The sequence below is a fragment of the Flavobacterium sp. DSR2-3-3 genome (genome assembly GCF_049896585.1).
In the GTDB taxonomy this organism is placed as follows: domain Bacteria; phylum Bacteroidota; class Bacteroidia; order Flavobacteriales; family Flavobacteriaceae; genus Flavobacterium.
In genome coordinates, this window is record NZ_JAFCUP010000002.1 from 288,358 (window position 1) to 346,028 (window position 57,671).

General features: G+C 32.7%; 50 protein-coding genes and 1 pseudogene (2 of these 51 only partly in view). 6 read left to right on the forward strand and 45 right to left on the reverse strand.

The genetic code is table 11. The features are described from left to right. From ACP7AQ_RS04000 to uvrA, 35 genes are all read right to left on the reverse strand, one after another. Positions 1-259 carry the 5' portion of a porin family protein gene (locus tag ACP7AQ_RS04000; RefSeq protein ID WP_426092309.1) on the reverse strand. 371 nt of this gene lie to the left of the window's left edge, so the window shows 259 of its 630 coding nt (coding positions 1-259); the start codon lies at positions 257-259; the stop codon falls past the left edge of the window. Positions 260-445: 186 nt separating this feature from the next. Continuing rightward, entirely contained in the window at positions 446-907 is a 462-nt protein-coding gene (locus tag ACP7AQ_RS04005; RefSeq protein WP_426094494.1) for a hypothetical protein, read from the reverse strand. A 150-nt stretch (positions 908-1,057) separates the two neighbouring features. Then, positions 1,058-1,243, reverse strand: a complete 186-nt coding sequence (locus tag ACP7AQ_RS04010) for a CsbD family protein (protein WP_426063111.1) — start codon at positions 1,241-1,243, stop codon at positions 1,058-1,060. A 210-nt stretch (positions 1,244-1,453) separates the two neighbouring features. Next, positions 1,454-1,660: a hypothetical protein gene (locus ACP7AQ_RS04015; protein ID WP_426092311.1), complete on the reverse strand. Its 207-nt coding sequence runs from the start codon at positions 1,658-1,660 to the stop codon at positions 1,454-1,456. A gap of 112 nt (positions 1,661-1,772) precedes the next feature. Beyond that, on the reverse strand, positions 1,773-2,657 hold the full coding sequence (locus ACP7AQ_RS04020) for an MlaD family protein (protein WP_426063109.1): 885 nt from the start codon (positions 2,655-2,657) through the stop codon (positions 1,773-1,775). Positions 2,658-2,675: 18 nt separating this feature from the next. Continuing rightward, positions 2,676-3,452, reverse strand: coding sequence for an ABC transporter ATP-binding protein (locus tag ACP7AQ_RS04025; protein ID WP_426063108.1), 777 nt, complete (start codon positions 3,450-3,452; stop codon positions 2,676-2,678). A 1-nt stretch (position 3,453) separates the two neighbouring features. After that, positions 3,454-4,164 (reverse strand): MlaE family ABC transporter permease, encoded by a 711-nt coding sequence (locus ACP7AQ_RS04030; protein WP_426063355.1) that lies wholly within the window; start codon positions 4,162-4,164, stop codon positions 3,454-3,456. Between the two features lie 460 nt (positions 4,165-4,624). Further along, positions 4,625-5,080: a PA2169 family four-helix-bundle protein gene (locus tag ACP7AQ_RS04035; protein ID WP_426063107.1), complete on the reverse strand. Its 456-nt coding sequence runs from the start codon at positions 5,078-5,080 to the stop codon at positions 4,625-4,627. A gap of 233 nt (positions 5,081-5,313) precedes the next feature. Then, positions 5,314-5,754, reverse strand: a complete 441-nt coding sequence (locus ACP7AQ_RS04040; protein WP_426094495.1) for a hypothetical protein — start codon at positions 5,752-5,754, stop codon at positions 5,314-5,316. Positions 5,755-5,873: 119 nt separating this feature from the next. Continuing rightward, entirely contained in the window at positions 5,874-6,095 is a 222-nt protein-coding gene (locus tag ACP7AQ_RS04045; RefSeq protein WP_426063105.1) for a hypothetical protein, read from the reverse strand. 630 nt (positions 6,096-6,725) lie between these two features. Next, the gene (locus tag ACP7AQ_RS04050; protein ID WP_426094496.1) at positions 6,726-9,074 is read right to left on the reverse strand and encodes a glycosyltransferase; all 2,349 of its coding nucleotides are present in this window, start codon (positions 9,072-9,074) and stop codon (positions 6,726-6,728) included. Between the two features lie 934 nt (positions 9,075-10,008). Next, positions 10,009-10,263 (reverse strand): hypothetical protein, encoded by a 255-nt coding sequence (locus ACP7AQ_RS04055; RefSeq protein ID WP_426094497.1) that lies wholly within the window; start codon positions 10,261-10,263, stop codon positions 10,009-10,011. A gap of 652 nt (positions 10,264-10,915) precedes the next feature. After that, positions 10,916-12,298, reverse strand: coding sequence for an OmpA family protein (locus ACP7AQ_RS04060; RefSeq protein ID WP_426094498.1), 1,383 nt, complete (start codon positions 12,296-12,298; stop codon positions 10,916-10,918). Positions 12,299-12,761: 463 nt separating this feature from the next. Next, positions 12,762-13,235 (reverse strand): Dps family protein, encoded by a 474-nt coding sequence (locus ACP7AQ_RS04065; RefSeq protein WP_426063101.1) that lies wholly within the window; start codon positions 13,233-13,235, stop codon positions 12,762-12,764. A gap of 340 nt (positions 13,236-13,575) precedes the next feature. Further along, a complete protein-coding gene (locus tag ACP7AQ_RS04070; RefSeq protein WP_426094499.1) occupies positions 13,576-14,637 on the reverse strand; it encodes a class I fructose-bisphosphate aldolase in 1,062 nt (353 codons plus the stop codon). Positions 14,638-14,697: 60 nt separating this feature from the next. Beyond that, positions 14,698-15,786, reverse strand: coding sequence for an alkene reductase (locus ACP7AQ_RS04075; protein ID WP_426094500.1), 1,089 nt, complete (start codon positions 15,784-15,786; stop codon positions 14,698-14,700). 660 nt (positions 15,787-16,446) lie between these two features. Then, entirely contained in the window at positions 16,447-16,836 is a 390-nt protein-coding gene (locus ACP7AQ_RS04080) for an aldehyde dehydrogenase family protein (protein ID WP_426094501.1), read from the reverse strand. Positions 16,837-16,878: 42 nt separating this feature from the next. After that, on the reverse strand, positions 16,879-17,208 hold the full coding sequence (locus ACP7AQ_RS04085) for a DUF892 family protein (protein ID WP_426092320.1): 330 nt from the start codon (positions 17,206-17,208) through the stop codon (positions 16,879-16,881). A gap of 131 nt (positions 17,209-17,339) precedes the next feature. After that, positions 17,340-18,332 carry a 2-hydroxyacid dehydrogenase gene (locus ACP7AQ_RS04090; protein ID WP_426094502.1) on the reverse strand — a complete coding sequence of 331 codons (993 nt, stop codon included), beginning with the start codon at positions 18,330-18,332 and terminating at the stop codon, positions 17,340-17,342. A gap of 458 nt (positions 18,333-18,790) precedes the next feature. Next, positions 18,791-18,985, reverse strand: coding sequence for a hypothetical protein (locus tag ACP7AQ_RS04095; protein WP_426063093.1), 195 nt, complete (start codon positions 18,983-18,985; stop codon positions 18,791-18,793). Positions 18,986-19,316: 331 nt separating this feature from the next. Beyond that, a complete protein-coding gene (locus tag ACP7AQ_RS04100) occupies positions 19,317-21,773 on the reverse strand; it encodes a response regulator (protein ID WP_426094503.1) in 2,457 nt (818 codons plus the stop codon). 115 nt (positions 21,774-21,888) lie between these two features. Next, on the reverse strand, positions 21,889-25,407 hold the full coding sequence (locus ACP7AQ_RS04105; protein WP_426094504.1) for a response regulator: 3,519 nt from the start codon (positions 25,405-25,407) through the stop codon (positions 21,889-21,891). A 32-nt stretch (positions 25,408-25,439) separates the two neighbouring features. After that, positions 25,440-26,012 carry a chemotaxis protein CheB gene (locus ACP7AQ_RS04110; RefSeq protein WP_426063090.1) on the reverse strand — a complete coding sequence of 191 codons (573 nt, stop codon included), beginning with the start codon at positions 26,010-26,012 and terminating at the stop codon, positions 25,440-25,442. 2 nt (positions 26,013-26,014) lie between these two features. After that, entirely contained in the window at positions 26,015-26,839 is an 825-nt protein-coding gene (locus ACP7AQ_RS04115) for a CheR family methyltransferase (RefSeq protein WP_426092325.1), read from the reverse strand. A 94-nt stretch (positions 26,840-26,933) separates the two neighbouring features. Next, on the reverse strand, positions 26,934-27,371 hold the full coding sequence (locus ACP7AQ_RS04120) for a response regulator (protein ID WP_426092326.1): 438 nt from the start codon (positions 27,369-27,371) through the stop codon (positions 26,934-26,936). After that, entirely contained in the window at positions 27,371-29,971 is a 2,601-nt protein-coding gene (locus ACP7AQ_RS04125; protein ID WP_426094625.1) for a PAS domain S-box protein, read from the reverse strand. The genes ACP7AQ_RS04120 and ACP7AQ_RS04125 overlap by 1 nt, the downstream gene beginning before the upstream one ends. 40 nt (positions 29,972-30,011) lie before the next feature. After that, positions 30,012-30,560 (reverse strand): helix-turn-helix domain-containing protein, encoded by a 549-nt coding sequence (locus tag ACP7AQ_RS04130; protein WP_426063353.1) that lies wholly within the window; start codon positions 30,558-30,560, stop codon positions 30,012-30,014. Between the two features lie 401 nt (positions 30,561-30,961). Beyond that, a complete protein-coding gene (locus ACP7AQ_RS04135) occupies positions 30,962-31,441 on the reverse strand; it encodes a hypothetical protein (RefSeq protein WP_426092327.1) in 480 nt (159 codons plus the stop codon). 3 nt (positions 31,442-31,444) lie between these two features. Further along, complete coding sequence (locus ACP7AQ_RS04140; RefSeq protein ID WP_426063086.1) at positions 31,445-32,122, reverse strand: peptidoglycan DD-metalloendopeptidase family protein; 678 nt, start codon at positions 32,120-32,122, stop codon at positions 31,445-31,447. A 166-nt stretch (positions 32,123-32,288) separates the two neighbouring features. Continuing rightward, positions 32,289-32,582 (reverse strand): putative quinol monooxygenase, encoded by a 294-nt coding sequence (locus ACP7AQ_RS04145; RefSeq protein ID WP_426063085.1) that lies wholly within the window; start codon positions 32,580-32,582, stop codon positions 32,289-32,291. 173 nt (positions 32,583-32,755) lie between these two features. Further along, the gene (locus tag ACP7AQ_RS04150) at positions 32,756-35,164 is read right to left on the reverse strand and encodes an alpha-ketoacid dehydrogenase subunit alpha/beta (protein ID WP_426094505.1); all 2,409 of its coding nucleotides are present in this window, start codon (positions 35,162-35,164) and stop codon (positions 32,756-32,758) included. Between the two features lie 186 nt (positions 35,165-35,350). Beyond that, positions 35,351-38,098 carry an aminopeptidase gene (locus ACP7AQ_RS04155; RefSeq protein WP_426094626.1) on the reverse strand — a complete coding sequence of 916 codons (2,748 nt, stop codon included), beginning with the start codon at positions 38,096-38,098 and terminating at the stop codon, positions 35,351-35,353. 194 nt (positions 38,099-38,292) lie between these two features. Next, a complete protein-coding gene (locus ACP7AQ_RS04160; protein ID WP_426063083.1) occupies positions 38,293-39,021 on the reverse strand; it encodes a TIGR00730 family Rossman fold protein in 729 nt (242 codons plus the stop codon). A gap of 120 nt (positions 39,022-39,141) precedes the next feature. After that, positions 39,142-39,501 (reverse strand): cupin domain-containing protein, encoded by a 360-nt coding sequence (locus tag ACP7AQ_RS04165; protein WP_426063082.1) that lies wholly within the window; start codon positions 39,499-39,501, stop codon positions 39,142-39,144. 36 nt (positions 39,502-39,537) lie between these two features. Then, positions 39,538-42,369: an excinuclease ABC subunit UvrA gene (gene uvrA, locus ACP7AQ_RS04170; RefSeq protein ID WP_426063081.1), complete on the reverse strand. Its 2,832-nt coding sequence runs from the start codon at positions 42,367-42,369 to the stop codon at positions 39,538-39,540. A 146-nt stretch (positions 42,370-42,515) separates the two neighbouring features. Between uvrA and ACP7AQ_RS04175 the strand changes: the two genes are divergently transcribed. Next, the gene (locus tag ACP7AQ_RS04175) at positions 42,516-43,433 is read left to right on the forward strand and encodes a ketopantoate reductase family protein (RefSeq protein WP_426094506.1); all 918 of its coding nucleotides are present in this window, start codon (positions 42,516-42,518) and stop codon (positions 43,431-43,433) included. 14 nt (positions 43,434-43,447) lie between these two features. Here the strand turns inward: ACP7AQ_RS04175 and ACP7AQ_RS04180 are convergent, their stop codons facing one another. Both ACP7AQ_RS04180 and ACP7AQ_RS04185 read right to left on the reverse strand, forming a co-directional pair. After that, positions 43,448-44,044: an RsmD family RNA methyltransferase gene (locus tag ACP7AQ_RS04180; protein ID WP_426063079.1), complete on the reverse strand. Its 597-nt coding sequence runs from the start codon at positions 44,042-44,044 to the stop codon at positions 43,448-43,450. After that, positions 44,041-44,847: a DUF3822 family protein gene (locus ACP7AQ_RS04185; RefSeq protein ID WP_426094507.1), complete on the reverse strand. Its 807-nt coding sequence runs from the start codon at positions 44,845-44,847 to the stop codon at positions 44,041-44,043. The genes ACP7AQ_RS04180 and ACP7AQ_RS04185 overlap by 4 nt, the downstream gene beginning before the upstream one ends. A gap of 234 nt (positions 44,848-45,081) precedes the next feature. On the opposite strand from ACP7AQ_RS04185, the gene ACP7AQ_RS04190 reads away from it, so the two are divergent. Together ACP7AQ_RS04190 and ACP7AQ_RS04195 are read left to right on the forward strand one after the other, a co-directional pair. Further along, entirely contained in the window at positions 45,082-46,503 is a 1,422-nt protein-coding gene (locus ACP7AQ_RS04190; protein ID WP_426094508.1) for an ATP-dependent DNA helicase, read from the forward strand. Positions 46,504-46,671: 168 nt separating this feature from the next. After that, positions 46,672-46,872, forward strand: a complete 201-nt coding sequence (locus ACP7AQ_RS04195; RefSeq protein WP_426094509.1) for a hypothetical protein — start codon at positions 46,672-46,674, stop codon at positions 46,870-46,872. Between the two features lie 121 nt (positions 46,873-46,993). Here the strand turns inward: ACP7AQ_RS04195 and pgl are convergent, their stop codons facing one another. From pgl to ACP7AQ_RS04225, 6 genes are all read right to left on the reverse strand, one after another. Further along, a complete protein-coding gene (pgl, locus tag ACP7AQ_RS04200; protein WP_426094510.1) occupies positions 46,994-47,707 on the reverse strand; it encodes a 6-phosphogluconolactonase in 714 nt (237 codons plus the stop codon). After that, entirely contained in the window at positions 47,691-49,235 is a 1,545-nt protein-coding gene (gene zwf / locus ACP7AQ_RS04205; protein ID WP_426094511.1) for a glucose-6-phosphate dehydrogenase, read from the reverse strand. The genes pgl and zwf overlap by 17 nt, the downstream gene beginning before the upstream one ends. 17 nt (positions 49,236-49,252) lie before the next feature. Then, complete coding sequence (gene gndA / locus ACP7AQ_RS04210) at positions 49,253-50,659, reverse strand: NADP-dependent phosphogluconate dehydrogenase (RefSeq protein ID WP_426094512.1); 1,407 nt, start codon at positions 50,657-50,659, stop codon at positions 49,253-49,255. 72 nt (positions 50,660-50,731) lie between these two features. Beyond that, a complete protein-coding gene (gene hxlA / locus ACP7AQ_RS04215) occupies positions 50,732-51,373 on the reverse strand; it encodes a 3-hexulose-6-phosphate synthase (protein ID WP_426063073.1) in 642 nt (213 codons plus the stop codon). Between the two features lie 45 nt (positions 51,374-51,418). Further along, entirely contained in the window at positions 51,419-51,985 is a 567-nt protein-coding gene (hxlB, locus tag ACP7AQ_RS04220; protein ID WP_426063072.1) for a 6-phospho-3-hexuloisomerase, read from the reverse strand. A gap of 272 nt (positions 51,986-52,257) precedes the next feature. Further along, a complete protein-coding gene (locus ACP7AQ_RS04225) occupies positions 52,258-53,145 on the reverse strand; it encodes an AraC family transcriptional regulator (RefSeq protein WP_426092336.1) in 888 nt (295 codons plus the stop codon). Between the two features lie 873 nt (positions 53,146-54,018). Here ACP7AQ_RS04225 and tnpA point away from each other — a divergent pair. Together tnpA and kdsB are read left to right on the forward strand one after the other, a co-directional pair. Then, positions 54,019-54,454: pseudogene (tnpA, locus tag ACP7AQ_RS04230) on the forward strand (IS200/IS605 family transposase). Between the two features lie 500 nt (positions 54,455-54,954). Continuing rightward, positions 54,955-55,680, forward strand: a complete 726-nt coding sequence (kdsB, locus tag ACP7AQ_RS04235; protein ID WP_426094513.1) for a 3-deoxy-manno-octulosonate cytidylyltransferase — start codon at positions 54,955-54,957, stop codon at positions 55,678-55,680. Here the strand turns inward: kdsB and ACP7AQ_RS04240 are convergent, their stop codons facing one another. After that, complete coding sequence (locus tag ACP7AQ_RS04240; protein ID WP_426063069.1) at positions 55,681-56,391, reverse strand: potassium channel family protein; 711 nt, start codon at positions 56,389-56,391, stop codon at positions 55,681-55,683. A 105-nt stretch (positions 56,392-56,496) separates the two neighbouring features. Continuing rightward, a complete protein-coding gene (locus ACP7AQ_RS04245; protein WP_426094514.1) occupies positions 56,497-57,162 on the reverse strand; it encodes a spermidine synthase in 666 nt (221 codons plus the stop codon). 61 nt (positions 57,163-57,223) lie between these two features. Here ACP7AQ_RS04245 and ACP7AQ_RS04250 point away from each other — a divergent pair, with 61 nt between their 5' ends. After that, a protein-coding gene (locus tag ACP7AQ_RS04250; protein WP_426092339.1) for a 1-acyl-sn-glycerol-3-phosphate acyltransferase crosses the window boundary here: on the forward strand, positions 57,224-57,671 show its 5' portion. Its footprint extends 107 nt past the window's final position; only the first 448 of its 555 coding nucleotides appear in the window; its start codon is at positions 57,224-57,226; its stop codon lies beyond the right edge, outside the window.

A 57,671-nucleotide genomic window follows, 5' to 3' on the forward strand; every position in this document is an offset into this window, starting at 1 on the left:
AAACTAATTCAGAACCTTTTCCAGTATAAGAAATCTCTGGTTGTAAAAAGATATTGTCTGCAATAGGTAATTTAGCAAAGAAGCCAAAATTAAATCCTGTTAACACATTATTGTCATCAACATCATCGATATAAAAATTAGAGAAATTTACGCCCCCTTTTACACCAAATTTAGTTTCATTTTCTTGAGCCTGAACACTTGTGAAAGTCATTAAACTTAATACTAATGAAGCAAAAATTAGTTTTTTTGAATTTTTCATTTTTTTTGTTTTTTATCGAATAATTACATAACAAATATCTGCAGATTGTACTAGTAAGTTGTTACAATACTTTAATTTAAAGTTATATTATTCACACTTTGGCGCTATAAAATCAGTATTTGTATTGTTATAACAGTATTAATTATACAAAAAAAGGCGAGTTAAAAAACTCGCCTTTTTAATTTACTATTTATTGTCTACTGTCATATTTTTCATAGCAGCTCCTAATTCATCCATGTCTCGATTGTATTCTTCTTTAAAAGATTCCCAGTCACTATTAGTGTCGTTTTTGTATTCTTGCACTTTAAGTTTAATGTTCTTGTTCTTTTGCTCTAATTCTTCAATTTGTTTTGCATATATTTCATCAATTGATTTACCGGTTCTTTTCATTTTGGTTTTCATTTCCGCAATGCGAATTTCGTTTTGCTTAATAGTAGAATTAGTGCTGTCTTTAAAATCATTCCATTCTTTCTCTGTAGCTGCGGCTCTTACATCTGACAATTCCTCTTTGGCATCATCAAGATTATCTCTTGCTTCTTCTACATTATCTTTAGCAGCTTCTTCTTTTTTTGAGGTATTTTGACATCCTACTAAAACAGTTCCGGCCATGAGTGTAGTTATGGCGAGTGTAAAAAGTATTTTTTTCATTTTGGGTTATTTTTATTGTTTGTTTGGGAATTATATTTAAATGTAATTTGTTTATTTTGAGTATGTTAAAGGTAATAAAATTATTTTTGTCAAGCAAAATTTTTAATTTTAAATCCTTTAATTTGCTAGTACGTTATAGAATAAGACTACTTAAAGGCCTTGGAATATTTTAAATAATTCTTCTCTGGTTATCCCCAGTTTAGCTTGGTACTTTTTAAACATTTCTTCTTTTTTCTCTTCTGAAAAAAGTGCCTTATTATTCGTCAAAGCAGCAAACTTTTCTTTTAACTCTTTTTTTTGTTCTTCCCAGTTTCCCTCGCGCTCTATCGGATCCATTTATTTATTGTGTATTGAATGCGAAATAGTTTTCACTTTACAAATTTGGGACTTTTACAAGTTCAAGCAGTTATATAACTATAAAGATTAGTTTCATTATTCACTGATTCAGTAGATTATAACACAGATTAACAAAAAAAAATAATGAAATAGAACGGTATTCTTTAAATATTAAGAATATAAATGAGAATAAAGTTGTGTGGTATTGTATTATTTATGGCTCTGACTATATTTTTTTAATAAATTTTCGAGAGATTCATAATAATCGCTCAGTACTTTAATAGTTACTTCTGGCTGATCAACATCGGGAATAGTTACTGGCATCTCTGATAAATACTTAATTAATTCAGGATATTCATTGCGTATTTTCATAGTAATTTCGAGTATTGCCTGATTGATTTCTTTTTCTGTTTTCATGATAAATTATTTAAATATATTTCTTGATAATTGTTGGAAATAACTAATTTAAACGTCATAATATTTTAAAGTATAATCTTGTTTTAAATTGGTTACCATTTGTGTAAATTAATTATTTTAAAGAATCATTTTCATCACCAATTTTTAATTCTTTTTTCATTTCCTCTTCTTCTAAATCAACTGCGTCCTCCAATTTTTTTGCTTCTGCTTTTTTCTTTTTATTAAAGTATCCTTTCAATAAGAAATTATTTTTAGCAGCTTCAATAACTTCATTCAGTCCTTTTGTCGCAGATTTAACATTCGTTAAAGATGAGTCTATAACTTTTCCCATTCTTTCATCGCTAACCAGTTTAGACAAAGCTCCTTTTCCGTTATTCATATTTACAGTAAATTTTTTGAATTCGGTTGAGCTATTTTCAAGATTAGTAACCATGATTTTTATGCTATTTCCAAATTCCTCATCAGAAACTAACCTGGATAATGCACCGTTACCATTGTTCATGCTGTAACTGAATTGAGCAAGCTGCGCTGTAATAATCCCGGCGTTATCGACACTTTTTTTGACACTTACCATTAAATCATCCATTTCTATTGATTGTTTGGAAGCTATGTAATTGCTATTTTCCACTATGACCGTAGAGTTTTTACCTGAGGAAATGGTAAGTACTTTATCGCCCATCAAACCATCTGAGTTAATACTGGCGATAGCATCTTTTTTAATGTATTTACGAACTTCGTCTTTGATGACTAATTTTATTACTACAGAAGTGTCCGTCAAAAATTCAATTTCATCAACAGTACCGATATTAATACCTGATAAGCGAACATTATTTCCTACTTCAAGCCCATTAACCGAATTAAATTTTGAATATAATTCAAAAGTAGATCCAAATAAATTTTTCTGTTTTCCAACAAAATAAATGGTTCCTACAAAAAGTATTAATCCTATTATTACAAACATTCCCAATTTCCATTGGTATCCAGATTCCTTGTTCATTTTTTATTTTTTTATTGGTTATATGAAAAAAGAGCGCACCCATTCATCGTCGCTTTTTTCTAATTCTTCGTATGTTCCTTCTGCGTGTATTATGCCTTCTTTTAAAATAATGATACGGTCACCAGTATGTTTGGCACAAGGCATATCATGCGTAATTATTATAGAAGATGTTTTGTTTTTCTTTTGGATTTCTAATATAAGTTCACTTATTTCTCTGGAAGTTATAGTGTCTAATCCTGTAGTGGGTTCATCGTATAAAATGATTTCAGGTTTTAATATAAGTGTTCTTGCAAGTCCAATTCTTTTGCGCATACCGCCGGATAATTCCGAAGGCATCTTGTCAATAGCTTCGCTCAAACCTACACTTTCTAAAACATTTTTTATTTGATTTTCCACTTCCTCAGCAGATAAATCCTTAGCATGTCTTTTTAAAGTAAAGCCTAGGTTTTCTCGAACACTCATCGAATCATATAAAGCGGCATTTTGAAATAAAAATCCAATGCGAACCCTAATTTCGTTAAGTTCATTATTGTCTAATTTGGTAATATCAGTTCCAAAAACATTTATTTCGCCTTTGTCAACTTCGACCAAACCAACTAAGCATTTTATAGCAATTGATTTCCCTGAACCGGATTTACCTAATACAACTAAGTTTTCTCCCTTATTGACAGAAAAAGTAACGCCTTTCAAAACCTCGTTTTTACCAAAGGATTTATATATATCTTTAATTTCTATCACTGGCGCATTGGTATCAACCCTTGAAGTACCATTTATCGATGTCTTTTCTTGTGTCATTTTAAAAGAATAAATCAGTTATTTGTACCGCTAACATGTCAATTATAAATATAGTCAGCGATGCGGTGACAACTGCAGAGTTAGCGGCTTTACCAACACTTTCCGTTCCATTAGCCGCATTAAATCCTTTGTAACAGCCAATCATTCCGATAAAAAAGCCAAAGAAAAAAGTTTTTATGGTTGCTGGGAAAATGTCTAAAAAAGCTATCGATTCTAAAACCTGGGCCAGATATCGATATAAATTCACTTCACTGTGGATATTGATTCCAACATATCCACCTAAAACTCCAACACCGTCAGCATAAATTACTAATAACGGAATCATAAGCGTTGTTGCTAAAATTCGGGTAACTACTAAATATTTGAAAGGGTTTATGGCTGAAACTTCCATGGCATCAATTTGTTCTGTTACTTTCATGGAACCTAATTCGGCACCAATACCGGAGGAAACTTTACCTGCACAAATTAAAGCTGTTATTACAGGAGCTATTTCTCTGATAAGGGATAACGCAACCATGCTTGGTAACCAGGATTCTGCACCAAACTTAGCTAAAGTAGGTCTCGATTGCAATGTAAGAACTAGTCCCATTATGAAACCCGTAATAGTCACTAATGGTAATGATTTGTAGCCAATAACGTAACATTGCTTAATGAACTCCTTCATTTCATACGGAGGCTTAACTACTTCCTTAAAGAAGCGTGCGGAGAACATCGTAACTTTGCCTACATCATTAAAAGTTTCTTTTAAATAGATCGTTATACTCTCTTTTTTTGTGGTTACTATGTTATTCATTTATCATTAATATTATTTTTTGATTTTTTGAAGGCAAATAATTTCATCTGGTCGCGGAGAAAGGATATCGTCAAGGAAATTTAGGTTGGTTAATCTAGTGACTTATCATAATCGTCTTTGTGTAGCATAATCCGTGAAATACTTTACTATTATTTGAAATATTCAAAATAAAAAGAATTTTGTGATTTTTTTTTAACTTATGAAAAGTATGAATTTGGATTTTACAAAATTAATTAACAGAATTACTACCTAATATTTTTAAAAGATTTGTACTTAAATTTGAAATACCTATCTGATTGTACTAATAATTAAATTCTAAATGTTTGAAAATTTTAAGTAATCGAATGAAAAATTGAGTAAAATTCGCAGCATATTTTACTTACGATAACATCAAATCACCTAATTTTTTAACTTTATCATGATGTGCTGTTAACAAAATTTGTTGTGATTTAAGCATAATATGAAGTTCAGCGGTAAGATGGTCCAAGTTGTCAGACAAGGTATCCTTATAACTTTTTATAGCCACAAATTCATTGTATTCAAGAGTGTTTAAAATGTCTTCTCTTTCTTGCCCCATGAGTTTTGATTTAAAAATAATCCAAACCCTTACCAATAAACTTTTATTTCTGGCCACCTTAACAGGAACTCCTCCCATTTTCTGCACCTCTTCAACAAGTTCTGATTTGAAAATTGCGCTTGTTTTCTGGAATTCGGAAAACAAATCTTTTAAATCGTTCTCTTCAGTTACTTTTTTAGCTGTTTTATAAATCTCAATTCTTTCATTGTTGATTTCAATAAGATTATTTAACACTACAATTGATTTTTCTTTATTCATCATCTTAATTATTAGATATTAAACGAACTGAAAGGATGGTTTTCGGGAGAGAATTGTTGATTAATAAAAGAAATGAAACCTATTTTTTTAATCAATTTATTCCAACTGCTAGGAAAGTCATTTCTCAGTTTTAAAATAGAGACAGTATTATCAGGTTCTTTTCAATTTATTACGAGTACTCAAGAATCAAGTCAACAACAATAGTAGTTTCTACAAATTAATTTTATATGAAATTAAAATTTATTTGTTGTGAGAACAAGTTGCATTCCAGGGTACTGAACATCTGCGTTGTCCTCAGCTGTAATGAATATTTTTACTGGTGCAAATGATGTAACGGTTTCAAAATTCGCTTTAAGTTTTGATGACATAAAACCAGTGTCGCTTTTTATTTGTCCAATATTTTTCACAACAGAATCTTCCGTTTCCATCCAAACAACGTATACATTTTTAGAAGGTTGTAATCTGGTTACTTCTGCTAAATTTGTAATTTCTATTTTGATTGCATTGTTCTTATTACTGTCTTTTTTAACACTCACTTTTCCTTGCGCAGCCGGAACTATTGCAGAGTTTTGAAAAGCAATATTTTTGCTGCAAGAGGCAAACGATAAAAACACGATTAAAGCTAAAGCGCTAATGAATATTTTTTTAATATCTAAATTTAGTTGAATTGTCATTGTATGTTTTTTTTTGATTATAATACAATACAAATTTCACAATCAAAGCAATAAATATGTTATATAAATATTGTAAAAAGTTATATTATTCACACGTAAATAAAAATGATTTCCTTAATTTAATAATTTTTCTTAGTACCAAACACTAGCAAAACAACACCACCTACAGCAAGTACAATACCTATTATGGGCGACCAGGCAATTGGATGATTTACTTCTTTATTTATTTCAATAGGGCCTATGTCAACCACTTTTTCTGTAGTTGTAAAATTAAAGCTATTGTAAAGCAACATTAATATTCCTAAAACAATCAGTATAATTCCTATGGTTTTGCTTTTCATTTATATTTATTTAAAAGTTAATTATTTAAAAGTTATTTTTTAGTAATAAGATTATGCTTTAAAAAAATATTTTTAGGCAAAATTATGTCGCGGATTTAATTTTAGCTTATCAATGTTTTTGATTTTGAATTCAATTTTAAGAAAATGTTTATTACCACTAACTAGATCCAACAAAGCTACTTTTGCATCCGTAAGACCAAAAAGAATTACGCGTTTTTAGTTTTTAATTGTTTCGCCAATTTTTTGTAATAGTTGTACAATTGTTTTGGATCTTTTGAAAGCATGAAATTTTCGTTTTTTGCTAAATATTTATTTTTTCCTTGTTTAGAAACTTTGATTCATAAGTTTCAATTTCGAAATAATTTAATGTTAGTTCCATTAGGTCCGCTAGTACTGATCCATCTAAATTCCTAATTATTTCAATGCTGTCATGATGATTTATTTTTGGATTTATTCATGTAACATGCTTTAATATCGGCAACTATAATTGTAAAAGTCTAAAGTTCAGGTGGTTGTTTTTTTTAATAATTGTATAAATTTACATAAATTTATTTAATTACATTTTTGTAAATCATATTAATAAGTCACATTGATTTTGAATGAAGGAAATTTTGTGAAATTATTTGTATTTCAAATTTTTATAGGAATATTTTTTATTTCTCTTTTCAAAGATTTTTCTACAGTTAATCTTGCCATCAAATAGCTCACAGTTGACTCCGCACCTTGATTTAGATTTACATAATTATCTTCTAATCCGTCATAACATCCGCCAGTGCAAGGATTGTAAATAATTTGGTATAAATGATTGTTTCCCAAAAACCAATTAAAAGCGGTTTCCATTTTTTGAAGGTATTGCTCATTTTCAAAAACAACAGCAAATTTCCCTAAAGCAAGAATAGTATACGCCACATCAATAGGTTGTTCGCCTCCTATAGGACTCGGAGCCAATTTATTTTCTTTATTAAGCCATCCTTTATTAGAAATTACTCGAATCCTGTTTTCTACAAAAATTTCAGAAAGAAGAAAGTCAAAAGATGTTTTTGCAATTTCCTTATAAATTAGTTTCCCTGTAACTAACCAAGCACAAAGCATAGCTTCAGGCAAAATACTGTTACCATAAGTAAGATAACTTTCAAACCACGTCCATTCCTTTTCTGTTTCGTGTGTGTACATTTGTACTAACCTATTGGTTAGCTCCTTAACTGTAGAAATGTTTTGCTCTGATACTTTTTTTATATTGTAATAATAAATCCCTTTAATTATAAAAGCCATAGCTCGAGTGGAATGAATTTCAAGCACTTTTAGTAAGGCTCGTTGCATTGTAACGTCAGCATCTTTTGCTAACTCTTCGGGAAGAATAGCACCAATTGAATTTAAATAGCCCAAAGCCCATATCGCTCTTCCATTCGAATCTTCCAAGTTTGTAGTATAATTTTGCGCTGTAAAAAGGTATTCTTCATCTACATAATTTAGAAAATATCCGTCAGGCTGTAAACAATACTTTATAAAGTCAAAATAGATCTGAATGTATTTTAAATTCTCTTCATCCTTTGTTAATTCATACTGTTGACACATAGCTACCATTGCTCTGGCATTGTCATCTAAAGTGTATCCCGAATCAATATCAGGCTGATTAATTTTTGAAAACTGAATCATTCCAAAAGGTTTCGTTAGCTTTTTTATATGATCCAGATTGACTTTTGGAATTTTATAACGCAAGTGGAAGTTTTCTTCTCCAATTTTCTCAAATAACATAGCATGAGCAATTGCTGCATTTTCCCAAGCGGTAGGAGCTATTTTATGCAAACCGTTTGATCCCATATCCTTTCTCAACTGCTCGTCTAGCAATAGAATATTTGTTTTTTTAGCCAATTGTTTAGGATTGTTGAAATCAATGATAATTCCAACATTATTTTTTAATACTTCACACACATGGGGGATAGGGGTTGAAATAATTGGGCAGCCACAACTAATAGCGTACGAAAAGGTTCCACTTACCGCTTGATTTGGATCTTTGGAAGTAAATAAATAAATATCAGTAAGTTGTAAGTATTCTAAAAGATTTGGTAACGGCAGAAAATGATTTATAAATTGAACATGTTCCTGAAGTTGTAAGTCTTCAATCTTAGCTTGAAGCATCAAACGGTATTTTTCGCCTTCTTCTTTTATAACAGATGGATGGGTTTTTCCAATAATTAAGAATATTACGTCTTTATTCTTTTTTATAATTTGTGGTAACGCATCTAAAGTGGTTTCAATGCTTTTTCCAGAGCTTAAAAATCCAAAAGTAGAAAGTATTTTTTTTCCACTTAATTTATATTTTATTTTTAATTCCTCTTTGTCAGAATGAGGAACTAAATGAGTCCCGTGTTGAATTATTGTGATTTTATCTGCAGCAACATCATAGTCTTTTACTAATAGATCAGCAGCCGAATTAGTCATTACAATAATGGAATGCGCTTCTTGTACTATTTCTTGAACATTTGCTTGCAAGCATGGATTTGGCCTGGGTAATATTGTATGGAATACAATGATAACAGGTTTTTGAACTATTTTCAGAAACTGTTTTAAATCGGCTTCATTATTTTTAAATAACCCGAACTCATGCTGAATTAATACCATCTGAAGATTGACATTAGTATTAATTTTATTCGCCAAATTACTAAAACCATTCGGATGATCGGTATTTAGTATATATTTTATGGAATCAGTATAAACATGTTGCTCATTGTTAGATTCTAAAGGACAAATTGTTATTTTAAAACAATCCTTGAATTTATTATTCAACGCTTTGATCAAATCTTGGGAATAGGTAGCTATCCCGCATTCTCGAGCAGGATATGTTGTAATAAATAAGATTTCGGGCAACTCTTTTTTTGTACCTACTAGCAGTAAATTGTTTGACTCATTCACATAAGCTTTTGATAGGATGCTTTTAAATTGGATATTTTGACGTTTAACCTTGATTTTATTGATCATTATCTATAATTTAGGATTAATTCTTTAAGTAATTCTAATTAAGCGCGAAACAAATTGCCTATTTATGGACTGTATCATAATTTTTAGAAAGATTATCTCTAAATAAAGCAATATCTAAAGGGAAATATATATTATCTACTTATCCTTTTAATCTTCAACTCAATTTGGGTTTAAAGAAAGGATACGGTAATAGTTCTATTTAATTGTGGCCTCATGTAAATCAAACAATTCTTTACAAACTGAATAAATAAATCCTTTTATAGTATCCTTAATATCAATAGATTATATACAGTCAATTTTTTTTTCAATTGAAGGACATGCTTAATAATGAAATGGTAAGTTGTTTATTACATGTACTGTAACATTACAATAATTACCATTGCTTATCATTCAGTAAAGAAATGGTTGTTATTTCCTTCGTTTATTTATACAGGATTTGGGGCTCCTCCATTTTTAAAATCGAACAACATTTTCTGAATTTTAATACCTTCTTTTTTTAAAGCTACCATGTGAGTTATATAAATATATCATTGATAAAATTTTAAAAAAAAACATCATATGGATTAAGTTCCGGAGAAATCTGAATTATAAAGATCAGTTTCTTATTTATTAAAAGTGTTATATAAATTTTAAAATTAGTTACATTATTTACAGTTTATTTGCTGCAATTATTTTACTTTGAAAACTAACTAATAGCTAAAATTTAATATTGTACTTTAAATCAATGTTATCCAATATACTAGATAATCTATTCTTGAAATTTTGAAAAGTGGAATAGACATTAAAATTCAATTGTTAATACTTTATTGTTCGCCACAATATTTCTGTAAGGTTCAATTCTTGAGGATATGGTTGTAAAGAGTAAATCGAAATTTCTTTTTCATTTCATTCTTTAATTGTATCCATAATTTTTTTTGAATTTTGTATTGGTGAGTTAACAAAAATCACAATCTTTTTTTTTGACGGTTTGGTTAGCAAAACTATTCCTGAAACTAATCATTTTATCAGAATTAAAAGTTGTTTCATGGGCTGCAAAGTAAAAATTATTTTTACGAGTCATAAATCCAATCACATTTAGATATTTTCCTTCAACAAACAGTAATAATATCGGATTTTTTTCTGCTTGCCAAGTATTAGGAACATTAGGAGTAAGTCCAAAATGACTTTCGTCTTCAAAACACACGTTCATATATTCGTGTGTTCCAATTTTGTCAGGTTTTTTATTAGATTTTGTTTTAATTCAAATTGATTCTTGTTTGGTTTTCCTTTAAAAAAACGTCGAGCTCTTATCCATCCTTAGCCCACTATCTTTAAAAAAATTCTGAAAAGTCTTTTTACAAATTATAGTATTGTTTTGCTCTTCAAAATAAATCAATTCATTTATTATGTTCCTTTTGTAAAGTTCTGATTGCTGCGAAACCTCTTTGGAATAATATTTTAAACGGTTTGTAGGAACTCTTCCTTAAGTTGAAGCACGGGATCAGATCCCGATTTCGCTCCGACTATAACAGCAACGTTTAATAGTTTTGCACTGACTTCAAATATAGATGTCATTTACCTAATCTTATGTTTAGATCCGGCAAAACAACTCAACGCCAATATTTTCTTGTAGTGTTATTAGTATCTTTTCAATGAAGTTATTCTTATACCTCAATCTCTTTACTTTTAAATTTTACATATCTCTTAAAGAGAAAAATATTTGAAATTTATGAACTGTAAACAACAAAATAGGATATTATTTTATTCTAATTTCTTTAAACTTTAATCATAGAGCACAAAAGAAGGGCTGTTGTTTCCAACAGCCCTTCAACTAACCAAACCAAAAACCCAACCTAATCTTACTATTTTTCGTAGGTCATTTTCAACTCTACTCTTCTATTTTTAGCACGCCCAATAGCCGTTGCATTTGTAGCGATCGGTTTACTTTCACCATAACCAACTGCTGTAACTCTTGATCCAGAAATACCTTTCTCCATTAAATAATTTTTAACAGATTCAGTACGTTTTTGAGATAACTCTAAATTCAAGGCATCGCTACCATTGCTATCAGCATGTCCTTCGATAACTAGGTTAGAAGCATCATATTTATTGATGATGTTAACCAACTCATCTAATTGAACTAATGAACCAACTTTTAATTTGGCACTATTGTTTTCAAAGAAAATTTTACTTCCTAAATAGGTTATTCTTTCAACATCTTGTTTTGTAATTTCAGGACATCCTTTGTTTTCCATAGTTCCTTTTACAGTAGGACAACGGTCATCCATATCAGCTACACCATCTCCGTCAGAATCCGGACAACCATTTAAACTCATTGGACCAGCAACATCTGGACAACGGTCTAGATCATTAGTAATTCCATCTTTGTCATTATCCATAATACAACCAGTTGCATCTACTTTAGTTCCCGGTTTAGTATCTGGGCATTTATCATTTACATCAGCAACACCATCATTATCTGAATCTGGACAACCGTTTAATAATTCAGATCCTGCAACATCTGGACAAGTATCTAAATAATCGGCAACACCGTCTTTGTCTCTGTCTAATGGACAACCATTATTGTCAACAATTACACCAGCCGGAGTTCCAGGACATGTATCATTACGATCTGAAACACCATCATTGTCAGCATCTTTTTTCTCTCCTAAATTGAAAGTCAAACCAGCCATGTGAGATAAATAAGCATCTTTTTTACCATTTATAACACCGTCTCTTCTGTCTTTATTAGAAAAACTAAATGTTTCTTGTAAATTCAATGTAATCACATCACTTAATCTGAAATTTAAACCACCACCCGCTGTAGGTAATGCGTAATCAATTCTGTCTTGATCAAAGTTTAAATCTTTGTCAAATAATATTGCTCCGACACCCGCAAATGCGTACGGCCTTACAAAAGATTCAGGACCTGTCATGTTAAATCTTAAATTTAACGCAACCGAATTAAAATCGCTTTTAAAACTTCCTGAAGGACCATTATTGTAACCAATTGTTCCTTTTGATGCTAAAAAGTTTAAATCGAAATAACGACCTAAATATCTAGAAACAGAAACACCACCAAAACCGTAAAATGCTTTATCAGTTTTGTAAAAATTATTTCCTAAATCACCTTGGTATTGTGTTACACCGCCATGAAGACCAACGTTCCATTTCTTGTCTTCCGTTTGTGCTTTCGATATTAAAGTAAATGCTAAGCACGTACTTAATAAAAGGATTTTTTTCATTTTCATTTTTGTTACATTGTTTATACAAAGGTCATTAACACCGCAGCATTATTTGTTACAGAACTATGGCAATAAGTTGTATCATTCACACATTTTGATAGCTTTAGCTTTATAAATTTGAGCGAAAACGTCAGTTAAAGCACAACACATAAAGCAAAAAAACCACCTAAAAAATTCTTTCTATTAACAGCTCAAGGAGACAGTTTTGAAATTGTTTTTTAAATGGTTCTAAGTTGTTTGAAAAAGAGTAAAGCACTTTAATTCATATAGTACAGTCATAAAAGGAAAATGACTCATCATTTTCTTCTGTCGTTCTAATTACTTTTGACAGTCGGTTTCTTGTATCAGTTGATTTTCTTCAACATGTTTTTTCGCAGTTATTTTTCCAACTCTGCAATTACTTCTAGAAATTATATAAACTTCTGATTCTAAATTTTCCATTTATAATATTGTATTTTTTTAGTTATTCTAAATATCTTCTCAATGTCCAAGCCATCGTTTCATGCGCTAACATCAAACTTGTTAAGAAATCAGCAGTTCCCGCATCCTTATTTTCATCAGCGCTTGCATCAACATCTTTTCTTAGCTGAATGATTAACGTTTCATGATCTTCTAATAGCTCTTTTAGCATTTCTTTTTGACCTGGATATTGATTTGGAGATTCCATGATAATCGTTAGCTCTGAAAACTCTTTCATTGTACCAATCGTCTTTCCACCCAATTTGCTAATTCGTTCTGCAGTTTCATCAACAGAAACTTCCAGCTGAGTATATTGTCCTTCAAACAATTTGTGAAGTTCCATAAAACTTTGACCGGATACATTCCAATGAAATTTTCTTACTTTGATATATAAAGTCATTTCATTTGCCAAAATTGAAGACAAGATCGAAATGCTGTTTTTTAAATGTGCTTCTGTAATCCCTATTTGAAGTTTCATATTTTCTTAATTTTATTTGAATAATATTATCGTATCAAAAAATATAGTTTTTATTCTACCGTTAAGACATTTGAAGTTTAAATCATGCTTATCGAGAAAATTTTATATTACAAAGATCATTGCATTCCTCTGAAAGAGTATTATAAAATTAGAAGAATAAGTTACATCTTTCACACCTTTTTTTGTTGTAAAATAATGGTAATCAATATTTTTAAATATTTTATTTCTTTTTTGTTCATACTGTGATAATTTAAAAAAATAGCTTTTCAAATTACATCATCTTGTATTTTACAAATGTAATTTCTATTAACTAATTTGGAATAAAAACTCCATCTGAGGGTTAGGCTATCGAAACTTCTTTGGCTAAATAAATTTCTTGTACTGCCTGAATGAGTTGTACGCCTTCGCTAAAAGGTCTTTGAAAAGCTTTTCTACCCATAATTATTCCCGCTCCACCAGCTCTTTTATTTATTACAGCTGTTTTTAAGGCTTCTGCCAAATCAGTTTCGCCTTTTGATTCTCCGCCGGAATTAATCATACTGATACGTCCTGAATAACAATTCATTACTTGATATCTACATAAATCTATGGGATTTGAGCTGGATAATTTTGTATACATTTCCAGATTTGTTTTGGCAAATTGTATTGAACTAAAACCTCCATTATTGGTTGGGAGTTTTTGCTTAATGATATCTGCTTGTATAGAAACTCCTAAATAATTAGCTTGACCGGTAATGTCCGCCGCGGTATTATAATCTATGTTGTCTTTTATAAAGGCATCATTTCTGGAATAACACCAAAGAATAGTTGCCATTCCTAAAGTATGTGCTTCTTCAAAAGCCTTTGCCACTTCAATTATTTGCCTGTCGGATTCAGCTGAGCCAAAGTAAACGGTGGCTCCTACGGCCACAGCACCCATGTTCCAAGCATCTCGAACACTCCCAAACATGATTTGATCGTATTTATTGGGGTAAGTCATTAATTCGTTGTGATTAATTTTTACCACAAACGGAATTTTATGGGCATATTTTCTGGATAGCATTGCAAGACCGCCCATCGTGGAAGCAACTGCATTACAACCCGCTTCAATAGCTAACTTGACGATATTTTCCGGATCAAAATAGATTGGATTTGGAGCAAAAGAACTTCCTGCAGTATGCTCAATTCCCTGATCTACAGGCAAAATTGAAAGGTATCCAGTGTCCGAAAGTTGACCATGATGGTACAATTGTGCTAAACTCCTAATTGTTTGCGCATTTCGATTGCTTTGTAAAAAAACAGTATCGATATGGGAAGGATTCGGCAAGTGAAGCTGATCTTTTGAAATTGTTTTACAAACGTGATTTAACAAAGCGTCTTTCTCATCTCCTAACAAAGCTAGCAATTGGGATATGTCTTTCATTTTAAGTAGCTTTTGAGAGTTTCTGTAAAACATTATTTAAGAGGTAAAAATTTGTTACAGTCAAATTTTGTAAAACGGATAGTCCGTATATCCTTTTTCATCTGCTGTGTAAAATAAGTCCATATCAAGTTCCTCGGATAAAGGCCAATCATTTTGGAATCTTTCTACTAAATCAGGATTATTAATAAAAGGTCTTCCAAAAGCAACAAGATCTGTAAGTCCGGATTCTAGAGCTAATTCGGCACTTTCCTTTGTATAACCACCGCAAATAATCATGGTATTTTTAAAATTTTGACGAATTAATTTTTTGATTTCCAGAGGAACGTCAGGAGCACCCATAGCGGAATGATCCACAAGATGAATGTAGGCAATATCAAGTTTGTTAAGCTCTTTAGATAAATAATCATAAGTAGCTTCAATTTCAGGATAATGTGGCATATCGCTGGCAACTCCATAAGGCGATAGCCGTATTCCGGTTTTTTCTTTTCCAATCGCTTGAGCAACGGCCGCAGCCACTTCAATTACAAATTTGCAACGGTTTTCTACACTTCCTCCATAATCATCTGTTCGAATATTACTAACCGGAGAAAGAAATTCTTCTAATAAATATCCATTGGCAGCATGTAATTCTACACCATCAAATCCTGCAAATAGCGCATTTTCAGCTGCAGAAATATATTCTGTTTTGGCGTGTAAAATATCTTGACGGGTCATTTCATTAGGTACAACAAAATCTTGTAAACCATTTGCATCTGTCCACATTTGCCCCGCTGCTTTTACCTGAGAAGGGGCCAGTATTAAGGAGTCTTTTGGCATGTTTAAAGGATGGCTAATTCTTCCGGAGTGCATTAATTGAACTATTATTTTTCCTCCGTTTTTATGAATGACAGCAGTAGTTTTTTTCCAGCCCTCTACTTGTTCAGCATTAAAAATACCAGGAATTCTAGCGTATCCTAATCCATTAGGCGACGGTGATGTCCCTTCAGTTATAATAAGGCCTGCACTCGAACGCTGATTGTAATATTTAGCCATCAATTCATTAGGAACATTTCCAATCGCTCTGCATCGTGTCATTGGCGCCATCACAATTCTGTTTTTCAAATCGATGGAACCTAATTTTTTTGGTGTAAATAATTCGTATGTTTTCATTTTTTTTAAGCTTATGTTGTTGACATAAAGATACTTATATTATATTAATTAAAAATATCTTTCAAAATAAAGTTGTAGTCTTTAGAGATGGATCTAAAGCTTTAAAAATCTTTGAGATAAGAATCGTTTTAAAAATTTAAAACTACAGTTAGCTTTAATTCCGTTTGAACATGATTTTTATTATGTTTGGGAACTTTAATTTTATACTTACAAAGGATGAAGTATTCTCTAAATAAACTTTTCGTCTAATGATAATTTTAAACAAAATTTTTTATAACACTAAAAACTAAAATATAAGTTAGGCAACATTTTTTTATCGTTCTAATTAACGGGTATCAAGCTCGTGTACCTATTCGTTGGTCATAGGCGGAAGATTGGAAAACCCCTATGTTCTTGATGCCGTTACGCCAATCTGGCAAATCAGAAAAAATGCTACCTAACAAAATATATTTTTATTCTTTTATCAGCAACTAAATACGATGCTCGTTTTCCAGAAATTAATAGGTTCTTCTAAAGACCATTTGGCGCATTAGCCTCATTAAATAAATCTTCGATTGCAATAGTGCATTGTGCCACCATGGATGCATGTTTTATAAAATCTATATTTCCAACCATAATGTTTAGAGCCGAAAATCTGGCCACTTTATAAAAAGGAAAATTTCATGGCTCAACACCAAAAATAGCTCCTATACGGCTGCAACGTACATAAGCATCACCATATTTTGGTTTTGGATGCTTATCTGCCAAAAATGTCTCCGCGTTAGTTGAATAGGAATCAAAAATATCAGCACTAAATAAAATTTCACCTTCTGTTTGAACAATTAATTTGCCCATTTCTAACGATATAATTTTAGCTAGATGTTCTTTTTTATCACGCATCAAAGCAGCAACTTTATGCAATATTACAGCACGATGCTTATAACTAGTTTGTTTCCATGAATTAAATGTTTTTACAGATTGTGCAATAAACATATCGACAGATTCATCATTCATTTCATCAAATGACCTTATGACTTCATTGGTAAAGGGGTTTACAGTTTGAATAGCCATCTTTTATTTTTAAAAAGGATTGGTAGTAGTGTCTTAAATTTTTTACGGAGTTGTTAAACCGTACATTGCTTCGTATTTTGACATAATATTTATTTCACCTATGGAAGTAAAAAACTCTTCAAGGCGCTTAATATGGTCAATTGTAAATTGTAAGTGTACTTTGAGTGCGTCAGCTAATTCTTCGGTAGCGGCGTTCTTAACTAATATGGGAATTGAGATAATTAACGCTTTTTCAGAAAAGTAAATTTCTTTTAATTCCTCTAAAAAAACATTGCGACAACCCTTACTTGTTTCAAGAATCGTTTCGTCTGAATTTCCTTTCGCTTTGTGCAATATGGTTTTTTTATCCATTTTGGTGATTGTACTTTTCAAGTGTTTTAATTTAGGTTCTACAATAATTTAATAAAGTAAAATTATTGTTTTACACTTTTAAATTCATTACATAATATTCAAAATGAGTTGTAACATTCACACATATCATTATGGAAATTTGCTATACATATCTACTGTTTTACTTCATTTTTTAAGGGTGAACCCTGTTCAAAATCAGTGTAGTTATTCAAGGTAGTAATAGCAATCTGGTCTAGTGCTTCAATGGTAAAAAATCCCTGATGTGGTGTAATTAATACATTGTGAAAAGCCATTAATCGCTCAATTAAATCATCATGAATAATGCTTTCGGATAAATCCTTAAAAAATAAATTCTCTTCTTGTTCATAAACGTCTATCCCTAAATAACCCAATTGTTCTTTTTTTAAAGCTTCAATAGCATCCGATGTTTTAATTAAAGCGCCACGGCTGGTATTTATCAACATAGCGCCTTTTTTAATTTTAGAAAATGCTGTCTTGTCAAAAAGGTATTTTGTGTCAGTGGTAAGAGGGCAGTGCAGCGAGATGATATCAGAATTTTTAATAAGTTCATCCAAAGTTCTGTAAATAACACCTTTTTTTATTAATTTCTCGGATTTAATAACATCGTAAGCAATAACATTGCAACCAAACCCTAACATTATTTGGCAAAAGGCGGCACCAATTTTCCCAGTCCCAATTACGCCAACCGTTTTTTCATGAAGATTGAATCCAGTAAGATTTTCTAATGAAAAATTACTTTCCCGAACTCTATTGTATGCTTTGTGCGTTTTGCGATTTAAAGTTAAAATCAATGCTACAGCATGTTCTGCAACAGCTTGCGGAGAGTAAGCTGGAACCCGCATTACTTTAATGTTATGTTTTGCAGCTGCTTCAAGATCAATGTTGTTAAAGCCTGCGCAACGCAAATCAATAAGTTTTATACCTATTTCTGCTAATTTTGCGATTGCTTTTTTATCGATTGTGTCATTTACGAAGACACAAACGGCTTCAAATCCTATCGCCAAATTGGTAGTTTCACTATTTAATGGCGCATCAAAATAAACTAACTCGTGTTTATGATCCGTATTAAACTTGTCTAAATATTCTCGGTCGTATGGTTTTGTACTAAAGACGGCTATTTTCATGGTTTGATTTTAAGTTTGATATGGAGAATTCATATTATTTATTGTAATTTATTTTTTGTTGACAGCAAATTGTAGCATCAAAATAAGAGAATTTCCTAAATGAGTCAGTTTAGCATAAAAATTAAAATGGCCAATCCACTAAAAACGGTATGCTTGAAAGACTATAAAATATGATTTGAGGAGCAGGGAGAACTTTAACGGATCTGTTTTAAATCACAATTCAGGAAACAGAAAAAGACATTTAAGCCTAAAAAATAAATTCTCTCTGCACATAAAAAGCAGAGAGAATTTGTTTTGTAAAAATGATATTTGAAAGTATTCTGTTTTTCGTAGAAAAACGCATTTCAATCATTTTATTGTAATATTAAAAACTTATGGTCAAAGTAATAATAAATTATTTTTCTCATTAATTGAATTGGTTTTTCATGCAATAACAATCAAATTTTCAGAAAAATAATTTATGATTCGTCTTTTGTTGTACGCACTAAGCTGATTCCGGAAATGAAGAAAAGGATACCGAGTACACCGTAAATGATTAACGATTTAACATCTGTTGTTTCACCTGAAGTACTTGCAAATATAACTGCAGTGTAAATAAGTCCACCTATTCCAAGAGCAGTAAGTAATGCTCCAAAAATTCTTTTTAAATTCATGATTTTGATTTTTAAAATTTATACTTTTTTTAATGTAAGTTTTTAACTAATATGGTTTTAAACAAACACCTTTGAATAATTAATATTTCGTTTTGGGGAGATCATAATTACTTAACAAATGTATTTTGATTGAACAGCAAAAATGTTATACAATTGTTAATAAAAGTTATATCATTCACAGTTTAAAATAAATCGAATAAATCTTTACATCATATATTTATTTGTAAAACATTGACAATGAGGGAAAAATAAATTTAATTTTGTCTTATTAGAGTTATTTTTTTTTAGTTATGTTTTTGGTAGCGGCTTTATCTTTTTATCTTTATCCGTTTTAAATTGTATCAAGTTCTTCACTCAATTCGGTACAGGCTTGGAGGCAAACATCTTCAAGTTGCTGCACTAGTTCATGTATCTCTTTTGATTTGTCTGGTGCTGTCGCTAATTCCTGAATTTTCTTTGACATATTTTCGTAGTTTGAACTGATTCCCATTATTGAAAAGGAAGGTATCAATTTATGTGCGGAAGCGCCTAATAAACACCAATTTTCATTGGCTAAACTTTGCTTCATTGTAGTTACCAGTGCTGGAGTTTGTGCCAAATATAAAATTATCATTTCCTTAAATAGTGCTGGATTTGATTTTGTTCTATGATGTAGGTATTCCAGATTGGTGCATTTTGTCTTTTTACTTGCTACCTCTTTATCGTTAATAATTTTAGTATGCTTTACTGGAATTTTCCCAATTTTTATATGTTTTGGCTTCTTTAATATGTTAACTATCTTATTATAAAGTAGTCTTTCATCAACGGGTTTCGCAATGTAATCATTCATCCCAACGGCTTTGCATTTAGCTAGATCCACGGTAGTTACATCAGCAGTTAACGCAATAATAGGAATAGATAAATTCATCGTTTTACGAATGTATTCTGTCGCTTCAAATCCATTCATAACTGGCATTTGTAAGTCCATTAATATAATTTCGTAATCTTTTTCTTTTATTTTTTCGATAGCTATTTGCCCATTTTCAGCAATGTCTCGTTCAAATCCAAAATCATCTAACAATGTTTTCATCAATAATTGATTTAGCGGAATATCCTCAACTATTAATACTTTTATATTATTTATTTCTGCATCTAATAATTCTTCTTCATTTTCCAATTCTGCATCTGCGTTTGTTTTTTGAAAAGGCAAGGTGAAACTAAATGTTGAACCCTCATGAATAATACTATTTACAAAAATACTTCCTCCTTGAGGTTCTACTAATTGCTGCACAATAGCAAGACCAAGTCCAGTTCCGCCATATAATGTGGAAGTTCCGCTAGTTGCCTGTTGAAAATTTTCAAATATAGTTCCTATTTTTTCTTCAGAAATACCAATTCCGGTGTCCGTTATGGCAAATTTGAGTATTACTTTTTCATCATCTTCATGCAATAAATCGACACTTACCGTAATTTTCCCTTGAAATGTAAATTTAACGGCATTACTTACTAAATTTAAAACAATTTGATGCAAACGAATCGGATCTCCAATCAGAACATCTGGAATTTTATTATCGTATTCCTTAATAAGTTTTAAGTTTTTTTCCTGAATTTTGTTTTCAAATAAATGAAGCATTGCCGTGATTGAAGATTTCATTTTGAATGGCGTTTTCTCAAATGTCATCTTACCGGCATCAACTTTTGCCAAATCGAGTATGTCGTTAATGAGGACAATTAAAGCATCACCACTTATTTTTATTGCGCTTAAATATTCTTTTTGCTTGTCTGTCAATTCCGTTCTCAGTATCACTTTAGTAAATCCGATGATCGCATTCATTGGTGTACGGATTTCGTGACTCATATTCGACAAGAATCGCTGTTTTGCTTTTACGGCACTTTCAGCTGTAATCGCAGCATTTTCCGCGTTAATTTTAGCTTCTTCAGCAATTTTGGTGGCTGATTCCGCTGAAATTTTAGCTTCAAGTAATTCTCTTTCAGCTCTTTTTTGATTGGTCACATCTCGTGCAACAATGGCCGCTCCAAGTACATTTCCTTTATCATCTTTATATACTGCTCCATTGAATAATACATCATTCAATTTGCCATTTTTATGACAAAGGATTAATGGACAATCTGCAATAAATCCTTTTTCAAATACTTTTTGGTATAATTTGCGAGCCTTTTTTGGTTCAGTAAAATAATTAAAAAAATCTGTTCCAATTAATTGCTGTCGAGCGATACCAGTTTCTTTAACCGATGCATTATTCATGTCGGTTATTTTCCCTTTCGGATTGATGGCAAATAATGGATCATGACTTGCTTCAATTAGACTTAAAGAATATTCAGAACGTAATTTTTGGGCTTTAAGGTCGGTATTCAGTTTTTTCAATTGCTGCGCTTGAACTAATAATTCCTGATTTTTTGTGTGCAAATCCACAAAAACAGCTACTTTCGCTTTTAATATTTCAGGCGAAATAGGTTTAATCATATAATCTACAGCACCGGCCTCATATCCTTTAAAAATTTGTAAAGAGTTATCCATGCTGGCCGTTAAAAAAATTATCGGTACATGTTTAAGTTTATCGATTTGTCGAATTAGTTCTACGGTTTCAAATCCATCCATCTTAGGCATTTGCACATCAATTAATATGATGGCAAAGTCTTGTTGGTGAAGTAGAATTTTTAAGGCTTCATTTCCGGAATTTGCTTTGACACACAAATAATTTTCATTAGAAAGTATTACTTCTAAGGCAAACAAATTCTCTGGTAAATCATCGACCAATAAAATTTTAACAGGGCTATTTATTTCCATTTTTAATTGTAAAACAAAAGTTTAAGAGTTGAGTGTTTTCTTTGAATATCAAAATATCAATCAAAAAATGCAACGTATGATGATGGCTGTATATCGCCTTCTTGAAAATGTTTGATTATTTGCTTAACCACACACGCATTAATGATAACAAACGTTCAACATCAATTGGCTTCGTGATGTAATCATTGGCGCCTGCATCAATACATTTCTGTTTGTCGTCTTTCATCGCTTTAGCCGTTAGGGCAATTATCGGTAAGTTTCTGAATTTTATCTGAGATCGTATCTGTTTCATTGCTTCATAACCGTCCATTTCCGGCATCATAATATCCATTAAAACCAAATCAATATCAGGATGAACTTCTAACATTTTTAATGCATTCTTGCCGTCTTCGGATTTTATGACTTCCATTCCTCGTTCTTGTAATATTTTTGATAAAGCAAATACATTTCGCATGTCATCATCAACCAATAATATTTTTTTTGAATGAAATATAGCTTCTTTATCATGCAAATTATTAATCATCATCTGTTTCGATTTGGGTAAATTGCTAATCGTTCGGTGAAGAAAAAGAGCTGTTTCATCCAGCAATCGTTCTTCGGATTTTATCCCTTTTATAATAATGCTCTCCGCATATTTGTGCAACAGATTATTTTCCTCTTTTGTAAGTTCTTTTCCGGTATAAACGATAATAGGAGGTAGGTTATGGCCTTTTAAATCGCCCAGTTTTTGGATAAGTTCAAAGCCAGTCATATCTGGTAATCCTATGTCGAGAATGATGCAGTCAATGTGTTTGTGCTCAAACAATTCTAAAGCCTCTTTTCCTGTTGCTGCCTCATAACATTTTACATCACCACTGCCAATGAGTATTTTTATTGCTTTTCTGGAATTTTCGCTGTCTTCAATAATCAACAGTTTTTTTATCTTTCTATCCACAAAATTTTGAATTCTGTTAAAAGCTTGTTCCAGACTTTCTTTCGCTATTGGTTTCATCAGATATTCTACCGCGCCTTCTCGGATAGGTTCCAGCGAACGGTCATCAGCCGATATGATATGAACCGGAATATGCCTTACCAAAGAATTTGTTTTTAGTTCAGTCAATACTTGTCTGCCTTTGATTCCTGGTAAACCCATATCAAGAATGATGGCTTGAGGTTTGTATTTTGCAGCAAGGGCCAGGCCGTCTTCTCCGGAAGATGCTGACAAGCATTTGAATCCTTTTTTGTTGGCTTGTTTTAAAAGTATTGAAGCAAAATTTTGATCATCTTCAATGATTAGTACTATTTTATCATCACTGTTTATGGTATCTCTGTCGTCTTTTATTGTTGGATAATTGAGGAATCGACTATCAATTTCAGAACGTGGCGCATTCGAAACAGGTTTCAATGGGATTTCGTTTTGAGACTCTTCTGTAGCGTAAATTTCAAATGGGATTATCAGTGAGAAAGTAGAACCTTTGTCTAAATTACTTTTCACTTTTATTTCTCCTTTTAATAATTTTGCAAGTTCCCGTGAAATAGAAAGTCCTAATCCAGTTCCACCATATTTTCTGGAAGTACCGCCTTCGGCTTGCTGAAAAGCTTCAAATATGGCTGCCTGCTTGTCTTCTGATATTCCAATTCCTGTATCACTAACTGAAATGCGCAAAGTATTTTCGGTGTTAGATTCCAGATCAATAAGTACACTTCCTTTTTCGGTGAACTTTATCGCATTGGATAAAAGATTTCTCAAGATCTGATTCAAACGCTGAGAATCAGTGTAAATAAACTCGGGTAAATTATCGGCCTGTTTGCAAAGTATTTCCAGTCCTTTTTGCTCAGCTTGATGCTTAAAATCGCGAATAATATTAGCTGTAAAATTTCTCGGTGCTACTTTTTCAATATTGATAGCCATTTTTCCAGCCTCAATCTTGGAGAGATCCAGCACTTCATTGATTAAGACCAAAAGATCGTGACCACTTTTATAAATTATTTCTGCACTTTCAACCTGAACTTCATCTAGATTTTTTTTTCTGTTTTCGGATAAATCTTTGGATAATATAAGCAAACTATTAAGAGGTGTTCTTAATTCATGCGACATGTTTGCAAGAAATTCTGATTTGTACTTGCTGCTAATTTCCAGTTGTTTTGTTTTTTGTTCAATATCATTTTTAGAGGCTTCAACTTCCTTATTTTTCTCTTCCAATGATTGGGTTTGCTCTTCCAGTTCTTCGTTGGTCATTTGCAATTCCTCTTGCTGTTGTTTTAGATTTTGCGCTTGTTGTTCTAATTCTTCATTCAGTTGTCTTAGTTCTTCCTGCTGAATTTGAAGTTCTTCAGCTTGATTCGAAAGCTCTTTGTTCGCAAAACTTAATTCCACAGCCCTTTTTTCTTTTTCATCATTTTGAAAGGCAAGTTCTTCATTTGCAATAACTAATTCTGCTGCTCTTTTTTCTTTTTCTTCATTTTGATAAGCGAGTTCTCTGTTAGCAACAACTAACTCTGCGGCTCTTATTTCTTTTTCTTCAGCTTGTTGCACAGTATAGACACTTATAGCAATACTGCTCATAGCAACATTTACAAATTCTTTTTCGGTTTCGTTAAATTCTGCAAGCTTGCCTATTTCAATTACACCTATCGTTTTTCCATCGAGCAAAAAAGGGGTAATAAGCAGATGTTTTGGTTTTGCATCCAATACGGATGAAGTGATACGAATTTGATGATCAGTTACATCTGATATTGAAATTTGCTTTTGTTCCCAGGCAGCCTGACCAATTAATCCTTCATTTAATTTAAAATTTTCTTTTGAGTCATTAGTAGATGAAAAAGCAAATTTTCCACTAAGCAGTAGAGTATTTTCGTTTTCATTAAAAAGATAAACGGCGCCAATATTGGCCTTCAGATAGTTACATAGAAAACTTATGGTATTGTTTGCCAACTGTTCTATATTTTGATCTCCCATTAATTTTTCACTAAGTGCTGAGTTACCGGTAAGCAACCAATTTTTACTGGCAGTTTGTGACTCGGAATTTTTAAGTGCTTTTAAATTTGTAGCAACAATGGTATAGACAACAATAAGAATCAATACAATAACCAGCAGTAAAATAGCAAAAACAATATTAAACTTACTGGCATCTACCGCACTATTTTGAGTCCTTTGCGCAAGAAGCGAACGTTCTAATTGCTGTGATTCACTAATTATTTTTCGTATTTCGTCTTGAATTTTTTTGCCTTCGCCAGAAGCAATAAAGGCTCGTGCTTTTTCAAAATTATTTTTACGAAGGTTTATACAGGTATTTAAATTGTCAAATCGCAGTTGAAGCACTTTTGTAAGTTTCTCGATATTAATTTGTTGATTGAAATTGTCTCGTGTTAATTTATTTATTTTTTTAATATTCTCAATTATTTTTGTATTAGCGGTTATATAATGCTTCAAAAAATTATCATCGCCTGTTATAACATAACCTCGAACTCCTGTTTCTGCATCAACAGAAGTAAGTAAAATTTGTTCGAATTCATACAATACCTGATTGGAAATATTTACCAAAGTATTTGAAGCAACAAATTTTTCACTGTTTTTAAAAGAAAACAATGCAACTCCGACAAGGACCATTGCACAAGCAATAAATCCGATAACGATTTTTCTTCCTAAGTTCATTTTCGTACTGTTATTTATAAAATTTAGGCTTTTTATTTTTTTTGTTGATCTAATTGTATTAATAATTTGATTATATCCTCCAATGGTAAAACGTAATCTGCCACAATTGCTGCAATTGCTGACATTGGCATATATTCAGATTCTGCTGTTTTTGGGTCTTGAATAATGGCTAAACCTCCACAGTCTTTTATTCGTTTAATTCCTTTTGTCCCGTCACTATTAGATCCTGTGAGCACAATTCCAATTAATTTATTTGTATACGCTTCGGCTGCTGATTCAAATAACACGTCAATTGAAGGTCTTGCAAAATTTACACGCGCGTCTATAGTAAGAGAAAACGTTTTATCCTTTTCAATCAATAAATGATAATTGGGAGGGGCAATATAAATGTTTCCTTTTTCAATTGCATCTTTTTCATCGACTTCTTTTAGATTGAGTTGACTTTTTTCACTTAAAAGTTTTATCCAATGACTATCAGATTGAGCGCTTAAATGCTGCACTACGATAATCGGAATATTAAAATGCAGTGGCAAAGAGGAAGATAAAATTTTCAACGCACTCATGCCTCCAGAAGAAACTCCTATTACAATTGCTTCATATTGCATATTCAATATTTCTTTTTAAAGATGCGTTGTTTGGTGTCCAATTCAAAATAATGGGTATATAAATCAGAAAATCGTAAACTTTCTTTAGAACCCAAACAGAGTACGCCGCCATTTATAAGACTACTGTAAAAAAGATTTTGGACTTTATTTTGTAAATTTTTATCAAAATAAATCAGCACATTGCGACACAATATTAAGTTCACTTCTGCAAAAACACTATCGGTTACCAAATTATGATTGGCCCAAACAATATTTTTTTTTAAAGAATGATTCATTATGACATTATCATAATTGGAAGTGTAATAACTGGAAAATGATTCTTTTCCTCCGGCCAACTGATAATTAGAAGTATACTCTTTTATCATTTTGTTCGAAAAAATTCCATCTTTCGCACGGTTTAGAGCCATCTGATTAAAATCAGTAGCATAAATGGTTGTTCTGTCATACAAGCCTTCTTCCTGCAAAAGAATAGCCATTGAGTAGGCTTCTTCTCCCGTAGCACAACCTGCATGCCATATTTTTATGAAAGGATATGTCTTTAAAATAGGAATAACATTTTCTCGTAATGACCTGTAGAAAACTGGGTCACGAAACATTTCTGTTACTGTTATTGACAAATCTTGTAAAAGTTCAGAAGCAAATGTTTCATCATTCAAAACCTTAGATTGCATTTCAGAAATATCTTCAAATTTCGATAGTGCCATTCTGTTCATAATCCTGCGCCTGATATGAGCTTGGGAATACTCCCTAAAATCGTAACCGTATTGCTGATCGATTGCTTTTAACAACAATGAAATTTCCAAATCTGACGTTTCTTTATACCGCATTATAAAACAATTTTGGTTTTAATATTCAACCAAATGAGGGATGATTTATTTAAATTATCTATTAAATTTTAACAAAATTACATTGGAAAACGGATTACATACGATCCATGTACCAATTTAATTCTTTTTCCATTTTTTGATATTTAAAAATAGCCGTAATTATTTTTTGCAGACGAACAAAAGCAGTTTCACTTTTTACTACATAATCAAATGCTTTGTGGTGCATACAATTTACAGCCACTTCAATTTTATCTTGAGAAGATAGCATTACAACTGGAATTTCTGGATTAAAAGCCTTTACTTTATCCAAAGTTTCTAGTCCGTTCATGGCGTTTTCTACAATACCGTCCAATTGATAATCTAATATTACCACATCTGGACTGTGAGATAAATTAGATATGCAGAGTTCTCCCGTAGGATAAGTTTCTACTATAAAATCAGCATTTTCTAAGAATTCAATTTCTAACGATTTTAAAAATAATGCATCATCATCCACAAGAAATATTTTTATTTTATCATTGTTATTATTCATTAAATAGTATTTTTAATTATGTTAAATTCTTCTTGTAATTCAATACATGCTTGTAAACAAATTTTTTCTAGTTCTAACACCAAAGTAGCAATTCCATCTGTTTTTTGTTCTACTATTGCGAAATCTTGGATTTTTTTTGCCATGTTTTCAAAATCAACACTCATCCCCATTATTGCAAAAGATGGAATCATTTTGTGTGCTGCTGCTCCTAATAAAGTCCAATTTTTTTGTGCTAAACTTTGTTTAATAGTATGTATTAAAGGGGGTGTTTGTTCTAAGTAAAGAGATATCATTTCCATCATTAGCGTAGGATTCGATTTTGTTCTTTCATTTAAATATACTAGGTCAATATATTTTATTTTTTTTGCTGTAGTCCCTTCTTCTTCCTTTTCTAATGTTTCTTTGAGTTTGGCATGTTTTGGCTTTTTTAAGAGGCCTATTATTTTACTGTGTAACAATCTTTCGTCAACAGGTTTTGCAAGATAATCGTTCATCCCCACAACTTTGCATTTGGCCAAATCGACGGTGGTCACATCAGCAGTTAACGCAATGATTGGTATTTTTGAATTCATTGTGTTGCGAATGTATTCTGTAGCTTCAAATCCATTCATTTCTGGCATTTGTAAGTCCATCAAAATAATATCGTAGACGTTTTTCTTTAGTTTTTCAATCGCTACTTTACCATTTTCGGCAATGTCCCAAATAAATCCAAAATCATCTAGCAATGTTTTCATTAGCAATTGATTCAAAGGAATATCTTCAACTACTAAAACTTTTATATTTTTTAATTTTGTACCCAGTTCGATGTCTTCATGGCCTAGTTCAGCATCAGACCTTGTTTTTTGAAAACTTAAAGTAAAACTAAATGTAGAGCCAATACCAATTGTGCTTTTTACACGAATGGTTCCACCTTGCTGTTCTATCAGTTGCTTTACTATCGCTAAACCTAATCCTGTTCCTCCATAAAGTCTAGAAGTTCCGCTGGAAGCTTGTTGAAAATTTTCAAATATTTTTCCTATTTTATTTTCAGCAACTCCAATTCCATCATCAGTTATGGCAAATTCAATAATCGCTTTATCATTGTCTTCATGTATCAAATTTACACTTACGGTAATGTTTCCTTTTGATGTAAATTTAATGGCATTACTGACCAAATTTAAAATGATTTGGTGTAAACGAATCGAATCACCCAAAAGTACAGCAGGAATTTTATTGTCATATTCTGTAACTAATTTTAAGTTTTTTTCCTGTATTTTGGTTTCAAATAAGTGAAGCATTGCAAATACAGACGTTTTCATTTTGAACGGAGTTTTCTCAAAAGTCATTTTTCCGGAATCTACTTTTGCTAAGTCCAAAATATCGTTTATTAGTACGATTAAAGCATCACCACTCATTTTAATAGCATCTAAATACTCTTTTTGTTTGCAGCTCAATTCTGTTTTTAGTACCACTTTTGTAAAACCAATGATAGCATTCATCGGCGTACGAATTTCATGGCTCATATTCGACAAAAATTGTTGCTTAGCTTTTACTGCATTTTCAGCTATAATGGTAGCACTTTCGGCGCTTTTCTTTGCTTCTTCAGCTATTTCTGTAGCTAATTCGGCAAAAACACGTGCCTCAATCAGTTCGGTCGCAATTCTCTTTTGTTCCGTCACATCTCGAGCAACAATTACAACACCGATAACATTTCCTTGATAATCTTTATAGACGGAACCGTTGAATAAGACATCGGTTAACTTGCCGTCTTTGTGACGAATGGTTAGCGGAGAATCAGCAACAGATCCTTTTTCGAATACTTCTTGATATACTTCTCTAGCTTTTTGTTGCTGGGTAAAATAATCAAAAAAATCAGAGTCAGTAAGTTCCTCTCTGGTCATACCTGTGATATTTACCAATGCTTCGTTCATATCGGTAATTTTTCCTTTGGTATTTATGGTAACCAGTGGATCTTGGCTTGCTTCAATCAGACTTAGAGAATATTGCGAAGCTAATTTTGCAGAATTATTAATTTCTGTAAGTTCTTTATTTACAATTTCCCTTTTTTTATTTTCTTTATTTTGAAATAGTAACTCTTCGTTAGTAATCACTAATTCAGCAGCGCGTTTTTCTTTTTCCTCGTTTTGGTACGCCAATTCTTTATTGGCAATCACTAACTCCGCTGCGCGCTTTTCTTTTACTTTATTTTGATGCGCGAGTTCTCTATTTGCGATTTTCAAATCCAATGCCCATTTTTGCTCGGCTATATTTCGAGATACTACAATCACTCCTGATGGATTTCCTTGATCATCTCTAAACATAGTTCCGTTGAACAGTATATTTGTTAATTTACCCTTTTTGTGATGTAGCGTTAGAGTAGAATCAACTACGACTCCATTGGTAAAGGCTTCTTGAAAAACATCCTTTGCTTTTTGGGGTTCGGTAAAATAATCAAAATAGTCAGTTCCAATTAAGCAGTCACGACTGATACCCGTAATATTTACCGTTGCCTCATTTACGTCCGTGATTTTCCCCGCAATATCAATTGAGATTGTAGGGTCTAAAATGGCTTCAATTAGACTTCTTGCATATTTTGATATCTGATTATTTATGATTTCTATTTTTTATTAAATTTTTTGAAAAAATTGGTTTAATTACATCTTATGGCTTCCCAATTTCCTCAATTGGGTTGCGCCTTTTGTCTTTTAACTGTTTAAAATGAGAAGGGGAAAGACCAGTCACTTTTTTAAATTGACTGGATAAATGAGCGACACTGCTGTAATTCATTTTCCAGGCAATTTCCGTGATATTTAATTCTCCGTAAATAATTAACTCTTTTATACGTTCTGTTTTGTGGGAAATTATAAATTGTTCAATTGTAGTTCCTTGCACTTCCGAAAATAAGTTAGACAAGTAGGTGTAATCATGATTTAATTGTTGACTCAAATAATCCGAAAAATTAATTTTAATGGGTTCAACCGTATGGTGCACCATTTGTATAATTACATTTTTAATTTTTTCGATTAGCATCGATTTTTTATCATCCATCAATTCAAGTCCTGAATCCAAAAGAGCCGCCTTTAAGAGTTGTCTTTGATCCATAGAAATATTTTCCATGATCTCGACCTCTCCTAATTCAACAACTATAAAGTGAAGTTTAAGCTTTTTCAACTCTTCTTTAACCGCCATTTTACAGCGATTACTTACCATGTATTTTATGTACAGTTTCAAATATTTTTATTTTACAGTTTGAACAAAAATAGCTTTTCATGCTAAAGGTACATTATAAAATTTAACAAATATGTTATAAAATTTATTCTTGTTCAGCCAATTTAACTTATTTGGAAGGCATTTCTTTAAATTTACTTTTCGTAATAATTTAAAATTAAAGATAATTGCCGAAATCTGATTTTTGTTACATAATTATTTTAAATGCTTGTTTAATTACTATTGTTAATTTGACTCTAAATCAAATGTGTTTGTAATAAATACCATTTTACTAATTAAAAAAATAACACTAAAAATAATCTTTGACTCGATCTTATTTTAGATTTGTGGAAGCAACTGTGAAGCAAGATTTCTTAATTAAAAAAGAGAAATTCAACTTAAAATTAATTTAGAGGAAAAGAGTTAACCCAATCTAATGACTTGATGGAGGATACTTTATTTTCTGAATTCATTGTAACGCGGAGTTCTTTGTTTGCTACTTTTTTTGAATACAAACCTTTGTAACGAAACACCGTTGACTTGTCAAAATTATTTCTGTATGCTTCAACCAATTGAAGATCAATAAATGTACCGTAGAATTGACGAAAACGAGTGCAAGTTTTTGTCAGTCTTTCCTCAGTAGTGTTTTTAATAACAGAAGGGGTTGCTTCGTTTAATGTGAATGGTTTGAATTTAGATGTATTGCAAGTCATCAAAACTCTTTTGCCAAGCTCATAAGCTTTACTCTTTTGACTTTCACTAATTTCAGATAACGTAAGTCTCTCAACTTTAAATACTTCTGTCTCTGCTGGTGAAGCTACAATATTTTTTGATTTACAGCCAATGAGCAAAAAAATACTCAAAACAATAATTAATTTTTTCATGATTTATTTTATTTTTAATAAGATATTGGGGTCCGGACAGTTCTCTAAATAATGTTTCAGATTATTTTCACTACAAACGCCGGGATAGTCCCCAAAGGTATTCGAAATTTCTTTTATAATTTGAAAATGCAAATGAGGTGCATAATCCCCATTTACCGCAGCATCACCCAAAGTGGCTATTTGTTGCCCTTTTTCATAAACATCTCCAATTTTGATGTCACTGATACTTTCTAACGATAAATGACCGTATAAAGTGTAAAATTTATGATCTTCAATTTTGTGTTCTAAAATTATTGTAGGACCGTAGTCTCCCACGCCAGTATTGTAATTAAAACTGTGAATAAATCCGTCAATTGCTGCCAGAACAGGTGTTCCTGCTTTTATCCATAAATCTAAACCGATATGAATGTTGCGTTCTTCCGTTTTTGAATCGTTGAAAATTTCACTTCTTTGATACAAATTTCTAATTTCATTGTAGCCGCCGTAAGCAACTTTTGCGTCATTTTCTGTTAAATAGCTTTCTATATATTTTTCAAAATCGGTTGAATTATCGATCTTGTTTTTGTTAAAAGCTTCATTTGTAATGGATAAATCCAAAGGGATGTACTGATTGTACTCAATTCTGTCATCTATCACTTTAACATTTTCAATGCCGTGTAAGATGGTTTCTAATCGTTTCATGTTTTATAAATTTTTAAAACACTAAAATTAAATAAAAAATGCCAACATAAAAATTTTACGTTGGCATTATACCTTTAATTTAAAATTATGCCCCTAAAGATTTAAGAATACGTTATTTTTTGATTTTAAAAACAATTTTTTGTTATGAATAGAATGTCTCGAATCTTTATTTTACTGCTAGTAATTCAACAAACTCTATAATCGGATCTTGTGACAGAAGTGTTCCGGCATTAGTCATTAGCGCTTCGGCAATTTTACCAGCAAGATGCGCTTTTCTACCTTCTTCAGTTTCGAAAGTATCAAAAATGCCAAAAGTAGATGTTCCTATTTGCCATCCGTACCACTTTACTGTTTCTGGTTCATCTAATACTAAAGGTAAAGCGCTTTTTAAAAATGCTGCAACTTCTTCTTCTTTTCCAGCTTTAGCTTCTAATCGAGCTAGTAGTGCATATTTTTCCATAATTATTTTTTTTAGAGAATAAAGGTAATGCTAATCGTTTTTATATCTATCGAGTTTAACTTTTGTTCAGTTACTTATTTTTTTAAAACCACTTTTATTTAAAACCCAAACGAACATAAAAAAACAATCCTAACCGTTGCCGATTAGGATTTATAACTTAGAAAATATTTATTTTAGTATAAACTTGGATATTTTGATGGATTTACTTCATTCATCATTTCGTATACTTTCTCAAAAATATCTTCAATAGAAGGTTTAGAGAAATAATCTCCATCTGTACCGTAAGCCGGTCTGTGAGCTTTTGCTGTCAAGGTTTGTGGCTTACTGTCTAAATGATGATAAGCATCTTGTTGCTCAATTATTTGTTGCAAAATATAAGCCGAAGCGCCTCCAGGAACATCTTCATCAATTACTAACAGACGATTTGTTTTAGCAATACTTTTGACAACATCTTGATTGATATCAAATGGAAGTAAGGATTGTAAATCGATAATTTCGCAGTCAATTCCAACTTCAAGCAGTTCTTTGGCAGCTTGCTGAACCAATCGTAAAGTTGAACCATAAGAAACCAATGTAATATCAGAACCTTGTTTCAACGTTTCCACCACTCCGATTGGAGTTTTGAATTCGCCATAATTCATCGGCATTTTTTCTTTCAATCGATAGCCATTCAAACATTCGATTACTAAAGCAGGTTCGTCACATTCTAACAAACTGTTATAAAAACCAGCTGCTTGTGTCATATTTCTTGGAACCAAAACGTGAATTCCTCTGATGGCATTTATAATCATTCCCATAGGAGAACCTGAGTGCCAGATGCCTTCTAAACGGTGGCCACGAGTACGTATAATAAGAGGTGCTTTTTGTTTGCCTACTGTTCTGTATCGCAATGTAGCTAAGTCATCACTCATGATTTGGATAGCATACAATAAATAATCTAAATATTGAATTTCGGCAATGGGACGTAAGCCTCTTAGCGCCAATCCAATTCCTTGTCCTAATATAGTAGCTTCACGAATTCCAACATCGGCAACGCGTAACTCTCCGTATTTTTCCTGCATTCCTTCTAAACCTTGATTCACATCCCCAATGGCTCCGGCATCTTCACCAAAAATTAATGTTTCAGGGTATTTTGTAAAAATGGCATCAAAATTATCACGCAGAATCATTCGGCCATCCGTGTCTTCTTTAGCATCTTCATGGTAAATTGGCAATACTTCCTCAACAGAAAAAACATTTAAATCAGTTTCAGAAAATAAATTACTGCTAAAATTCTGTTGTGTTTTAGCGATGTATGCTGTAATCCACTGCGAAAGTTCTTCTTTACCAGATTCATTTTGAATTAAACGCAATAATTTTCGGGCAGTGACCAAAATTTCTTTTTTTAAAGGAGATTTGATTTCGCTTAAATCAGCAATAAATTTTAATATTATTGCTTTATTTGAACTGGAATCAGCTATTTTTTGCAATAATGCAACCAGTTCTTTTTGCTCTTCAACAATAGGTTCTATAAAGGCATTCCAAGCGGCTTTTTTGCCTTCTAAAACATCTTTTTTTGCTTGTGCATCAATAGCTTCGAGTTCTTCCGGTGATGCAATATTAATGGCAATCATCCATAATTTCATTTGACGAATACAATCAAAATCTCGTTCCCAAGCTAATCGGTCTGCGTTTTTGTATCTTTCATGCGAACCGGAACTGGAATGTCCTTGTGGTTGCGTCAGTTCATTGACGTGAATTAAAACAGGAACGTGATTTTCTCTGGCAATAGTAGCGGCTTTTTCATACGTGGCAATTAAGTCCGCGTAATCCCAACCTTTTACTCTAAGAATTTCAAAACCATTCGTGTTGTCTTCTCTTTGATATCCTTTTAATATTTCTGATATGTTTTCTTTTGTTGTTTGGTGTCTGGCATGAACAGAAATTCCGTATTCATCATCCCAAACGCTCATTACCATTGGCACTTGTAAGACACCAGCAGCATTTATGGTTTCAAAAAACAAGCCTTCAGATGTACTTGCATTTCCTATAGTTCCCCACGCAATTTCATTTCCTTCAACAGAAAAATTAGAAGCGTTTGGTATTCCTGAAACTTGTCTGTATATTTTTGATGCTTGGGCAAGACCTAGTAATCTTGGCATTTGTCCTGCTGTAGGAGAAATATCAGCACTTGAATTTTTTTGTTTTGTTAAATTTTTCCAAGAACCATCATTGTTTAAACTATGAGTGGCAAAGTGACCTCCCATTTGTCTTCCTCCTGACATTGGATCTTGTTCAATATCAGTATGGCCGTATAATCCGGCAAAGAATTGTTGAATAGTAAGTTCACCAATGGCCATCATAAAAGTTTGATCGCGATAATATCCGGAACGGAAATCACCGTTTTGAAACGCTTTTGCCATTGCAAGTTGCGGAACTTCTTTTCCATCACCAAAAATACCAAACTTGGCTTTTCCAGTTAATACTTCCTTGCGTCCTAACAGGCTACATTCTCGGCTTATCATGGCCGTGGTATAGTCCTTTAAAACTTCGATTTTGAAATCTTCAATCGTCAATGTAGTATTGGTTTTTTCTTTTATCATAATTGAAAAGTATAACTTTAAATGCCAAATTTACTTAAAAACAACCTATTTTCATAATACATTGAAAAAAATAGAATTTAATTTTTGCAATTTATTCTAATAAAAAGAACTTTATTTTTCCATTATATATAATTTTATTATTTAATATTTAAGAATACGTTAATGAATAGTGATAATAATATTGAATTAGAACCATTTTCGATTAAAAAGATTGATTAATGTTTTAGGCGAAAAAGTTACAATAAAACGTATTTTTTCATTGTAATTATCTTGCGCAATTTCCCATCCATTGTTTGAATAGACTGGAAAATACAATTCAAAATAGTCTGTAACCAGATTTAGGCGAATTCCACTGTCGTAAACAAAGCGCTGTTTCACGTCTTTATTTTTGATAAAACCAATATCGCCATAGACCTCAATCCAGTTCCATATACTATAACTCGCATTGAAGCTGGTAATCCATCGATTGGCAAAAGGAGTAGCAATTTTGGACTTAAAACCGCCTTCTGCCAATACATATTGTTGACTGTAAAGCCCCGTGCTTTCTGATCTTCCAAAATAATTGTAATCAAAAAGGTAATCTGTGGGTCTGTCCAATGCAAAACTGAAAAAATCCGATTGCGTTTTATTATATAAAAAACTTCCTGCGTAAAAACGAAGATTAATTTGGCGATTATCTTCAAATAGTTTTCGGTATTCAATTTCACCAGTAATTTTCCCGAATTTCCCCGAAATTTGTAAATCGGATGTAAAATTAAAATGATTAGTAACCTCCGTTTTTGTATTGATATATCTCACATCAAATACCGAATAATTTTCTGGTGAGTTGTCAAGCACCAAAGCGCTTTTTTCCTTATCTACAATCACTTGTCGGAATAAGAAAAGTTGTTTCCTATTATCTCTGAAATTTGGCTCTCTTATTCGTAATTGTACGGCCGGATTCAATCTAAAATAGGCGGCATCTTCAGCATAATGAAAATAGGAACCGCTTATAGAATATCTGGCATTGTAAAGATTGCTTTTTCTAAAATTTTGATTGACTACAAAAACGGCCGAACCGGATAAATTATTCGATTTAGTGGAGTAGGAGGGGTTGACATCAAAAATAAAAGGCTTTTCAAGAATGGTTTTATTGTGGAGTCGTAGTCCCGGAGTCAAACCGTCGTACAAGTTGTAATAAATGGAGGGAACGTACAAAATTTGATTATAATACGGGTCTTCCAAGTCTTTCATGAATACAAATTTAACCGGACGATTGTTAGGAAAAAAACCTTCTAATTTCTTCCAATTATTTCTTAAGTTGTATTCTGGGACTTCATTTTTTAGATTTAAAATAATCTTATCAATACTGTTTCTGGGAATTGTAAATGTGCTGTCGCATTCTTCAATATCGAGCCATTGTTTAAAAACGATCGCTCCTTTTTTTGTGCCATAAACCGGAATAGGAATTGGCGCTCCTGTTCGGTTTTTAACTGAAAAAGTAATGCTGTCTTTAGTTTTTGTAACGCTTGAAAATTTATAATCAATAATGTCTCTGGAATCAATAATGGTTTTAAAAAACCAACTAATATCTTTAGTGGTTTTTGATTTTAATACAGTTTCAAAATCATATCTCGATACTTGTGTGCGCTTATTTTTTTGATAAAATTGTTGTATACTGGTCGTTACAGCATCGTTTTGTAAATAATCATCCAGAAAACGAATGCTTAATCCTGCCCGGTATTTACTGGCAATTTGTTCGTTAAACTTGATTAAAGTATTCTTTGGAGCTCCTAATGGCTGGTCTAGATTTTTCCGTGCCATCAGCATGTAAAAATAGCTGTACTGACCGTTAAAATCAATATTGGTCAGATTGAAACTTTTAAGCAATCGGATGTTAGAGGCACTTCCCATCATTTTAGTTTTCGGGTGATTTTCATCGATATATTTCATCATCGCATAGACTTGAATTCCATCGTAAATCCAATTGTCTTTTCTCGGATCCAGATGCAAACTCGTCTTTAGATATTCGTTTAAATAAGTTTTCAAAAACTTAATTTCAAAAATAAATTCGTCGGGAAACGGACTTATAAATGATGGAAGTTGATTCAATCCATAAAAAGGATTTTTTTCATAATCCGTCTGGGAAACTACAATTTTTTCGTACGGATATTTCCCAATCAAATTATTAGCGTAATTTACAATTCGGTCAATTATAATTGCTTTTTCAATGTTGTCTACTTTTTTGTTTTTCAAGTCAGTCAGCACTTCAACTGAACTGTTTCTATAACTCTCAAAATTAGATTTAGGTTCAATAATCAGACTAAAATCAGTTCTATTATTTCCCGACAATCTGTAATGTAAAAAATCATCTTTTCCAGTTGTCTTAACACTGTTTAAATCTGATATTGCTTCTAAAGTTGCCGGAAGTGTAAGGTCAACTTCGTAATCAGAAACAGCATTTGCAATATCCTCCAGATTATTATTGCTGTTTTTTATAAAAGTATGGTTTTCGTATCTTGCAGGAGTCAGGTACCAGTTTTTAAGATTAAAACTACCATTGTTACTGTAACCGTGTTTTGTAAATTTATCGCTTGGGATTTTTGAGATGTATGAAAGATGCAAAGTAATTTTCTGATTTGGAAGTAATTGCTCCTTTAATTGTAGCACGATATAATCAGGATTTTTGTCTGGTCGTTGCCAAGATAAAAACTGCTGGGACGCATCGTTGATAATTAAATTTATCGTGCTGCCGCGTTCTTCTTCTTTGGCCAAATGAAAACCCCTGTAAAATTCGTCAGAAAATCGTTTGGCAAGCGGTGTGTTTTTATTGGAAAAAGCATGATTCCAGTCATTCAAAACGATTGAAGTCAACGTATCATCGGACTGATTTATAAAAATAATTTTTTGTTTTATGGACAATGTGTTATTATCAGCATGAAGCGCCGCAGTCATCTTGTTTTGATGTTGAGCATATTGATGCACTGACGTTAATAAAACAAAGAAATAAATCGTTATTTTAAGGTATGATTTCAAAATTCGGTATTATTTATTAAAAAATAAATATACTTATAATTAGATAAATTTGTTCTGATGTTCCTTAATATTAAGCAAAAAAAGAAGCTGTTTTTGAGGCAGCTTCATTTTTTTTAAAAGTTTGGTGATAAATCGTATTTCTTATAAAAGGCATTTAGGACATCAACCACTTCATCTTCAGTGTCTACAATTTTAAATAAATTCAAATCTTGAGCACTTACAGTACACTCTTTTTCTACTAAAACTGTTTTAATCCAATCAATTAATCCCGACCAAAAGCTGGTGCCAACAAGAATAATTGGGAATTTTGCTATTTTTTTGGTCTGAATCAAAGTTATCGCTTCAAACAATTCATCCATAGTTCCAAAACCTCCCGGCATCACCACGAAGCCTTGCGAATATTTGACAAACATCACTTTTCGAACAAAGAAATAATCAAAATTAAGATTTTTATCGCTGTCAATATACGGGTTAAAATGCTGCTCAAAAGGCAATTCAATATTTAATCCTACTGATGTTCCTCCGCCAAGATGTGCGCCTTTATTTCCGGCTTCCATAATTCCGGGACCACCGCCAGTAATCACGCCATAGCCGGCTTTACTGATTTTGTATGCAATTTTTTCAGCCAATAAGTAATTAGCATCTTCAGGCTTCGTTCTTGCGGAACCAAAAATAGATACACAAGGGCCAATACGTCCCATACTTTCATATCCGTTTACAAATTCGGCCATAATTTTAAAAATCGCCCAACTGTCATTCGTTCTTATTTCGTTCCAGGTTTTTCTTTTTAGACGATCTTGGATCACTTTATCTTCGTCATTATCAAAATCTTCTAATCTCATATTCAAAAATATAATTTAATTTCTGTTTTTTTGGGAGCTATTTCCTGCTATCCTTTTCAATCTTTATTGTTTTAAAGAAAAACAATAAAGGATTTCCATTGCTATCAGGGCTAAGTAAATTTAATATGTTTGTTCTTCAATTGATTTTGTTATTGTAGCGATAACTTTACCGGTATGTTCAGTAGTTTTTGATTCTATTAGCATAATTAAGCATTCGTCAGTTGACGAAACTCTATGGTTTATACCTTTTTTCACAACAAATAAATCTCCTTTTTTCATAGAGAGTTTGGTCTCGTTTTCAATTTCCATTAATAGTTCTCCTTCTACAATGTAAAATAATTCATCTTCATTTTCGTGATTATGCCATGGCAGATCTTGGCCTTTAATTTTAGCCACCTTGATAAATTGATCATTAACTTCGCCAATTATTTTAGGTGAAAAGTAGTTTTCGACATTACTGAACGCTTCTTTTAAATTCATGATTTCCCGAGATTATTTTTTTATTTTTTAGTAATACTAAAGTAATTCTTTTTTTAAAAATTGCGCCGTATAGCTTTTTTTATTTTTTATAATTTCCTCAGGAGTTCCTTTGGCAATCAGTTGTCCGCCGCCTTTTCCACCTTCAGGACCAATGTCTATAATATAATCTGCCAGTTTAATCACGTCCATGTTATGTTCGATAATCAATATCGTATTCCCCTTGTCAACCAGTTTATTAATCACTTCCATCAACACTCTGATGTCTTCAAAATGCAGTCCCGTTGTAGGTTCATCCAGAATATAAAACGTGTTTCCGGTATCTTTTTTTGATAATTCTCCAGCAAGTTTAATGCGTTGTGCTTCACCACCGGAAAGCGTTGTGCTCTGCTGGCCAAGTGTAATATAGCCCAAACCAACATCCTGAATGGTTTTTACCTTTCTATAAATCTTCGGAATCATTTCAAAAAATGGAACCGCTTCATCAACCGTCATATTCAAAACATCCGAAATTGATTTCCCTTTGTACCGAATCTCCAATGTTTCTCTATTAAAACGCTTCCCTTGACAAGTCTCACATTCTACATATACATCGGGTAAAAAGTTCATTTCAATCGTTCGAACGCCAGAACCTTCGCAGGTTTCGCAACGTCCGCCTTTTACATTAAAACTAAATCGTCCCGCTTTATATCCCCGAATCATACTTTCAGAGGTCATCGTAAACAGGTTTCTGATTTCGGTAAAAACTTCCGTGTAAGTTGCCGGATTACTTCGTGGTGTTCTACCAATCGGGCTTTGGTCAATATCAATCACTTTATCAATATGTTCCAATCCTTCAATTTTTTTATACGGTTGCGGTTTTTTAACACCATTAAAATAATACGCGTTCAAAATTGGGTAGAGCGTCTCATTAATCAAAGTTGATTTTCCACTTCCCGAAACTCCAGTCACACAAATCATTTTGCCCAAAGGCAATTCTATCGAAACATTTTTTAGATTGTTTCCAGTTGCTCCGGTCAGTTTTAGGAATTTTCCATTTCCTTCTCTACGTTTCGCAGGAACTTCGATTTTCATTTCGCCATTCATGTACATCGCTGTAATAGTATGATGTTTCAGGATTTCAGCAGGTGTTCCTTTACTGATGATTTCACCGCCATATTTTCCTGCTTTTGGTCCAATATCAATCACATAATCCGCACGTTCAATCATGTCTTTATCGTGTTCCACTACAATTACGGAATTTCCAATATCACGTAATTGTTCCAGCGAATGAATTAGTTTTTCGTTGTCTCTTTGGTGTAAACCAATACTTGGTTCATCCAGAATATACAACACACCAACTAACTGAGAACCAATTTGAGTAGCCAATCGGATTCGTTGCGCTTCACCACCCGAAAGGGATTTGGAGCTTCGGCTTAAAGCCAAATAATCCAAACCTACATTCATCAAAAAGTTCAATCGGTCCTTAATCTCTTTGATTACTTCAGTAGCGATACGCTTTTGTTTGTCAGATAAATGGTTGTCTAAATCATTAAACCAAATAGTCAAATCTGAAATGTCCATATCGCACAATTCGGTAATATTTTTTTCATTAATTTTAAAGAACTGTGATTCCTTTTTCAAACGGGAACCTTTACAAACCGGACATTTTATTTCGTCCATAAATTCTTTTGCCCAACGTTTTATGCTGGTTGAACCGCTTTCGTCATGTTGATTTTTAATGAAATGTGAAATCCCTTCAAAATCAATTTTGTATTCTCTGGCAACGCCTAAATCTTTGGAGTTTATGGTGAATTTTTCCTTTCCACCATTCAAAATCATTTCCATGGCTTCTTCAGGAATAGTTGCTACGGCATCAGTCAATTTAAAACCATATTTTTCGCCTATGATTTCCAATTGCTTGAAAATCCAAGATGATTTATATTCGCCCAAGGGAGCAAATCCACCTGCTTTTATAGATAATTTTGGGTTTGGAATGATCTTTTTAGTGTTGATTTCGTTTACCGTTCCCAAGCCGTTACAATGCTCACAAGCACCTTTTGGGGAATTGAAAGAAAATAAATTGGGTTCCGGATTTTGATAGGAAATCCCGGTACTTGGACACATCAAATTCCTGCTAAAAAAACGAACTTCATTAGAATCCTGATCTAAAACCATTAATACATTCTCACCGTGATGCATGGCCGTATTGATGCTTTCTGTCAAACGTTTTTCATTATCTGCAGTGTCTTCAATCACCATTCTATCTACAACAATTTCAATGTCGTGCGTTTTATAACGGTCTAATTTCATCCCCAAAGTAATATCCAGCACATCGCCGTTTACACGAACTTTAAGGAAACCCTGCTTGGCGATTTGTTGAAAAAGTTCCGCATAATGTCCTTTTCGAGCACGAATAACAGGTGCTAGAATATTGATTCGTTTACCGGTGAAATCCTGAATTATCAAATCTTTGATTTGCTCATCAGAATAAGAAACCATTTTTTCGCCAGTGTTATAACTGTACGCATCAGCACCACGAGCGTATAACAAACGCAGGAAATCATAAATTTCAGTAATCGTTCCTACGGTGGAACGCGGACTTTTACTGGTGGTTTTTTGTTCGATAGCAATTACAGGTGAAAGTCCATCAATTTTATCCACATCCGGTCGTTCCAATCCACCAAGAAACTGTCTGGCATAAGCTGAAAAAGTTTCTACATAACGGCGTTGCCCTTCGGCATATATAGTATCAAAAGCCAAGGAGGATTTTCCTGAACCTGAGAGTCCGGTTATTACGACCAGTTTTTCACGTGGAATGGAAACATCTATATTTTTTAAGTTGTGTACGCGAGCGCCCTGAACTTCAATGGTATTGTCTTTGTCTAACATAATTTTTGCAAAAAAGCAAAGTTACCATTTTGATTTATTCTTTCCGTACAACAGTTTAGAAGTTTATGTTAAAGATTTTGGTACTTTTAACGATGTTAAGAAAGATAATCAAGACATTCACAAAAGAGTATTACACTTTATTTTTTATGAAAACAAGAATAGGAATTTTAGGATTGGGTGGAGTGGGTGGTTATTTTGGCGGACTATTGGCGAAAGCTTATTTTGAGTCAGATGCAATCGAAATTGTATTTATTGCCCGTGGTGAAACTCAAAAAGCAATAGACCACGACGGTTTAAAAATTATTGCTGATACAACCGAAATGATTGTTTTCCCTACTTTGGTTTCGAATAATCCAGATGAAATAGGGAAACTCGATTATCTTATTTGTGCCACTAAAACCTATGATATCGAAACCAGTTTCGGATCTATTAAAAAGTGCATTTCGGCAACGACCATAATTCTACCACTATATAATGGTGTAGATGCTGTGGAACGAATTCAAACATTATTTCCTGAAAATACGATTTTGCAAGGTTGTGTATATATCGTTTCTATGATTGAATCGCCGGGAATTATCAAGAAAATTGGTTCTTACGAAAAACTATTCTTTGGTTCCAAAACATCAGCAATCTCCATACTGACGGAATTACAATCAATTTTTAAAAATGCCGATATCGAAAGTTTTCTTGTAGAAAATATTGAAGAAACGGTTTGGGAAAAATTCATTTTTATTTCAGCTTTGGCTTCAGCAACTTCGTATTTAAACCAGAATATTGGTGGAATTTTAAATAATCCTGAAAATAAGGCCGTTTACATTTCATTGTTAAATGAGATCACCGCTGTCGCTGTCGCAAAAGGGTTAGCGCTGCCCAATGATATTGTGGCTCAAACGATTATCAAACTTGAAAAATCACCACAAGACAATACATCATCTATGCACAGAGATTTATTAGCTGGACATAAAACAGAATTGAATTCGCTAACAAAATATGTGGTAAATGAAGGTTTTAAATATGGTATTGCAACTCCTGTCTATAAAAAAATAGTGGAGAAGCTTTCTTAAAAACTGATCTAAAATTATTCTTCTTCACCGTCGTTTTGGTCTGCTTCGTTTTGAGTATCTTCTTTTTCACCAGAAACTATTTCGAAAAAACTAAAAATTGAACCACCATAACTTTTTTCAAATGAAAAGTGAATCATGTGATCCAGTTTAGTATATTTCGAATGTTCGATTACCATCATTCCGTCTTCATTTAACAATTCTTTTTCAAAAACTAATAATATGATTTTCTCGAAAGTTTTTTGGTCCAAAGCATAAGGCGGATCCGCAAAAATAATATCGTAAGAAGTTTTACATCTTTCTAAATACATAAAAACATCACTCTTTGTGGCAGCAATATTAAAATCATATTCGGCAGCCACTTGCTTGATAAATTTTACACAACCAAAATCACCGTCAACAGAAGTAATCGGCGTGCTTCCCCGAGAAGCAAATTCGTAACTGATATTTCCGGTTCCTGCAAATAAATCTAATATTTTAAGTCCTTCAAAACTGAAATGGTTGTTCAAAACATTGAATAATGCTTCTTTTGACATGTCGGTAGTGGGGCGAACTGGTAGGCCTTTTGGTGGAAAAATGCGTCTTCCTTTGTATTTTCCTGAAATGATTCTCATGAGTTGAAAAGTATAAAATGATTTCTGTTTTCGGCCTCAGAAAAATAATTGTTCCATCGCAAATCTTCCACATCAATTAGGGAAACATTGCAAATGTATTTGTAAGTGATTTTAAAATAATCACTTTCGATATCAATATTTCCGATTAGTTCCAGTGGGAAGTTTTCGGGATTTAAATTTAATTGTTCGGCAGTGAATAATATGTAATATAAGAAATCTTCCGGTGTATTGTAATCAAATGAATTGAAAAGGAGTAGTTTTTGGTTCTGAACTACAATGATTTCAAAATGACCTGTATTAATATGGACAAACATTTTTTTCTCATCCTTATTTTTGGAAGCAACTAAAAGTTTGGAAACCAAAATGCTGTTGGCATGTTTGTAATCAAAAGCACCAAATTGGTCAATAAAAAAATTATTGATATTCACATACGGAATGTAAACCGCATTCATTTGAAAGTTTGGAATTTCATCAAAAGCGAAAAAATCCGTTTCAAAAACCTTTGTATTGTATTGTAAATAGCTGCCTAAAAAGTTTTCGTCAAATAATGGTTCCGGAACAAAAGTTGAAAGATTGTTATTATGAATCACCAGGATTTCATCGTAAGGGTCTTTTAATTCCGGATGATTATTGAAAGCATTGGCAAACAAATCTTCAGTTTTTGTGCCTTTATTAAAATTATCAAAAAGCACTTCGTTAAATGAAGTTACCGTATTATTCAGCGTATCAAAACAACAAAAAGAAAGTCCTGTCAAGGAAACTTGAATGGAAAGTTTTTTATATTTTTTTTCGACTATGTTCATAATACTATTGCTTTTTTCAACAACGCAAACTTACGTATTTAAAAATCAATAACAATTGCAATGGCAAAATTCAATGGCAAAATTCAATTGCGATGACAATAACAATAGCAATGATAATAGCAATGATAATGGGAATGACAATAGCAAAATACAATGGCAGTAATTAAAAATTGAAATTGCTATTGACATTAAAATTGAAAAAACATTCTTTACTTTGCAGTTAAATAACACGAAATGAATTCCTCCCTGTTTTATAGTCTTTTACAAAAAAAGTTCCCTTTTCAACCCACGTATAAACAGGATATTTTTTTTCAAAAAATAGCAATTTTTTTAACCGAAACCGACAATAGAACAATTTTTGTTTTAAAAGGATATGCGGGAACGGGAAAAACAACGGTTATTTCTACAATTGTAAATAGTTTATTGGACATCAATAAAAAATATGTTTTATTAGCGCCCACAGGTCGTGCGGCAAAAGTGATTGCTAATTATTCGAACAAACCTGCTTTTACAATTCATAGAAAAATCTACTTTCCCAAGAAGTCTTCTGGTGGTGGCGTTTCGTTTACATTGCAGCAAAACAAACATAAGAATACAATATTTATCGTTGATGAAGCCTCTATGATTTCGGACACTAATTCGGATTCTAAGCTGTATGAGAATGGTTCGTTGCTCGATGATTTGATTTCTTATGTATATTCGGGAACGAATTGCAAAATGATTTTACTGGGAGATACCGCTCAGTTGCCACCGGTAAATTTAGATATTAGTCCCGCTTTGGACATTCGCACTTTGGGAATGAATTATGATAAGGAAGTAGAACATATCGAGCTAGATGAAGTGATGCGTCAGGAAGAAAATTCCGGAATTTTGCATAACGCAACCGAACTTCGGGAATTATTGAAAGATTCCTTTATCGATGAATTCAAATTTGATGTCAAAAAATTTAAAGATATTGTGCGGTTGACCGATGGGTATGATATTCAGGATGCCATCAATTCCGCCTACAGCAATTATAGTATAGAAGATACTGCTTTTATTGTTCGTTCCAATAAAAGAGCGAATCAATATAATGAGCAAATCAGAACCAAAATCCTCGATAAAGAAAGCGAACTTTCCACAGGCGATTTCCTGATGGTGGTAAAGAACAATTATTTCTGGTTGAAAGATTCTGATGAAGCCGGATTTATTGCCAATGGTGATATTATAGAAATATTAGAAATTTTCAATATCAAAGAATTGTATGGCTTTAAGTTTGCCAAAGTAAAAATCCGAATGATTGATTACCCCAATCAGATTCCGTTTGAAACGGTATTACTATTGGATACCATAAAAAGCGAATCGCCGTCGTTGACCTATGAAGAATCAAACAGATTGTATCAGGAGGTGTTGAAAGATTATGAAGGCGAAACTAAATTCAATCAATTCCAAAAAGTAAAAGCCAACGAATATTTCAATGGCCTGCAAGTGAAATTCTCGTATGCAATTACGTGTCATAAATCACAAGGCGGACAATGGAATACAGTTTTTATTGAACAACCTTATTTGCCGGACGGAATCAATAGAGATTACATTCGCTGGTTGTATACCGCAATGACCCGAGCCAAAAATAAATTATATTTGATCGGTTTTAAGGATGAGAATTTTGTCGAATGATACAATATTTCTATTCCCGAGGAGAAACAAATTAGCCTCGGATCTTTCAATGATTTAACTGTGATAATAGAAATATGGTTGACTTAAGGAAATAAATTCTTTTTTGGTGATAAAATCTATCAAAACAAAGCGTTTTTCTCTCATTTTGAGTAAGAAAAAAACTTTGTAATGATGACTCCTGTTAAAGCAGTTAAAGGAGAATGTCAAGAAATTAGAAATAGAGATCAAGCTCCAAACGACTTGTGTTCGACAGCAGTGTATAATGTCAGACAGCGTGTAGAATCTCTTTTTAATTGGTTGATTGAAAAAACAAATATTCAAAAAACAGATAGAGTTAGATCCTCAAGAGAATTATCAATACATCTGTAAGGCAAAATTGCAGCTGCTTTTATAAAATTTATATTTTAACACTCAATTCACAAAATTAAGTTAATGACACATATATAGTTTAGCTGAATGCGCAGTATTTGTTTGCATATCTAAATTATCTTTATCTATTTATCGCAGCCTGATCGGTCAAGAACAACAATTTTCCGTCTAAAGGTTTAATCAGTTGCGTAGGATATTTTTCAGGATTATAATCGCCATATAAAACTTCGTTTAACGCATGTGCTTTACTTTCTCCGAAAGTTATTACCACAATTTCCTTCGCTTTGTTAATGAAAGGCGCAGTTAGGGTTATTCGGTACATATTTTGCGACTCGAGATAATAGGCCGATACCCATTTATTATTTTCATGCAATACGGCTTCACTTGGAAATAGTGAAGCGGTATGTCCATCATCGCCCATTCCTAATAAGATTAGATCAAATTGTCCATGATCTCCTGTAAAACACTTTATCAATTTTTCATATTCCAAAGCATATTCCTCCGGTGCAAAACCTTCCTTATACATTGGAAATAGGTTGCTTTTTGGTATGCCAACATGATTTAGCAGGTAGTCCGATGACATTTTCGCGTTGCTGCGTTCATCATCAAGTGCCACCCAGCGTTCGTCACCCCAAAAAACAAAAACATTTTCCCAATCTATTTTGGTCTTGTAATGGGATGTTGCTAAAAGCTTGTATAGTGATACAGGCGATGAACCGCCGGTAAGCGCTACCAAAAAGCGGCCTCGTTTCTGTATTGCATTTTGTGCCGCAGCTACAAATATATTGGCTGCGTAAGGCGTTATTTCTTCTTTACTACTAAAAATACTTACCATCTGCTACTTCTTTTTCTTCTAATTCTACGTCATTTAGTGAGTTTGATGCCCATTCATGTCCCTGACGGGCAAGTAATTTATTTGCTTCTTCAGGACCCCAGCCCCCGGCTTCATATTTATACAAACTTGAAAACTTATCGTTTTCCCAAGCTTCCTGAATGGTTGTTACTACATCCCATGCTTCTTCAACCTGGTCTGAACGCATGAATAAAGTAGGGTCTCCCAGCAAAGCATCCAATACTAATGTTTCATATGCTTCAGGTGATTGTGTAGAGCATGAAAAATAATCAAAAACCATCTCCGCAGGTTTTAGAGAAAGTGACAGGCCAGGTTTTTTTGTCATAAACTGCAGCCTAATATCCATTGCAGGTTGAATATTTATAATTAAACGGTTTGGCATCATACCTTCTTTTCCAAAAGAAAAAGTAGAATGGGGTACCGGCTTAAATTGTATAACGATCGAAGATTGTTTTTCCTTCATTCTTTTGCCTGTTCGAACGTAAAAGGGAACACCTTGCCAACGCCAGTTGTCAAGATAAAATTTCATGGCTACAAATGTTTCTGTGTTAGAATTGGCCCCAACTCCCTTTTCTTGCAAATATCCAGGTACTGATTTTCCTTTTATTGATGCCTTATCGTATTGACCCCTCACCGTATAATGTTTTACTTCTTCTGGAGTTATACGGCGTATCGCTTTTAAAACGTCAGCTTTACGGTTTCTGATTTCATCTGCTTGCAATGATGTTGGAGCTTCCATCGCTACCATAGTTAAAATTTGCATTAAGTGATTTTGTATCATATCCCGAAGTGCGCCGGCATCTTCATAAAACCCGCCACGATCTTCAACCCCAACTTCTTCTGCAACAGTAATCTGGACAGAATCAATAAAGTTACGGTTCCAAAGCGGCTCAAACATTGAATTTCCAAAGCGGAAAGCTAGGATATTTTGCACCGTTTCTTTACCCAAATAATGGTCTATTCGGTATATCTGTTCCTCTTTAAAAGTTTTTGATAATAGCTCATTTAGCAGTACTGCAGAACTTTTGTTGTATCCGAAAGGTTTTTCAATAATAATACGGTCCTGTGCAGGATTAGCAGCAAGATCCATTTTCTTTATATTGTTTGTGATTGTTTCAATGAAAGATGGCGCTATTGACAAGTAAAAAAGTCTGTTGGCACGTTCGCCAAAAGACAAATCTATAGCGTCCAACTTTTGTTTTAGTACTTGATATGATTCCTCTTGATCTATATCATTTTGCAAATAATTGATATGAGTAGCAAATTGTTGATAGGCTTCTGTTGAAGCTATTTTATTTCTGGAAAACTCCGTCAGGTTCTCGCTTACATGGTCTCTATATAATGTATCGCTTCTGTCTGCTCTTCCTAACGCTAAGATTTTAAACTTTTCCGGCATGCGACCATCAAGGTAAAGATTATAAAAAGCTGGAAAAAGCTTTCTTTTTGCTAAGTCGCCCGTTGCCCCAAAAACAACAATGATGGTGGGCTTTATAGTATTGACATTATTCATTTTGTTCCATTTAAAATTTAGTCATTCCACTCTGTGTGAAATATACCGTTAGTATCGATGCGCTCATAAGTATGTGCCCCGAAGTAGTCACGCTGCGCCTGTATAAGACTAGTAGGAAGTTTTTCAGATCGGTAAGCATCGAAATAAGCTAAAGAATTCATTAAGCCCGCAATAGGTATCCCTTTTTGAACTGCAAATTGTACCGTAGACCTAATACTAGCCTGATTTTCATTTACGGCCTTTGCAATAATATCATCGAGCAATATGTTTTTTAGTTCTCCATTTTTGGCGTAAGCCTGGCGGAAATCTTCAAGCACTACAGAACGAATAATACATCCACCACGCCAAATCTTGGCAATGGTTTCAAGGTTCAGGTCATAATTATAATCTTGTGAAGCTTTTGTTAATAATGCTAATCCTTGTGCATAGGTTATTAATATAGAAAAATGTAGAGCTCCTTTTAGTGCTTCTACAGCCGAAGGCAGATCAGTGTTACCTTGTTCTGCATTCCAAACTAATTTCGCGGAAGCTTCAATTCTTTCCGGTTTATTTTTAGACATATTTCGCATTGAAACGGCAGCATCGATAGTGGGAAGCGGTACTTCTAAGTCCATGGCATTTTGGGAAGTCCATTTTCCGGTCCCTTTAGATTTTGCCCAATCGGATATCACATTTATAAGCTTCTGTCCGTCAGTATCTGTTTTTTTTAAAATATGTCCTGTAATTTCAATTAAGTAGGATTGAAGTTCAGTGTTATTCCAGTCTTCAAATACTTTTTGAATTGTAGAATCGTCTAATCCGTAGCCGCGTTTCATAAGATCGTAAACCTCTGAAATAAGCTGCATAATACCGTATTCAATTCCGTTATGAGCCATTTTTACGTAGTTACCCGCAGATCCGTTGCCTAAATATTCGACACAAGGTTCGCCATCCACTTTAGCTGCTATCGATTCAAAAATAGGTCTTAGTCTTTCATAGGCGTCTTTATTACCGCCGGGCATAAGGCTCGGGCCAAATCGCGCTCCTTTTTCACCACCGGAGATACCCATTCCAAAAAAGTGAATTCCTTTGGCTGATAATTCTGTAAATCTACGGTCGGTATCAGTAAAATAGGTATTTCCACCATCGATAATAATGTCTCCTTTATCTAGGTGGGGCAATAGGCTTTGAATGACAGTATCCACAGGCTTTCCTGCAGGTACTAATATCATAATAGCTCTTGGTTGTTTAAGAAGTTCTAAAAACTCTTTTACTTCTGTCGTGGCTTTAATTTGGTGTTGGGGATTAGCTTCCTGTGTTAAGGACAACACTTTTTCCGTATCCAAATCCAAGCCTGCCACAGCATGTTTTTGGTCGGCCATATTTAACAGCAGATTACGACCCATGACCCCTAGGCCAACTATACCAAAATCGAATGTTTTCATAATTAGTATCTAAATTTATTATTGCAAAAAAAGGCTGGAATTTATAAATAAATCCCAGCCTTCATCCATTAATTACGCTACAGTTACACTGTTTATAGCATCTTTTAATGCTTTAGCAGCAGCAGCTGGGTCTTCAGCACCATAAATGGCACCCCCTGCAACAGCTACATCAGCACCAGCAGCTACAACATCTTTGATTGTATCGATGTTAACTCCACCTGCAACAGAAAAGGGAACTTTTGCTAGTCTTCCTTCACTGATTAGTGTTTGTACAGAGTATCCAGCTAATGTTTGTTCGTCAAGACCAGCATGTAACTCTACAAAAGCAACTCCAAATGCGGTTACCTCTTGAGCTCTTTCTACTCTGTTTTTAACTCCAATAGTATCAACTACTACCTTTTTACCGTGTTTTTTTGCAGCTTCAACCGCTCCTTGTATAGTAGCATTATCTACAGCACCCATAACTGTTACTAAATCTGCTCCTGCTAAAAATGCGATCTCTGCTTCTAAGAAACCAGTATCAGCAATTTTCATGTCTGCAAAAATCAATTTGTCAGGGAAAGCGGCTTTCATTGCCGTTACAACTTTAAGGCCTTCTGATTTAATTAGCGGTGTGCCTAATTCTATAATGTCCACGTAAGGTGCTACTTTGTGTGCCAATTCTAATGCTGCTTCTGTAGTAAGTAAATCAATTGCGACTTGTAATTTTGTCATGTCTAAATGTATAAAAAAAATTAATAATAAATAATATAAAAATCGTTATTCCAGGTTGGCGTGTTTGGGCCATAGTTCTTCTTTCGTTAAACCAGATTCTTGCCATAAGGTCATGAAAACACTTTCTAACACTAATAATGTAAACTGTTCAAAAAGGCTGCCCGCATATTGTTTAGAAACGGAAACACCGAAGTCTGTTTTTGTTGCAGCATTTACTAATATAATAGCGTCTGCCAATACGGCTAATTTGCTTTTGGCATCGGCAGTAATAGCGATAACAGTAGCTTGTTGACTCTTCGCTTTCTCAGCTGATGATAGTACGGAAGCAGTAGTTCCCGAACCCGATGCCAGAAGAAGTAAATCTCCTTTTAAAATAGCAGGTGTATTGGTTTCTCCTACAATGAATACGGTATATCCTACATGCATGAACCGCATGGCTGCCATTTTTAATGCAAGTCCGCTCCGGCCAGCTGCCATAACAAAAATTCGTTTGGCTGCTTTAATTTCGTGAACCAAAACCTTTATTTGTTGAGGATTTATCTGATTTGCCAGTTGTCTATTTTCCTCTAAAATAGCAAGTAGATTATTGTTTGTAAAAGTATCCGTGTTCATTTTGTTTTATTTAAGTAAAGTCATGCGTTCCTTTAAATATTCCAATTCATAGCAATACGAGTGAGTAATTCTAGCATGCTGTTCTCGAGTGTTTTCTTTTGGGTATAGCGTAATTGAAAGTACAGGACACCTTTATTTTCCTCCTAAACAGCATTAAACTAAATAGATAAACTAGAATCGCTTTTAGCAACAGCAGTAAGTCTTTTTTAATAGTCTTAATTACTGATGCAAAGATATAGCAACAGGGAGGGTAGGGTGTTATATAAACAAGACTATGCGGTATAAATTTGCGCCAACCCGTTTTGTAGGTCCGTTGGGGTTTCCTTTAGTTTTGCTTTTACAAATTTATTAAGTGCAGACGGGGAACTGAATCCAAGGTCAAAGGCGATTTCTTTGTGTGAGAGATCCGTAAATAATAATTGTCTTTTAATTTCTATCAGGATTCGGTTGTGGATAGCATTTATAGCCGTTTCGCCAGAATAATTTTTATTTAAAGCATTGAGCTTTTTAGTACTGATAGCCAGTTTTGAGGCGTAGTATTGTACGGTACGCTCGCTTTTATAGTGATGGTTCAAAAGTTTTTTAAAGTCAATATATGTTTGTTGGTTTGGTCCTTGCGCATCATGATGTAGAACAGGATGCTGACCATGAATGGATTCTATAAGTCCTAAAAGGAAAATTTTGATATAAAAACGCGCCTGTTCTTTTTTGACAAGGCTGGGGGCGTTGTAAATATCCTGTATGTTTTTTATAATTGGAAGCACTTGTTCAAATTCAAGGCTAGATAGTGCCGTACAATTTAGATGTGCCGATAGGTTAACATTATAAGCACTGAGCTCATTTTTTAATATATCCGAACAAAACAATACTTCTTCAAATAATATAATTTTACCTGTCAAATCAGTACTCAGATTAGACAAAAAGTGAATTTGATCCGGAAATATAACGGCTATTTTTCCTGAATTTAATAAATATATTTTGTCTTCAATATGTACTTTACTAGTTCCAGACTCTACTAGTATAATACAAAAATGATCTTTTTTATGTGGTTTCAAATAATCTTGTAGACTTGCCGTCCCGAGGTCAAAAACTCGGAATGACAAATTTTTATCATCCGTTTTTTGAATATTTTTCTTGATCTCTAACCTCTTTAAATGCATAGAATATTTTTTTATATAAGTGCATATCGCGCTTAAATTACCAACTCTAATCAATCAAGTTTATAAAAATTTCATGTGCCGTAATACTCGCAACGATAATTTAGTAAATTCAATATAATTATTTTTCTGCTTACATTTCGTTACTATATTTATAATCAAGGTTTAATATCAGAAAAAAGAAGTGGCAATGAATTTGCGTAAAACAGTAATTCACAAAGATACACTTTTCTTAATTTTACGGGAATAATTGAGTCTAAAATTAAGCTACAACTTGATTTATTGCCGTTCTTAAGTTATTAATAAGGAATTATATTTTACACCTTATTTGGAAAAATAACCTCATTGATCACTCGATTCCAGCGTAAATGGACTTCCGGTTATCGGATAAATGTAATGGTTCATTTTTATCTTTAAAACAAAAAATAACAATGAAGAACTAGAAAGTCAGAGGTGAAAAGTGAATCAAGAACAAGCATTCTGATAAAAAATAATTTAAATTCCAATTGTATCTGACTTTTGTTTTTTTAGGTAAAAAAAATAGTAAAAAAGTTTAATTTAACTATAATAAAATTTGATTTTTAATAATTTAATCTTTTGAAAAAGAACATATTTTAGCAGTTTTTTATTTCATTTAGTGGTTTCACGACGTTTCAAAAATAAATTTTTTTAGGGTATAATTCGATCGAGGAATTCCTTTGTAATGGGTTTTTGCAGTAAGGAAACCACATTTAGATCTTTACAAACTCGGGCAATATCAAGATCGTCAATTGTGTTTGAAACAGTAACTACTTTAGATTTATTGGTCCTAAAAAAATTAAAACTATGCACTTTCGTGCTTTTCGCTATTAACTTCTAAAAATGTACATCTGAAATATGGATTTTCAAAGAACAAATAAACATAAAGTATCAAGTTTAACCGTTCATATCGTTTGGTCCATAAAGTGTAAGTATGGAGTTTTGCAAGGGGATATTAAAATGCGATTGAACTATTTTGATACAAATATGTGAAGGGGAAGGCGTTCAGCTATTAAAAGAAGTAGTGTCAAAAGATCATGTCCAAATGCTTATTGAATATCGACTTTCCCAAGATGTAAGCACTTTGGTTAAATTATTGAAAGGGCGTTCTTAATGAAAACTACAAATTGAATTCCTACATCTAAAAAAAAGATATTGGGGTAGTCATTTTTAGTCTGTATGTTTTGGATGTTGGAGTACGAGTAATTTTACAGATGTAATGGTAAATCAATATTTGGAACATCACAGAAACCCGCATGAGAATTATAATGACAACTTTATAATTGAATACTAACAACCGTTCAGACTTTACGACTACTAACCAAATTTATGGATCTACAGTCCGAAGTGGTTTATTTAATTAAAAGAGGATATTTTTTTTACGATTAAATTTTGGCTAGACTATTAAGACAGCTACATTTTTCGATTCTCTATTTTTCGATTGGTGCAGATAGCAACGAATATGAATTGATAAATAGTTCGCAGTGTTTGATTTACTTGAAGGTTATTTTAAATTCATCAATTCGTATCGTTTTTAGGCGAGGTAGCATTGATTATTGATAAATAGAACTATTTCTGAAAGCTTGTACTTTGTTAATTATTTTTTATTTTATGATTTTTAGCGATATTTAAAATAGTTGCAGTTTTATGATCATAAATAGTTTTTTCGGATTTTTTTTAAGAATAAAAATAAAAAATGAATTCGTAACAGAATAAATGGATGAAGACCGAACGCATTTATTAGTAAAATAAAAAAATCATATTACCTTAGCGCTTTAGCAATTCCGTATAAAAATGAAAATAATAGCAGTTATTCCCGCCCGTTACGCTTCGACACGATTTCCCGCCAAACTGATGCAGGATTTGGGAGGTAAAACGGTTATTTTAAGAACTTATGAAGCCGCCGTAAACACGCAATTATTTGACGATGTTTTTGTGGTAACGGATTCGGATTTAATTTATAACGAAATCGTTTCTCACAACGGAAAAGCCATCAAAAGTATCAAAGAACACGAATCAGGAAGTGATCGGATTGCAGAAGCTGTCGAAAATATGGACGTGGATATTGTAATTAATGTGCAAGGAGATGAACCGTTTATTGATTCGGAACCTTTGGCAAAAGTCATTGAAGTTTTTAGAAATGATTTGGACAAAAAAGTAGATTTGGCTTCCTTGATGCGTGAAATTACAAATGAAGACGACATCAACAATCCCAATAATGTAAAAGTGGTTGTGGATCAAAATGGATTCGCTTTGTACTTTTCGCGTTCGGTAATTCCGTATCCAAGAGAGAAAAATGTGGGCTTACGATACATGCAACATATCGGGATTTATGCTTTTAGAAAACAAGCCTTATTAGATTTTTACAGTTTGCCTATGCAATCTTTGGAAGCATCCGAAAAACTGGAACAATTGCGTTACCTAGAATTTGGAAAACGAATAAAAATGGTGGAAACAACTCATATTGGAATCGGAATTGACACTCCGGAAGATTTAGAAAAAGCCAGGAAAATGCTGTAATTATTCCAGGTTATCGTGATCGAAATAGCCTTTCGTTTTTACTTTGGTGGAAAAGAAATTCAAGAAAAGTACAATAAAAAACAGAAACAATAAGGCTTGTGTAGTTACTAGAAATTTCCCAATTGTGGTGATAGGATAAAAATCACCATAACCAATAGATGAGGATGTTACGATACTAAAGTAAACTGCATCAAACCAATGAAAAAACGGTTTGTTCATGTAGCTTTCAATTGAATAAAAAACGGCATAAGCAAATGCAATCTCTAAATAATTAAAGAAAAGCAACAACATTGATCTCTTGTACGAACGTGGTTTTGAAAATAAATCAGAAGCAAAAATTAATGTAGGAATGTAAAAAACAGTTTCCAAAAATACATAAACAAGAATCCAAATGAGCCATATATGGCTTTGCCAATGATTTACTAAAATCACTATCGGAAAAACCACTTTGAGTAAAACATAGAAATCCAAAGCTAAAACCTGATATTCGACTCCTTTTTTACTGGCCCAATATTTAATGTAAATTCCGGGAAAAAGCAATTGGGAGCAAGCAAGGATCAAACGCACTATTTTTTCAATTCCATTGTCTTCCTGATGTTCATTATTCCAAATGGATTGAATATTTTGTATTCGTTTTTGAACCGGATTAAATTTTGGTTGAAAACCCTGTGAAGTTTTCCCTAGAAGCAATTTTTTTACAATTTTTTTCATTCCATCAGAGTATTAAATAACGCTATGTAAGAGTACAAAATTATTGTGTTTCTTCAAGACTATTGGATTGCAAATTTTCAGAAAGAACATTTCATGGTTCATTATTTAATTTAATTTTTCGATTACAATCAATTCATTATGAATTTCAACTCTAGGTATGGTTTTTATTTGAAATTGACTTATAAAAAAGTCGGAGACGTATTTTTTATTCCTTAGATTTTGACTTTCATTCAGTAACATTGTATTGAAAAGGATAAAACCATAATTTTTTAATAGCGAGCAAACTCTTTTGGTGAAAAAAGTTTCAAATAAAAAATTGGGCATTGTGGTATCTTGGAAAATATCAATAATAATTAAATCGTATTTGGTTTTAGTTTTCAAAACAAATTCGAAAGCATCATCAATTACAATTTCAAGATTTTTCACTTCATCTAATTTAAAATAGGTGTTGGCTATTTTAATTATTTCGGGGTCAATTTCAACTCCGGTAATTTTTCCTTTGTATTTTATTTCATCAACCAATGTTTTGATAACGCTTCCGCCGGCAACTCCCAAAACTAAAATATGATTCATTGAAACTATTTTTTCATAACCAATGTTTTTTAATCCTAACCGCAAAATACGTTGTAAACTGCCGTAAGAATAATTGGCATTTTCAGAATCCAAAACTAGTTCTCCATTAGTCCAAGTCACTTCAATCGATTTACTTAAGACAGATTTCGTTTCATAAATTTTAATTGGAATGAGATAACTGAATATTTTTTTAATCATTAGAGCTGGTTTTACCCAAAAATAAGATTTAAATAATTTATTTTGTCCGAAATAAGAAAGAATGAAGAAACAATTTTACAAATGGATATTTTTCAGGCTCATGGGTTGGAAAATAGTTGGTGGTATTGATGCAAATATTAAAAAATGTGTGATTATGGTTATGCCGCATACGAGTGCGCACGATTTTTATTTGGGAATTTTTATCAGAGGAATAACCGAGTTAGAAATGAACTGGGTGGGTAAAAAGGAATTGTTTCGTTTTCCTTTCGGATTTTATTTTAGATATATGGGCGGAGAACCACTGGATCGTTCAGGAGGTTTAAACAAAGTCGATTCTATTGCGGCTATTTTTCAAAAAAAAGAAATTTTTCGTTTGGCTGTTGCTCCTGAAGGAACTCGTAAAAAAGTTACCAAACTTAAAACAGGATTTTATTATATCGCTTTGAAAGCAAATGTTCCTATAATTCCGATCACATTTGATTTTGGAAGAAAAGAAGTGAATTTAGGAA

Coding starts and splice junctions, on each gene's coding strand:
- ACP7AQ_RS04005 (WP_426094494.1), bottom strand. CDS start 907: ATGAAAAAAATACTTTTTACACTCGCCATAACTACACTCATGGCCGGA.
- ACP7AQ_RS04010 (WP_426063111.1), bottom strand. CDS start 1,243: ATGGATCCGATAGAGCGCGAGGGAAACTGGGAAGAACAAAAAAAAGAG.
- ACP7AQ_RS04015 (WP_426092311.1), bottom strand. CDS start 1,660: ATGAAAACAGAAAAAGAAATCAATCAGGCAATACTCGAAATTACTATG.
- ACP7AQ_RS04020 (WP_426063109.1), bottom strand. CDS start 2,657: ATGAACAAGGAATCTGGATACCAATGGAAATTGGGAATGTTTGTAATA.
- ACP7AQ_RS04025 (WP_426063108.1), bottom strand. CDS start 3,452: ATGACACAAGAAAAGACATCGATAAATGGTACTTCAAGGGTTGATACC.
- ACP7AQ_RS04030 (WP_426063355.1), bottom strand. CDS start 4,164: ATGTTCTCCGCACGCTTCTTTAAGGAAGTAGTTAAGCCTCCGTATGAA.
- ACP7AQ_RS04035 (WP_426063107.1), bottom strand. CDS start 5,080: ATGAATAAAGAAAAATCAATTGTAGTGTTAAATAATCTTATTGAAATC.
- ACP7AQ_RS04040 (WP_426094495.1), bottom strand. CDS start 5,754: ATGACAATTCAACTAAATTTAGATATTAAAAAAATATTCATTAGCGCT.
- ACP7AQ_RS04045 (WP_426063105.1), bottom strand. CDS start 6,095: ATGAAAAGCAAAACCATAGGAATTATACTGATTGTTTTAGGAATATTA.
- ACP7AQ_RS04050 (WP_426094496.1), bottom strand. CDS start 9,074: ATGATCAATAAAATCAAGGTTAAACGTCAAAATATCCAATTTAAAAGC.
- ACP7AQ_RS04055 (WP_426094497.1), bottom strand. CDS start 10,263: ATGAACGTGTGTTTTGAAGACGAAAGTCATTTTGGACTTACTCCTAAT.
- ACP7AQ_RS04060 (WP_426094498.1), bottom strand. CDS start 12,298: ATGAAAAAAATCCTTTTATTAAGTACGTGCTTAGCATTTACTTTAATA.
- ACP7AQ_RS04065 (WP_426063101.1), bottom strand. CDS start 13,235: ATGAAACTTCAAATAGGGATTACAGAAGCACATTTAAAAAACAGCATT.
- ACP7AQ_RS04070 (WP_426094499.1), bottom strand. CDS start 14,637: ATGAAAGACATATCCCAATTGCTAGCTTTGTTAGGAGATGAGAAAGAC.
- ACP7AQ_RS04075 (WP_426094500.1), bottom strand. CDS start 15,786: ATGAAAACATACGAATTATTTACACCAAAAAAATTAGGTTCCATCGAT.
- ACP7AQ_RS04080 (WP_426094501.1), bottom strand. CDS start 16,836: ATGGCTATTCAAACTGTAAACCCCTTTACCAATGAAGTCATAAGGTCA.
- ACP7AQ_RS04090 (WP_426094502.1), bottom strand. CDS start 18,332: ATGAAAATAGCCGTCTTTAGTACAAAACCATACGACCGAGAATATTTA.
- ACP7AQ_RS04095 (WP_426063093.1), bottom strand. CDS start 18,985: ATGAATTTAAAAAGAATTTTTGGAGCATTACTTACTGCTCTTGGAATA.
- ACP7AQ_RS04100 (WP_426094503.1), bottom strand. CDS start 21,773: ATGGAAATAAATAGCCCTGTTAAAATTTTATTGGTCGATGATTTACCA.
- ACP7AQ_RS04105 (WP_426094504.1), bottom strand. CDS start 25,407: ATGAACTTAGGAAGAAAAATCGTTATCGGATTTATTGCTTGTGCAATG.
- ACP7AQ_RS04110 (WP_426063090.1), bottom strand. CDS start 26,012: ATGCAATATGAAGCAATTGTAATAGGAGTTTCTTCTGGAGGCATGAGT.
- ACP7AQ_RS04115 (WP_426092325.1), bottom strand. CDS start 26,839: ATGCGGTATAAAGAAACGTCAGATTTGGAAATTTCATTGTTGTTAAAA.
- ACP7AQ_RS04120 (WP_426092326.1), bottom strand. CDS start 27,371: ATGAATAATAACAATGATAAAATAAAAATATTTCTTGTGGATGATGAT.
- ACP7AQ_RS04130 (WP_426063353.1), bottom strand. CDS start 30,560: ATGGTAAGTAATCGCTGTAAAATGGCGGTTAAAGAAGAGTTGAAAAAG.
- ACP7AQ_RS04135 (WP_426092327.1), bottom strand. CDS start 31,441: ATGAAAAAATTAATTATTGTTTTGAGTATTTTTTTGCTCATTGGCTGT.
- ACP7AQ_RS04140 (WP_426063086.1), bottom strand. CDS start 32,122: ATGAAACGATTAGAAACCATCTTACACGGCATTGAAAATGTTAAAGTG.
- ACP7AQ_RS04145 (WP_426063085.1), bottom strand. CDS start 32,582: ATGGAAAAATATGCACTACTAGCTCGATTAGAAGCTAAAGCTGGAAAA.
- ACP7AQ_RS04150 (WP_426094505.1), bottom strand. CDS start 35,164: ATGATAAAAGAAAAAACCAATACTACATTGACGATTGAAGATTTCAAA.
- ACP7AQ_RS04155 (WP_426094626.1), bottom strand. CDS start 38,098: ATGACTGCGGCGCTTCATGCTGATAATAACACATTGTCCATAAAACAA.
- ACP7AQ_RS04160 (WP_426063083.1), bottom strand. CDS start 39,021: ATGAGATTAGAAGATTTTGATAATGACGAAGATAAAGTGATCCAAGAT.
- ACP7AQ_RS04165 (WP_426063082.1), bottom strand. CDS start 39,501: ATGAATTTAAAAGAAGCGTTCAGTAATGTCGAAAACTACTTTTCACCT.
- uvrA (WP_426063081.1), bottom strand. CDS start 42,369: ATGTTAGACAAAGACAATACCATTGAAGTTCAGGGCGCTCGCGTACAC.
- ACP7AQ_RS04175 (WP_426094506.1), top strand. CDS start 42,516: ATGAAAACAAGAATAGGAATTTTAGGATTGGGTGGAGTGGGTGGTTAT.
- ACP7AQ_RS04180 (WP_426063079.1), bottom strand. CDS start 44,044: ATGAGAATCATTTCAGGAAAATACAAAGGAAGACGCATTTTTCCACCA.
- ACP7AQ_RS04185 (WP_426094507.1), bottom strand. CDS start 44,847: ATGAACATAGTCGAAAAAAAATATAAAAAACTTTCCATTCAAGTTTCC.
- ACP7AQ_RS04190 (WP_426094508.1), top strand. CDS start 45,082: ATGAATTCCTCCCTGTTTTATAGTCTTTTACAAAAAAAGTTCCCTTTT.
- ACP7AQ_RS04195 (WP_426094509.1), top strand. CDS start 46,672: ATGATGACTCCTGTTAAAGCAGTTAAAGGAGAATGTCAAGAAATTAGA.
- pgl (WP_426094510.1), bottom strand. CDS start 47,707: ATGGTAAGTATTTTTAGTAGTAAAGAAGAAATAACGCCTTACGCAGCC.
- zwf (WP_426094511.1), bottom strand. CDS start 49,235: ATGAATAATGTCAATACTATAAAGCCCACCATCATTGTTGTTTTTGGG.
- gndA (WP_426094512.1), bottom strand. CDS start 50,659: ATGAAAACATTCGATTTTGGTATAGTTGGCCTAGGGGTCATGGGTCGT.
- hxlA (WP_426063073.1), bottom strand. CDS start 51,373: ATGACAAAATTACAAGTCGCAATTGATTTACTTACTACAGAAGCAGCA.
- hxlB (WP_426063072.1), bottom strand. CDS start 51,985: ATGAACACGGATACTTTTACAAACAATAATCTACTTGCTATTTTAGAG.
- ACP7AQ_RS04225 (WP_426092336.1), bottom strand. CDS start 53,145: ATGCATTTAAAGAGGTTAGAGATCAAGAAAAATATTCAAAAAACGGAT.
- kdsB (WP_426094513.1), top strand. CDS start 54,955: ATGAAAATAATAGCAGTTATTCCCGCCCGTTACGCTTCGACACGATTT.
- ACP7AQ_RS04240 (WP_426063069.1), bottom strand. CDS start 56,391: ATGAAAAAAATTGTAAAAAAATTGCTTCTAGGGAAAACTTCACAGGGT.
- ACP7AQ_RS04245 (WP_426094514.1), bottom strand. CDS start 57,162: ATGATTAAAAAAATATTCAGTTATCTCATTCCAATTAAAATTTATGAA.